The sequence below is a fragment of the Agrobacterium rubi TR3 = NBRC 13261 genome (assembly GCF_000739935.1).
GTDB lineage: Bacteria > Pseudomonadota > Alphaproteobacteria > Rhizobiales > Rhizobiaceae > Agrobacterium > Agrobacterium rubi.
The window spans coordinates 1-57671 of the sequence record NZ_BBJU01000027.1 but is presented as its reverse complement, the minus strand read 5'-3'; the positions used below and the strand labels follow the sequence as shown (position 1 = coordinate 57671).

At 55.8% G+C, this 57671-nt stretch carries 52 protein-coding genes (1 of these 52 running past the window's edge); 19 read left to right on the top strand and 33 right to left on the bottom strand.

Annotated elements, in window-relative coordinates; translation table 11 throughout:
- The 5 genes from RRU01S_RS20605 to RRU01S_RS20585 all read right to left on the bottom strand — a co-directional run.
- A protein-coding gene (locus RRU01S_RS20605; protein ID WP_081880145.1) for an ABC transporter substrate-binding protein crosses the window boundary here: on the bottom strand, window positions 1-430 show its start. It extends 956 nt beyond the left edge of the window; 430 of the gene's 1386 nt are visible here — the first part of the coding sequence; the start codon lies at window positions 428-430; its stop codon lies off the left edge, out of view.
- Between the two features lie 7 nt (window positions 431-437).
- Window positions 438-1277 carry an ABC transporter permease gene (locus RRU01S_RS20600; protein ID WP_045232101.1) on the bottom strand — a complete coding sequence of 280 codons (840 nt, stop codon included), beginning with the start codon at window positions 1275-1277 and terminating at the stop codon, window positions 438-440.
- Between the two features lie 5 nt (window positions 1278-1282).
- Entirely contained in the window at window positions 1283-2293 is a 1011-nt protein-coding gene (locus tag RRU01S_RS20595) for an ABC transporter permease (protein WP_045232100.1), read from the bottom strand.
- Between the two features lie 93 nt (window positions 2294-2386).
- Entirely contained in the window at window positions 2387-3952 is a 1566-nt protein-coding gene (locus tag RRU01S_RS20590; protein ID WP_052816166.1) for an ABC transporter substrate-binding protein, read from the bottom strand.
- Window positions 3953-4192: 240 nt separating this feature from the next.
- On the bottom strand, window positions 4193-5050 hold the full coding sequence (locus RRU01S_RS20585; protein ID WP_045232099.1) for a sulfurtransferase: 858 nt from the start codon (window positions 5048-5050) through the stop codon (window positions 4193-4195).
- Between the two features lie 177 nt (window positions 5051-5227).
- On the opposite strand from RRU01S_RS20585, the gene RRU01S_RS20580 reads away from it, so the two are divergent.
- Window positions 5228-7030, top strand: a complete 1803-nt coding sequence (locus RRU01S_RS20580) for an ABC transporter ATP-binding protein (protein WP_045232098.1) — start codon at window positions 5228-5230, stop codon at window positions 7028-7030.
- A gap of 41 nt (window positions 7031-7071) precedes the next feature.
- Here the strand turns inward: RRU01S_RS20580 and RRU01S_RS20575 are convergent, their stop codons facing one another.
- Window positions 7072-7764 carry a GntR family transcriptional regulator gene (locus RRU01S_RS20575; RefSeq protein ID WP_045232097.1) on the bottom strand — a complete coding sequence of 231 codons (693 nt, stop codon included), beginning with the start codon at window positions 7762-7764 and terminating at the stop codon, window positions 7072-7074.
- A gap of 201 nt (window positions 7765-7965) precedes the next feature.
- Between RRU01S_RS20575 and RRU01S_RS20570 the strand changes: the two genes are divergently transcribed.
- The 6 genes from RRU01S_RS20570 (at window position 7966) to RRU01S_RS25080 (ending at window position 16040) form a co-directional block, all read left to right on the top strand.
- Complete coding sequence (locus tag RRU01S_RS20570; RefSeq protein WP_045232180.1) at window positions 7966-8628, top strand: aspartate/glutamate racemase family protein; 663 nt, start codon at window positions 7966-7968, stop codon at window positions 8626-8628.
- Entirely contained in the window at window positions 8625-9992 is a 1368-nt protein-coding gene (locus tag RRU01S_RS20565; RefSeq protein WP_045232096.1) for a dihydroorotase, read from the top strand. Before RRU01S_RS20570 ends, RRU01S_RS20565 begins: the two co-directional genes overlap by 4 nt.
- Window positions 9993-10003: 11 nt before the next feature.
- Entirely contained in the window at window positions 10004-10930 is a 927-nt protein-coding gene (locus RRU01S_RS20560) for a dihydrodipicolinate synthase family protein (RefSeq protein ID WP_045232095.1), read from the top strand.
- Window positions 10930-11688, top strand: coding sequence for an SDR family oxidoreductase (locus RRU01S_RS20555; RefSeq protein ID WP_045232094.1), 759 nt, complete (start codon window positions 10930-10932; stop codon window positions 11686-11688). Before RRU01S_RS20560 ends, RRU01S_RS20555 begins: the two co-directional genes overlap by 1 nt.
- 5 nt (window positions 11689-11693) lie before the next feature.
- A complete protein-coding gene (locus RRU01S_RS20550; protein ID WP_045232093.1) occupies window positions 11694-12881 on the top strand; it encodes a MalY/PatB family protein in 1188 nt (395 codons plus the stop codon).
- 663 nt (window positions 12882-13544) lie between these two features.
- Entirely contained in the window at window positions 13545-16040 is a 2496-nt protein-coding gene (locus RRU01S_RS25080; RefSeq protein WP_234936194.1) for a methyl-accepting chemotaxis protein, read from the top strand.
- A gap of 265 nt (window positions 16041-16305) precedes the next feature.
- On the opposite strand, the gene trbI is transcribed toward RRU01S_RS25080, so the two are convergent.
- The 12 genes from trbI to traI are packed head-to-tail and all read right to left on the bottom strand — an operon-like array spanning window position 16306 to window position 26630.
- The gene (trbI, locus tag RRU01S_RS20540; RefSeq protein ID WP_045232092.1) at window positions 16306-17625 is read right to left on the bottom strand and encodes an IncP-type conjugal transfer protein TrbI; all 1320 of its coding nucleotides are present in this window, start codon (window positions 17623-17625) and stop codon (window positions 16306-16308) included.
- Between the two features lie 11 nt (window positions 17626-17636).
- Window positions 17637-18113: a conjugal transfer protein TrbH gene (gene trbH / locus RRU01S_RS20535; RefSeq protein ID WP_045232091.1), complete on the bottom strand. Its 477-nt coding sequence runs from the start codon at window positions 18111-18113 to the stop codon at window positions 17637-17639.
- A complete protein-coding gene (gene trbG / locus RRU01S_RS20530) occupies window positions 18113-18964 on the bottom strand; it encodes a P-type conjugative transfer protein TrbG (protein WP_045232178.1) in 852 nt (283 codons plus the stop codon). The genes trbH and trbG overlap by 1 nt, the downstream gene beginning before the upstream one ends.
- 17 nt (window positions 18965-18981) lie before the next feature.
- Window positions 18982-19659 carry a conjugal transfer protein TrbF gene (locus tag RRU01S_RS20525; protein ID WP_045232090.1) on the bottom strand — a complete coding sequence of 226 codons (678 nt, stop codon included), beginning with the start codon at window positions 19657-19659 and terminating at the stop codon, window positions 18982-18984.
- Window positions 19660-19676: 17 nt separating this feature from the next.
- Window positions 19677-20867, bottom strand: a complete 1191-nt coding sequence (trbL, locus tag RRU01S_RS20520) for a P-type conjugative transfer protein TrbL (RefSeq protein ID WP_045232089.1) — start codon at window positions 20865-20867, stop codon at window positions 19677-19679.
- A complete protein-coding gene (gene trbK, locus RRU01S_RS20515; protein WP_045232088.1) occupies window positions 20861-21085 on the bottom strand; it encodes an entry exclusion protein TrbK in 225 nt (74 codons plus the stop codon). The genes trbL and trbK overlap by 7 nt, the downstream gene beginning before the upstream one ends.
- Entirely contained in the window at window positions 21082-21891 is an 810-nt protein-coding gene (gene trbJ / locus RRU01S_RS20510; RefSeq protein ID WP_045232087.1) for a P-type conjugative transfer protein TrbJ, read from the bottom strand. Before trbJ ends, trbK begins: the two co-directional genes overlap by 4 nt.
- The gene (locus tag RRU01S_RS20505; RefSeq protein WP_045232086.1) at window positions 21863-24331 is read right to left on the bottom strand and encodes a conjugal transfer protein TrbE; all 2469 of its coding nucleotides are present in this window, start codon (window positions 24329-24331) and stop codon (window positions 21863-21865) included. The genes trbJ and RRU01S_RS20505 overlap by 29 nt, the downstream gene beginning before the upstream one ends.
- A 9-nt stretch (window positions 24332-24340) precedes the next feature.
- Complete coding sequence (locus tag RRU01S_RS20500; RefSeq protein WP_045232085.1) at window positions 24341-24640, bottom strand: conjugal transfer protein TrbD; 300 nt, start codon at window positions 24638-24640, stop codon at window positions 24341-24343.
- Window positions 24633-25037 carry a conjugal transfer pilin TrbC gene (gene trbC, locus RRU01S_RS20495; protein WP_045232084.1) on the bottom strand — a complete coding sequence of 135 codons (405 nt, stop codon included), beginning with the start codon at window positions 25035-25037 and terminating at the stop codon, window positions 24633-24635. Before trbC ends, RRU01S_RS20500 begins: the two co-directional genes overlap by 8 nt.
- Window positions 25027-25998 (bottom strand): P-type conjugative transfer ATPase TrbB, encoded by a 972-nt coding sequence (trbB, locus tag RRU01S_RS20490; RefSeq protein ID WP_045232083.1) that lies wholly within the window; start codon window positions 25996-25998, stop codon window positions 25027-25029. Before trbB ends, trbC begins: the two co-directional genes overlap by 11 nt.
- Complete coding sequence (traI, locus tag RRU01S_RS20485; protein WP_045232082.1) at window positions 25995-26630, bottom strand: acyl-homoserine-lactone synthase; 636 nt, start codon at window positions 26628-26630, stop codon at window positions 25995-25997. Before traI ends, trbB begins: the two co-directional genes overlap by 4 nt.
- Before the next feature lie 366 nt (window positions 26631-26996).
- Here traI and repA point away from each other — a divergent pair, with 366 nt between their 5' ends.
- The 5 genes from repA to RRU01S_RS20460 all read left to right on the top strand — a co-directional run bounded on the left by repA (window position 26997) and on the right by RRU01S_RS20460 (window position 31342).
- Window positions 26997-28193: a plasmid partitioning protein RepA gene (gene repA / locus RRU01S_RS20480; RefSeq protein WP_045232081.1), complete on the top strand. Its 1197-nt coding sequence runs from the start codon at window positions 26997-26999 to the stop codon at window positions 28191-28193.
- A gap of 102 nt (window positions 28194-28295) precedes the next feature.
- Window positions 28296-29255 (top strand): plasmid partitioning protein RepB, encoded by a 960-nt coding sequence (gene repB, locus RRU01S_RS20475; protein ID WP_045232080.1) that lies wholly within the window; start codon window positions 28296-28298, stop codon window positions 29253-29255.
- 173 nt (window positions 29256-29428) lie between these two features.
- Window positions 29429-30643: a plasmid replication protein RepC gene (repC, locus tag RRU01S_RS20470; protein ID WP_045232079.1), complete on the top strand. Its 1215-nt coding sequence runs from the start codon at window positions 29429-29431 to the stop codon at window positions 30641-30643.
- 60 nt (window positions 30644-30703) lie between these two features.
- Window positions 30704-30859, top strand: coding sequence for a hypothetical protein (locus RRU01S_RS26515; RefSeq protein ID WP_234936193.1), 156 nt, complete (start codon window positions 30704-30706; stop codon window positions 30857-30859).
- Between the two features lie 177 nt (window positions 30860-31036).
- Window positions 31037-31342 (top strand): helix-turn-helix domain-containing protein, encoded by a 306-nt coding sequence (locus RRU01S_RS20460; RefSeq protein ID WP_045232078.1) that lies wholly within the window; start codon window positions 31037-31039, stop codon window positions 31340-31342.
- Window positions 31343-32914: 1572 nt separating this feature from the next.
- Here the strand turns inward: RRU01S_RS20460 and RRU01S_RS20445 are convergent.
- Complete coding sequence (locus tag RRU01S_RS20445) at window positions 32915-33184, bottom strand: hypothetical protein (protein ID WP_045232076.1); 270 nt, start codon at window positions 33182-33184, stop codon at window positions 32915-32917.
- A gap of 195 nt (window positions 33185-33379) precedes the next feature.
- Here RRU01S_RS20445 and RRU01S_RS20440 point away from each other — a divergent pair, with 195 nt between their 5' ends.
- Window positions 33380-33577: a hypothetical protein gene (locus RRU01S_RS20440; protein ID WP_045232075.1), complete on the top strand. Its 198-nt coding sequence runs from the start codon at window positions 33380-33382 to the stop codon at window positions 33575-33577.
- Window positions 33578-33730: 153 nt separating this feature from the next.
- On the opposite strand, the gene RRU01S_RS20435 is transcribed toward RRU01S_RS20440, so the two are convergent.
- The 9 genes from RRU01S_RS20435 to tssI form a co-directional block, all read right to left on the bottom strand.
- Window positions 33731-34483 (bottom strand): IS6 family transposase, encoded by a 753-nt coding sequence (locus RRU01S_RS20435; protein ID WP_045232074.1) that lies wholly within the window; start codon window positions 34481-34483, stop codon window positions 33731-33733.
- An 87-nt stretch (window positions 34484-34570) separates the two neighbouring features.
- Window positions 34571-35560, bottom strand: a complete 990-nt coding sequence (locus RRU01S_RS25075) for a type VI immunity family protein (RefSeq protein WP_052816162.1) — start codon at window positions 35558-35560, stop codon at window positions 34571-34573.
- Between the two features lie 7 nt (window positions 35561-35567).
- Window positions 35568-36575 carry a PAAR-like domain-containing protein gene (locus tag RRU01S_RS25070; RefSeq protein ID WP_052816160.1) on the bottom strand — a complete coding sequence of 336 codons (1008 nt, stop codon included), beginning with the start codon at window positions 36573-36575 and terminating at the stop codon, window positions 35568-35570.
- On the bottom strand, window positions 36572-37618 hold the full coding sequence (locus tag RRU01S_RS20420) for a hypothetical protein (RefSeq protein WP_131367810.1): 1047 nt from the start codon (window positions 37616-37618) through the stop codon (window positions 36572-36574). Before RRU01S_RS20420 ends, RRU01S_RS25070 begins: the two co-directional genes overlap by 4 nt.
- The gene (locus tag RRU01S_RS20415; RefSeq protein WP_045232072.1) at window positions 37615-38631 is read right to left on the bottom strand and encodes a DUF2169 family type VI secretion system accessory protein; all 1017 of its coding nucleotides are present in this window, start codon (window positions 38629-38631) and stop codon (window positions 37615-37617) included. Before RRU01S_RS20415 ends, RRU01S_RS20420 begins: the two co-directional genes overlap by 4 nt.
- 12 nt (window positions 38632-38643) lie before the next feature.
- A complete protein-coding gene (locus RRU01S_RS20410) occupies window positions 38644-38895 on the bottom strand; it encodes a hypothetical protein (RefSeq protein ID WP_045232071.1) in 252 nt (83 codons plus the stop codon).
- Window positions 38896-39022: 127 nt separating this feature from the next.
- Window positions 39023-39682: a hypothetical protein gene (locus tag RRU01S_RS20405; RefSeq protein WP_045232070.1), complete on the bottom strand. Its 660-nt coding sequence runs from the start codon at window positions 39680-39682 to the stop codon at window positions 39023-39025.
- On the bottom strand, window positions 39679-40731 hold the full coding sequence (locus RRU01S_RS20400; RefSeq protein ID WP_131367809.1) for a hypothetical protein: 1053 nt from the start codon (window positions 40729-40731) through the stop codon (window positions 39679-39681). The genes RRU01S_RS20405 and RRU01S_RS20400 overlap by 4 nt, the downstream gene beginning before the upstream one ends.
- A gap of 121 nt (window positions 40732-40852) precedes the next feature.
- A complete protein-coding gene (gene tssI / locus RRU01S_RS20395) occupies window positions 40853-42967 on the bottom strand; it encodes a type VI secretion system tip protein TssI/VgrG (protein ID WP_045232068.1) in 2115 nt (704 codons plus the stop codon).
- Window positions 42968-43165: 198 nt separating this feature from the next.
- On the opposite strand from tssI, the gene RRU01S_RS20390 reads away from it, so the two are divergent.
- A complete protein-coding gene (locus RRU01S_RS20390) occupies window positions 43166-44119 on the top strand; it encodes a hypothetical protein (protein WP_234902092.1) in 954 nt (317 codons plus the stop codon).
- A 130-nt stretch (window positions 44120-44249) separates the two neighbouring features.
- On the opposite strand, the gene RRU01S_RS20385 is transcribed toward RRU01S_RS20390, so the two are convergent.
- From RRU01S_RS20385 to RRU01S_RS20365, 5 genes are read right to left on the bottom strand one after another with little or no spacing between them, the layout of a single operon-like run.
- A complete protein-coding gene (locus tag RRU01S_RS20385; protein ID WP_045232067.1) occupies window positions 44250-44696 on the bottom strand; it encodes a hypothetical protein in 447 nt (148 codons plus the stop codon).
- A gap of 23 nt (window positions 44697-44719) precedes the next feature.
- Entirely contained in the window at window positions 44720-45847 is a 1128-nt protein-coding gene (locus RRU01S_RS20380) for a tyrosine-type recombinase/integrase (RefSeq protein WP_045232066.1), read from the bottom strand.
- The gene (locus RRU01S_RS20375) at window positions 45844-46092 is read right to left on the bottom strand and encodes a type II toxin-antitoxin system Phd/YefM family antitoxin (protein ID WP_045232174.1); all 249 of its coding nucleotides are present in this window, start codon (window positions 46090-46092) and stop codon (window positions 45844-45846) included. Before RRU01S_RS20375 ends, RRU01S_RS20380 begins: the two co-directional genes overlap by 4 nt.
- Window positions 46093-46099: 7 nt before the next feature.
- Window positions 46100-46477: a type II toxin-antitoxin system VapC family toxin gene (locus tag RRU01S_RS20370; RefSeq protein ID WP_045232065.1), complete on the bottom strand. Its 378-nt coding sequence runs from the start codon at window positions 46475-46477 to the stop codon at window positions 46100-46102.
- Window positions 46474-46761, bottom strand: a complete 288-nt coding sequence (locus RRU01S_RS20365; protein ID WP_045232173.1) for a type II toxin-antitoxin system Phd/YefM family antitoxin — start codon at window positions 46759-46761, stop codon at window positions 46474-46476. Before RRU01S_RS20365 ends, RRU01S_RS20370 begins: the two co-directional genes overlap by 4 nt.
- Before the next feature lie 178 nt (window positions 46762-46939).
- Here RRU01S_RS20365 and RRU01S_RS20360 point away from each other — a divergent pair, with 178 nt between their 5' ends.
- The 5 genes from RRU01S_RS20360 to RRU01S_RS20340 all read left to right on the top strand — a co-directional run bounded on the left by RRU01S_RS20360 (window position 46940) and on the right by RRU01S_RS20340 (window position 57531).
- Entirely contained in the window at window positions 46940-48088 is a 1149-nt protein-coding gene (locus RRU01S_RS20360) for an RHE_PE00001 family protein (RefSeq protein ID WP_045232064.1), read from the top strand.
- A gap of 573 nt (window positions 48089-48661) precedes the next feature.
- Complete coding sequence (locus RRU01S_RS20355; protein ID WP_045232063.1) at window positions 48662-51514, top strand: SNF2-related protein; 2853 nt, start codon at window positions 48662-48664, stop codon at window positions 51512-51514.
- The gene (locus tag RRU01S_RS20350; protein ID WP_081880144.1) at window positions 51511-52770 is read left to right on the top strand and encodes a DNA cytosine methyltransferase; all 1260 of its coding nucleotides are present in this window, start codon (window positions 51511-51513) and stop codon (window positions 52768-52770) included. Before RRU01S_RS20355 ends, RRU01S_RS20350 begins: the two co-directional genes overlap by 4 nt.
- Entirely contained in the window at window positions 52757-54571 is a 1815-nt protein-coding gene (locus RRU01S_RS20345) for a site-specific DNA-methyltransferase (protein ID WP_045232172.1), read from the top strand. The genes RRU01S_RS20350 and RRU01S_RS20345 overlap by 14 nt, the downstream gene beginning before the upstream one ends.
- 11 nt (window positions 54572-54582) lie before the next feature.
- On the top strand, window positions 54583-57531 hold the full coding sequence (locus tag RRU01S_RS20340; RefSeq protein WP_045232061.1) for a restriction endonuclease: 2949 nt from the start codon (window positions 54583-54585) through the stop codon (window positions 57529-57531).
- The last annotated feature ends 140 nt before the right edge of the window (window positions 57532-57671 follow it).

Here is a 57671-nt window from a genome sequence, read left to right as displayed (position 1 = left end):
GCGCGAAGCGGCAAATATAAAACTCGGAGAAGATATCGAGAATATCGGCGATGGGATGCGGGTTGCGCACCACAATCGCTCCGTCACCATCCGCCGCGATCTCGGCATCGGCAAGATAGCGGGCATAGGACCATTTCATGCCGAACGTGTCCACGGCCTCCAGAATGCCATCGATGAAGTCGGTGATATCGGAAGCGACACAAGGCTTACCGTCATGGAACACAGCGCCTTCGCGAATGACGAAGTGCCATTCGCGTCCATCCGGTCTGTGCGTCCAATGCGAGAACAGGGCGGGCAAGACCTCGCCGTCACTCCATTTCAGCAGCGGTTCGAACACAAGATTTTTCAGCGTCAGAATACTGGTGTCATCCGTCACCCGTGCCGGTGGCAGGAAATCGACTTTTTCGAGGACTATAGTCAGAGTGGACATGGTTGCCTCAGTCGAGTTCGTTGCGACGGCGCGGGTTGAACCAATCGGCAAGGGAGTCGCCGATCAGATTGAAGGACAGCACTGCGAGCAGGATCGCCATGCCGGGTGCAAGTGCCACCCAGGCAGCACTGCGCACGAATTGCAGGTTGGCAGACACATCGGCACCCCACTCCGCCATGGGCGGCTGCGCGCCAAGGCCTAGAAAGCCGAGACTTGCGGTTTGCAGAATGGCACTGCCAAGCGCCAGCGTGGATTGCACCAGCAGTGGGCCAAGCCCGTTGACGAAAACATATCGGAACAGGATGCGCGGTGTCGGTAGCCCAAGTGAAATTGCCGCCTCGACATAGGGCTTGACGGAAATACTGAGCGCCTGGCTGCGAGCAACACGGGCAAATTGCGGGGCAAGCGTAATGGCAACGGCCAGCATCGCATTTTCAAGGCTTGGGCCGAAGGCGGCCGCAAGCGCAATGGCCAGCACGAGCGCTGGAAACGCAAGAACGGCATCCACGATGCGCATAAAGACACTATCGAACCAGCCCCCGAGAAAGCCCGCCAGCATGCCAATGGTCACGCCAACGGCAAAGGCGATGGCCACGACGCCCACCCCAATCGCCAGCGTTGCGCGACCGCCGTACATGATGCGGGTAAAGATATCGCGTCCGAAGGCATCAGTGCCAAGCCAATGCTCGAAACTCGGCGCGGCCAGCTTGTGCAGCACATCCAGCTTGGTTGGCGAATAGGGCGAAATCATCGGCCCAAACACGATGACGCAGACGAGCATCAGCAGAATGATGCTGCCCGCCAGAGCCAGCGTGTTTTTGCGCAGGAAGTTGGAAAACTCTGACATCCGGCTCACTTCATCTTCTTGCGGACACGCGGGTCCAGAACTCCGTAGAGAACATCGACCACGATGGAGGTAAAGACGAACAGCAGCGCAAACACCAGTGTCGTGCCTTGAATGACCGGATAATCGCGATTCTTGATCGCCTCAAACATGTAACGGCCAATGCCGGGCCATGCGAAAATCGTTTCGGTCAGGATCGCGCCACCCAGCATTTCCGCAAATTTCAGACCAACGACAGTGATGGCCGGCAACAGGGAATTGCGCAAACCGTGGCCCAAAATGACATCCGCGCGGCGCAAGCCCTTGGCCTTGGCCGTGCGAATGAAATCCTCGCCCATCACCTCCAGCATGGTGTTGCGCACGAAGCGGCCAAGCGTCGCTCCGAGAAAAGCAGCCAGTACGGCGGTGGGCAGGATCAGATGTTGCAGGGCGCTCCACGCAGCGGCCCAGTTGCAGGTGATGATGCCATCCAGAATGGCAAATCCCGTTACCGATTCAGCAGTGATGAAGGAACTCATGCGGCCCGAGACCGGCAGCCAACCGAGATAGGTGGCGAACACCAATTGCAGGATCAGCGCCAGAAGAAAGGCTGGCATCGAAACGCCCACCAGCGAAACGACACGTGTGATGTGGTCGAATGTCGAATTCGGACGCGTGGCTGATAGAACGCCGATGGGAATGCCGATGATGATGGCAACGATGACGGCCAGAACCGAAAGCTCTATCGTGGCAGGCAGGCGTGTGAGAATTTCGTGCGCCACCGGCTGCCCGGTTTTCAAGGACACTCCGAAATCGCCTTGCAACAAGCCGGTGACGTAGTTGAAAAACTGAACCGGAAACGCCTGATCCAGATCCAGCTGCGCCCGCAACGCGTCGATTTGCTCCTGCGTCGCGCCGGGGCCAAGCAAGGTCACTGCCGGATCGCCGGGAATGAACCGCACCAGCAAGAACACGATGACCAGCACGATACACATGACAGGTATCAAGGCGATCAACCGGCGTGTAATAAAACTGGCCATTCCCTGCCCACTCACATCATCTAAAAATGATCTGCACCGGTTTCCCGTTTCAGATCGGATCGTCGGGCGCGCAGGGAGCGCGCCCGGAAAGGCTTACTTCTTGGACACGCCCCAATATTCATTGAGTGGCGGTGCACTGTTGACGACGAGGCCTTCGACATTGGCGCGCTGGAAAACGATCAGCTTGGGGCTGAAGAGATAGACGCCGGGAACGCGCTTGACGATTTCTTCCTGCACCTGATGATACAATGCCGTGCGTGCCGGGACATCCACAGTCTGCTGCGCTTTCAGGATCAGATCGTCCAGGGCCTTGTCTTCCGGCATACGGAACGTCATAGCCGAGTTGGCGAGCGACGATAAGTATCCGATAGTGATGTGCGCATCCGGATCGTTGTACCAGGGCTGGCGACCATCAAGTGCTGCATCGAACTGGCCTGCGGTCTGAAGGGCGCGGTAAGCCGGGAACTCGGTCTGCTCGATGGTGGCGTTGATGCCGATATCGGCCAGATTGGCCTGCACAAAGGTGGCAACGGCTGCCCAGAGCGGGCCCTGGAAACTGTAAAGCTTCAGTTGGATTGTGGAGGCATCGACACCTGCTTCCGCGAGCAGCTTCTTCGAAGCTTCAGGGTCATAATTCAGCGCCAGATCCTTGATCTTCGGATCGAACGCCCAGCTGTTGGTGGTCAGTGGACCATAGACGCGTTCGGCAGTGCCACCGAACACGCCTTCCAGCAGGCCATCATAATCAATGGCATGGGCGACGGCCTGACGTACGCGGATATCCGCAAACGGACCGTCTTTCCTGCTGTTGTTGAATTCCAGCTGGCGGATGATCTGGCTGGGTGCCTCAAGAATCTTCACATCGGCATTGGACTTGAGTGCCGCAATGTCTTCAGCCGCAATGGCGGAAAGCTGGCCCTGCTGCTGCACCACATCGACGCCGCCGCTTTCAAGCTCCAGACGCCGAGTCGAGGCCTCCGGGATGACGCGGTAGATGATGCGCGAAAGCTTCGGCGCACCACGGAAGTAATCCGGATTGGCTTCCAACACCACATTGGTATCGGCCTGTGCGCTCTTGAAGGCAAAGGGGCCGGTACCGACCGGGTTGGCAGCAAATTTGTCGCCAAACTTCTCGACGGCAGCAGGGCTGACGATGGCCGACTGCGGCTGCGCCAGAATGGAGAGGAAGGCCGGATAAGGCTCTGTGAGGCTGATCTTCACTTCTGTGGGTGAAACGACCGCGATGTCCTTGATGAGGCCGAAGGTTGCCTTGACGTAGGAATTTGTGGCCTTGGTACGCTCCAGTGAGAACTTAACTGCAGCAGCATCAAAAGGCGTGCCGTCCTGAAACTTGACGCCTTCGCGGATTTTGAAGTCGAACTCTTTACCGTCGGCAGACACAGTCCAGCTGGACGCCAGTCGGCCTTCTAACGCCTTGAAGTCCGGCGCAGTCCAGGCAACCAGCGTATCGAAAACATTGAGAATGATCTCGCTGCCGATCGGTTCGGCCTTGTTGGTACCGGGCTCTAAGCTGACGGGATCGGATGGGACGGCGATGACGAGTGTCTTCAACTGGTCATCACTCTGCGCGTTGACCGCGCCTACAAACAGCGGAACAGCCACAAAGGCCGCGGCGGCTAGTCCTTTAAAGAGTTTCATGGGCACGACCCTTTCGCGGTCTGATCGAGGCATTGTGCAGCCTCTGCTGGCTTCATGCTGTCAGTATAATCGCGGCTCGCGCCTCTGATATTCCACGAAATATATCATCGCTTTTTAGACTGTAAAGGTGACCTGCAAGCAATTTGAACAAATAGCTAATATTGCTTATTCATTGTGCAAAAGAGGAAATATTATTGTGTCTTCAGCGGGATTTGAGCAAAATCTGAGCGTCAGATTTGCTCAACCAGGATAGGCACCGGTGACGACAGGGCGCGTTGGATCGCTGACCCAGGCAGACCATGACCCGGAATACATGGCCGCTTTGATGCCGATGGAGGCAAGCGCCAGAACCGTGTGTGCAGCCGACATTCCCGCCCCGCAATAGACACCGACCGGTTTGTTGCCATCGGCACCCAGCGCCCGATACATTTCGCGCAATGTCTCTCCGTCTGTGAAATTTCCGTAGTCAGTAACATTGTCCGGCGCTGGTGCGCTCACTGCATGGGGAATATGCCCGCGTGGTGGCTGGCCGGGCGGGACTTTCCCGCCAATGTAATTGGACCGGATGCGCGCATCGAGAAGAACCCCGTCAGTCGCCAGCTTCAATGCCGCATCGGCATCGAGTTCTGCCATATGTCCCGTCGACAGAACGATGTCGCTCGGCACCGGTGTCGTGCTTTCATCCGTCACCGGCATATTCGCCGCAATCCACGCTGGAAAACCACCATCCAGTACCCGCACATCCGGCAGGCCTGCCCAGCGCAAGACCCACCACGCGCGCGCCGCCGTCATGCTGCGGTCAGCATCGTAAATGACGATGGTACTGTCAGGTCGCAGACCCCAACTGCGTGCCTTGGCCTGAAGCTCTGCAATGTCAGGCAGGGGTCTCTGCCCCCCTTCGACGCTCGCAGGAGACTGAAAATCGGTATAGGCTTGCGTATCTATAGCGCCTTTGATCCGCTGCCCCTTGAACGAGTTCTGGCCCGTATAGGGGTTAATGGAGTGCACGGCGATGACTGTGACATCCGCACCAGACGACAACATTTCTTGCAACTGTGCTGGCGTCAAAAGAACCGAAATGCGCGTCGTGTCAGACATGGTGATCTCCGAATATCAGGGCTGGAAGGAGTCTACCTCTCTTATCGTGGTAAATCACCCACTGCGAAAAGGATGACAAGCAATAAATATCTCACGTAGTATTCTAAGAGATATTTTTATTGACATTCGATCATCTCCACGCTGCAATGCGTCTGTCGTGAGCCGGAGTATCGAAATTTGACAGTCCTTTCGGTCGAGAATCTGACAACCGCATTTCGCCGCAATGGCATCTGGAACTCCGTGGTCAATGATGTGAGTTTCAGCATCGATGCCGGTGAGACAGTGGCAATTGTCGGCGAATCAGGTTCTGGCAAAAGCGTCACGGCCATGTCGATCATGCGACTGTTGCCGGAGCGCACATCGCGCGTGACAGGCACCGTCAGGCTTGGCGAAACCGACCTGCTGTCGCTTCCCGAGCGGCAGATGCAGGACATTCGCGGCAATGATATTGCGATGATTTTCCAGGAGCCGATGACATCGCTCAACCCCGTCCTATCGGTGGGCCGTCAGATTGCCGAATCGATCATCCGGCATCGCGGCATCTCCAAGACCGAGGCGCGGGCGGCGACGGTGAGGCTTCTCGAGCGTGTACGCATACCCGCCGCATCCGGCCGCTTTGACGAATATCCGCACCAGCTTTCTGGCGGCATGCTTCAGCGCATCATGATTGCCATGGCACTGGCCTGTCGCCCGAAACTGCTGATCGCCGACGAGCCGACGACGGCTCTCGACGTCACCGTTCAGGCGGAAATCCTGCAACTGATCAAATCCTTGCAGGATGAGGAGAACATGGCTGTCCTCTTCATCACCCATGACATGGGTGTTGTGGCCGAAATTGCAGACCGGACCGTGGTCATGTTCCGCTCCCGCGCGCTCGAAACCGGCAAGACGGAACAGATTTTTGCCCAACCCGCCAATGTCTATACCAAGGCGCTGCTCTCTGCGGTGCCAAGGATGGGTTCGATGGAAGGCCACGACTATCCGGCCACGTTTCCACTGACCGATACGGATACAGGCGTCCCCTCAGCCGAGCGCGAGATCGCGGGCACCATACCCGCAAACACGCCACCGATCCTGGAAGTCCGCAATCTGATTACCCGGTTCGATATTAAATCCGGCATTCTCGGACGTGTGAGCGGGCGCGTTCATGCCGTCGAGAATATCTCGTTTGATCTGCATGAGGGTGAAACGCTGGCGCTCGTCGGTGAATCCGGCTGTGGCAAGTCCACCACCGGGCGGTCTGTGCTGCGTCTAATCGAGCCGGTCAGTGGTACCATCCGCATCAATGGACAGGATGTTCGTTCCCTCACACCCGCTGCACTTTCGAAGCAACGCCAGCATATGCAGATGATCTTTCAGGACCCCTTCTCCAGCCTCAACCCGCGCATGCGCGTAGGTGAAGCCATCATGGAGCCGCTGGTGTCGCATGGTTTGGCCTCGACCAAACACGCCCGCGACAGGGCGACGGACCTGCTGGTCCGCGTGGGATTGCAGGCCGATATGGCCAAGCGCTTTCCACACGAATTCTCGGGCGGCCAGCGCCAGCGCATCAGCATTGCCCGCGCATTGACGCTCAATCCAGGCCTCATCGTGGCCGATGAAGCCGTCTCTGCACTCGATGTCTCGATCAAGGCGCAAGTCGTCAACCTGATGATGGAATTGCAGGAGCAGCTGAAAATAGCCTATCTCTTCATCAGCCATGACATGGCGGTGGTAGAGCGCGTCAGCCATCGGGTCGCAGTCATGTATCTGGGCGAGATCGTCGAGATCGGCACCCGCGCGCAGATATTCGGCAATCCGCAGCATGCCTATACAAAGAGGTTACTCAGTGCCGTTCCGATTGCCGATCCCGCCAGACGCCATTTGCGGAAAGTGGTGGAAGGCGGAGAGATTGGCAGTACGGTGCGTCCGGTAGATTATGTACCGGTGGTGGCACGCTATGCAGAGCCAGCACCCGGCCATCTCGTCAAGGTCGCCTGAGAGGTCAGCGCATGCGCCAAGATTTGCGCGGGAACGGAGACTTAGAGTGTCAATCCGCCCTGCCCGGTTGCGATCAGTGCGCCGAGGATGCCACTCCGGGTGTTCTCGTTGTGCTCCACGATAACCTGCCGCGCGAGATCGGAATCACGCTTGCGCAGAGCCGCCACAATACGATGATGATCAACATTGGTTTCCGGATTGATGTCGCGAACGCGCGCGCCCATGTAGAAAAGCCGCGCACATTCCTCAAGATGGCTCATCACCAGCGCATAGAGGCGAGGATTGCGGGAACCACGGGCAATGGCAGAATGAAATTCCTGATTGGAATCCACGAAGGTTTTCGTGCTGATCTCCTCACCGATCACGTAGCTCACATCCGCCAGCTGATCGAGCGCGTCGAGCTCTTCATTGGAAAGATTCTTGGCCGCAAGCGCCGCCGCAGTCCCTTCCAGCATGCCGCGAATGGCAAAAAGGTCGTTCATATCCTTCACGGTGACAGGCGTGACGCGGTAGCCCCGACGCGGATAGGCTTCCATGAAACCCTCGACGCAAAGCCGTGCAAGCGCCTCGCGCACCGGCGTCTTGCTGACGGAAAGCTGCTCGGCAAGCTCCGGCTCGGACACATCCATGCCCGGCGCCAGTTCTCCGGTGATGATGCGCTCCCGCAAGATGGCGTAAGCCTTCTCGGTCAGAGATTTGCTGCGCTTCTCCCCCGACACATCCGCTCTGTTCAAAGCCAATCTCCAGTTTTGCGGCTACGCCATCCGTTAATGCTCGCAGGTTCAACATAGGTCAGGCATCCGGGCATTGCTATGCACCGATTGCGCCATGGCCTCATCACCAACAGAACTTTGACAACCAACGACGCACTGATATACTACGTAATATATTTAACGGATACAATCGTCGTATTCGTCCACGCCGCAGGTATCGCCTTGTCAGAGATTTTGGTCATCAATCCCAACAGTTCCGTCTCTGTCACACGCTCCATGGAGGCCTGCCTTGGTCTCGTCCGCGATGCCACCCGACACAGCATCCGTTGTACGGAACTTGCCAAATCCCCGCCCGGTATCGAGACGGACGCCCATGTGGGTGAGGTCATTCCCAACATAGTCGAAGCCGTGAACGAGGCCTCAGCCGATGCCTTCGTGCTTGCCTGCTTCTCCGATCCCGGCATTGCAACGGTCAGAAAAACGACGACGCGACCCGTCGTCGGCATTGCCGAAGCGGCCTATCTGGCGGCCCTTGGCCTTGGTGAGCGCTTCGGCATCATCTCCCTCGGCCAATCCTCTATCAACCGGCACGTGCGCTATCTCAAACATCTGGGCTTCGACGGTCGCCTTGCTGGAGACCGCTCCATCGACAAGACGGTGGTCGAGCTGATGGCGGGAGACGTCGTGGACATCGTTTCGCGCACCGCCAAAATACTGAGAGATGAAGACGGTGCTGATGTCATCATTCTCGGCTGTGCGGGCCTTGGCGGATACCGTCATGCGCTGGAAGAAACACTCGGGCTTCCCGTTATCGATCCGGTTCAGGCTGGCGTTGCGCTGGCATGTACGACTTTGAACCTGAAATATGGAAGGCATGCATTATGAGCCATGATATCGTGATAACCGGCACCGTGGTTCTGCCGGATGGCCCGCTGGAAAACGGCTGGATCGCCATCAAGGATGGAAAGATTGCCGCCATCGGTAGTGGCCACGTTCCAGATGCTATGGAGCGGTTTGACGCTGGTGACGACATGATCATTCCGGGCGTCATCGATGGCCAGACCCATGCCTGTAGCTATGGTGGCCTTCCGGGCATCGCATCGACCACGCGCTCGGCGGTGGCTGGCGGCATTACCACCATCGTGGATATGCCCTATGACAATCCAGATCCGCTGAATTCCTTAGCGCGGCTTGATGCCAAGATCGCAGCGATCGAAGAGCACGCCCATTGTAACGTGGCGCTCTACGCCACCGTCATGCCGGATCAGTCCACCGAGGAGATCGAAGGGCTGATTGCCGGTGGTGTGGTGGCTTTCAAGATTTCGACCTTCGAAAGCAGCCCGACGCGCTTTCCCCGTATCGCATCCAACCAGACACTGGAAATCTTCTCCGCCCTTGCCGATACGGATATTCCTCTTGGCGTGCACAATGAAGATCAGGGAATCGTGCGCGCGCGTATTGCAGCCGCCAAGGCCGCTGGACGTGATGGCATTGAGGCGCATTCCGAAAGCAGGCCACCGGCGGCGGAAATGGCCGCAACGGCGCAATTTCTGGAACTGGGTGCAGCCGCAGGCGCCCACGCGCATATCGTTCACCTCACGACGACACGGGGCTTCGACATTGTCGAAAACTATTTGCTGGATGGTTTCCGCGCCACGGGTGAACTCTGCGTGCACTATCTCTGGCTGGACCCGGAAATCGACGGCCCCGAACTCGGCGCAAAAATGAAGGTCAACCCACCCATCCGCCCCGGCCAGATCGAGGCACTGTGGGAGGATGTGGCGGACGGTCGTGTCGCCTTCGTAAGCTCGGATCATTCCAGCTGGCCGGTCGACAACAAATTCACGCCGTCCATTTTCGACGCGGGCGCTGGTGTGCCGGGTCTCGAAACTCTGCTTCCGGCTTTCTACACCGGCGCGGAAATACGCGGTTACGATGCTGCGATGATGACGATCGAGCAACTCTGCGAACGGCCCGCAAAATTCTTCGGCCTCTGGCCCGAAAAGGGCACATTGCGTGTCGGGGCGGATGCCGACATCGCCATTCTGAAGGCCGAAGCGCAGATCTGGGACTCGTCAAAAGCCCATGATGAACTGTGCTGGAGCCCCTTCGACGGCCGCGAATTTTCAGTTCGCGTGGTGCGCACCTATGTCGGCGGCAAGCTGGCGTGGGATGGTGCCGACATCGTCAATGCAGCCGGTGACGGGCAGTACGTTTCTCGCGGCACATCCAGCTGGTTTGAAGCTTAAAGGAGAATGAGATGCCATTGATCAACAACCAGACGTCGGGCGTTTTCGTCATTGCCTGCACTCCCTTCACCGATGATGGCGCAGTCGATGTGACAAGCATCGATAACATGGTGGATTTCTATTACGACAAGGGCGCAGACGGTCTGACCATCCTTGGCATGATGGGCGAAGCCCCGAAGCTGACGCAGGCCGAGTCCATCGCCATCACCCGCCAGACGCTGGCACGCTCGGGCGACAAGCCTGTGGTCGTCGGTGTCTCCGCACCGGGGCTGGCCGCGATTAGCGAATTGACGAAAGCCGTGATGGACATGGGCGCGGCAGGCGTCATGGTCGCACCGCCATCCAGCCTGCGCACAGACGAACAGATCATCGGCTATTACCGCAACGTCGTTGAGACAATAGGCACCGACGTTCCGGTCGTCTTGCAGGATTTCCCGCTCGTTACTGGCGTGCAAATTTCCTCGAAAACGCTTGGCGTCATCTTCGAAGCGCATCCCAGCATCGTCATGCTCAAGCATGAAGACTGGCCGGGCCTGCAAAAGATCACCGATCTGCGCAATGCCGAAGCCAAGGGTCGCCGCCGGACTTCGATCCTGTGCGGCAATGCTGGTGTGTTCTTGCCGGAAGAGATGCAGCGCGGAGCCGATGGCGCAATGACCGGCTTTGCCTATCCCGAAATGATGGTGGAGGTCTGCCGCCTGAGCAATGAGGGGCGCTATGACACTGCACAGGACTTGTTTGACGCCTATCTGCCGCTGATGCGTTACGAACAACAACCGAGCCTGGGCCTCGCCATCCGCAAATATGTCCTGGCCAAGCGTGGTGCAATTGCCAGTGCTACCCAGCGCCGCCCGGGCGCATCTCTAAACGTACAGGCCATCGCTGAAGTCGAACGGCTGATCGAGCGTCAGAAACACAAACTTGAGGCTTTGAAATAATGGATTTTCTGATTTCCGGCAAAACCGCCCTCGTTCTGGGCGCAAGCCGTGGTTTGGGTGCCGCCATCGCCAAAGGGCTTGCGGCTGAAGGCGTCAAAGTCTTCGCCGCAGCCCGCAACGTGGCCGCCATGGAAAAGACCGACAACATCACGCCACTGACGGTCGATCTCTCCGACGCGACTTCCGTCGCTGCCATGATCGCGAACGTTACGGCAGCAGGTGGCGTCGATATTCTCGTCAACAATTCCGGTGGCCCCAAAGCCGGACCGGCCGCCGGCCAGTCGAAAGAAAGCTGGGCCAACGCCTTCGACAGCATGGCAACCTCCATTTTTACAGTGACCGACGCCATGCTGGAAGGCATGATTGCGCGCAAATGGGGTCGCATCATCACCATCGGCTCCTCCGGTGTCGTGCAGCCCATTCCCAATCTGGCCCTTTCCAACGGCATCCGCGCTGCGGTGGCCGGTTGGTCGAAAACACTGGCTGGCGAGGTTGCTAGCCATGGCATCACCGTCAACATGATCCTGCCCGGCCGGATCGATACCGACCGCGTGCGTGAACTAGATGCAGGCAAGGCGGAGAAAACATCAAAGACGGTTGAAGCCGTGCAAGACGCCTCTCGCGCCGAAATCCCGGCGGGCCGTTACGGCAAGCCGGAAGAATTTGCCGCAGTCGCGGTCTTCCTTGCCAGCGCGCAGGCCAGCTATGTAACGGGTTCGGCCATCCGGGTGGACGGTGGCATGATCAAGGGGTTCTGATCAGAATGGTTGATTTCGACAAAGTTGTTGAGCGCCGCGGGACCGGAAGCTCCAAATGGAGCAAATATGGACCGGATATCCTGCCTATGTGGGTGGCTGACATGGACTTTCCATCTGCCCCTGAAATTGTCGATGCCATTAAATCCCGCCTGGAACATCCTTGTCTTGGTTACGGCGTCGCGCGTGACGAGTTGCGCGCCTGTATCGTGGCCGATCTGCAAACCAAATATGATTGGACGATCACGCCTGAAGACATCGTCTTCCTGCCGGGCGTAGAGCCCGGCTTCAATATGGCGCTGAAAGCCCTGCTTTCGCCGGGCGATGGTGTGCTGGTGCAAACACCGGTGTATCGCCCGATCCTCAATGCCCCCGGCCATTGGGACATGAAGCGAATTGATGCGCCGCTGGTCGCCACTAACGGTGGCTACAAAATCGATCTGGACGATTTTTCCGCTAAGCTTAAGCAGTCCAAGGCCTTGTTGTTTTGCAATCCGCAGAACCCCACAGGCAAAGCCTTCACGTGTGGCGAAGTCGAAGCAATTGCCGGGCTTTGCGAAAGCAATGACACGCTAATCATCTCCGACGAAATTCATTGCGATCTGCTGTTGGACGGCAGAAAGCATGTCCCCATTGCCTCGCTTTCGTCTGATGCAGCAAGCCGGACGATCACGCTGATGTCAGCGGCAAAAACCTATAATATCGCTGGTTTGAAGACTGCCTTTGCCATTGTTCAAAACAGAGATATGCGCGAAAAATACGTGCAGTCTCGCTTGGGCATGGTCGACAGCGTCAACATACTCGGCCTCGAGGCCACCTTGGCGGCCTATAGTCATGCGGATGTCTGGAAAACGGAGATGTTGGCCTATATCGAGTCCAACCGCGATTTCCTCTCGCAAGAGATCGCCATACGCTTCCCACAGATAAAGATGATAAAACCTGAAGCGACTTTTTTGGCCTGGCTCGACTGCTCTGCCCTCAACCTTCCGACCGATCCACAAAGCTTTTACCTGAAACACGGCAAAATCGGCTTCAGTGCAGGATCCGAATTTGGAGCGAACGTTTCCAACCACCTGCGAGTCAATTTCGGCTGCCCCCGCACGCTACTTGAAGAGGCTATCAATAGGATGGCGCGGGCATCGGCTGCTCAGGCCAAAGAAGACGATGCTAGGTCCAAAGGCAAAGCTGTAGGCTGACAAAGTAATTAAGCATTTCGTATCGACGTCCGTATACTGCTCTTGATGAGACTCGAACCAGCGACCTGTAATTCTAAAGGCTTACGCGGCCCAGGGATTGATAACTCTCAATCCGGCTGCTTCAAAATGGGCTTGTGTCTCGCGTTGCGACCGCGAGATGGTTTTCTCCAGCTATAGCAGCAATGCAGACATTCAACAGCAATTAGATAAATGGGAAATGATGAAGCAAAGAGCAACCAGACGTGACGTCGTCAGCGAGCTGAGACGCCTCCGATCAACTATAATATCCACGATCAATATAAAATCTCGTAAGCCCCAGAACTTTCGACACCAATAGGTAGTTGCGCCACGGCTCAACATATCCTGGAGTGGGGCGCGAGGACTATCGCGCTTACGAGCAGCCCCCCAATCCCTCCTTGAATCGCGAGCGGTACATATCCGTGGTAATGATACTGCTGCAAACTAACCAAGATTTCTTGCAGCACCCAGTGTTTCACTACAATTGCAATCTTGTCTTGCCTGAGCGACCTTCTCGATAAACGGCTTCAAGTTTGTGAGCGTCAGGATTTCAAACGATCTTTGACGGGTTTAAGCAGTTTTTTATTCATTTCCCTTAGCGTTCGATGCTGGGGCAGCATTGTGTTGCAGGGAAGAGGTCGAAGCATGAAATTATCCCAGAAGATGAAATCTATAGGTTTCAGAACAACAACTGGGATGGCATTACTGCTCATGTCGGTCGTGCTGGTCGCATATGTCGGGATCCGTGGTATAGGAAGCCTGACAGGTGCCGTGTCTCAAACGGTGGATACTTCAAAGGTCCTGATTGGAGCCAACAAGGCCGAAGGGGCCATTATCCAGTATCTTGTCAGCAAAGAACCCCAACGCATTGATGAAGCAGCCAGCGCTCTCGAGAAAGCGCAGGCGACACTCGCGTCGCTAGCTTTGTCAAAAGAAGAAAGCTCTCAGCTCTCAGCCAGCATTTCGATGATGTCAAATGCGGTTAGAGCTCTAGGAGCTTCTCAGGATGCTGTCCAGAAAACAGCCATCTCTCTGCGCGACAACACCGGAAGCATGGTTTCCTTGGCTGATCAGGCTGAAAAGAGTGCACAGGATATCGCCAACCAGGCCGAGACCAATTCGAACAACGCGCTGATCAGCCTGAACACCATCCGTATCCTTATGCAAAATGCTAGCAATTTCAGCGAAGGGGTCAATGCAGTCGAGTTAGCGCTTGTGAAGGCCTCCGCGCAGGGTGGACGGATATCGACCGATCAGATCGCGGAACCAATGGCTCGAGCTCAGGCCGGCTTGACTGAAGTTGTCAAGCTAGGAGGAACACCTGATATACAGCCGATTGTCAGCAGCTTGGAGACGACCTTCGCGGAGATTCAAACCGCCATTTCGAAAGATAATGGCGCAGCTTTTTCCTCGACACAGGACTTCTCACTGTTCTCAAACATTTCAACCGCCTCTCAGAAGCTGGACGAGGTGCTACGTAAATCCGCAGAAACGGAACTGGCCGCCAAGAGCGAAAAAGATAAGGCTCGATCAAAGGCTCGTATCGTTTCCGGTACTGCACGCAATTTCAGCAATGTCTTGAAAGATATTCTTGTTCAAGTGGAGCGATACCGCCTCCAGCCTTCTTTTGAAGCTGAAGCCATAGTGGCGGCAGGCCTGAAGAAGGCAGCAGCCTTTGGTGGAATGCTGGCGAAGACGACCGGCAATGACATGACCGCCAGTCTTGCCCAACTGGGCGAGACTTTCGACGCTATGAAGAAGAATTTGGCGTCGTTCGATCAGCAGGCTTCCCTAGTCGTGTCGACATCGCAGAGTGTCACCGACGGGATTGTTGAAATCGCAGGCGAAATTGCCTCGAAATCAGAACTCCAGGGTAGTCAGGGCACATCCTGGATGTGGGGCGCCGGCCTGTTCAGCCTTGTCCTGGCTATGGCCATTGCGCTCTTCATGGTCCGATCCGTTGCGCGGCCGATGATGCAGGTTGCTCAGGCAATGGCGCGTCTGGCAAAGGGGGAACCCGATACGCATCTGAAGCTCGCGAAGACCGATGACGAAATCGGTGAGATGATCGGTGCTCTGCAGGTGTTTCAAGAAAACGACCGCGCCCGGATAAATGCCGAAGCCGAAACAGGTCGCGAAAGGCAGCAAGCGGAAAATCTGCGGATTGAACGTGAAGCCGAGCGTGTGACAGAGGCGCAAGCGATGGAGCATGCGTTCCGACAGATTTCCGGTGGCCTGGACGCTCTATCCAAGGGGGATCTGACGGCGCGCATAGGATCAGTCGATTCCCGATACGAGCGTATCAGAGATCATTTTAATAGTGCCGTTTCCACGTTGGAAGAGGCGATCGGCGCTGTCATCCTCAGCGTTGGCACGATTCAGTCCGGGTTATCCGAAATATCAAGCGCATCCAATGATCTTGCCCGCCGGACGGAACAGCAGGCCGCCTCCCTTGAAGAAACCGTGGCCGCCCTAGGCGAGGTGGCCACCGGCATCAACAGCACCGCCGATGGCGCAGCCCACGCCCAAAAGACGGTTGCGCTCGCCAAGACAAACGCGGAAAGCGGCGGAGCGGTGGTGGACCGTGCCATCAGCGCGATGAGCGAAATTCAGGATTCCTCAACGAAGATCGGCAATATCATTGGCGTCATCGACGAAATCGCATTCCAGACGAATTTGCTTGCGCTCAACGCAGGGGTCGAGGCCGCTCGTGCCGGGGAAGCTGGCAAAGGCTTTGCCGTCGTTGCACAGGAAGTGCGCGAGCTTGCCCAAAGATCTGCAAGTGCCGCTCGCGAGATCAAGGTGTTGATTTCAACATCGACGGCTCAGGTTACAGCCGGCGTCAAACTCGTCGATGCAACGGGCATATCGCTCAAAGACATCTGCGAGCAGGTCGGCGGCATCAGCGTCATCATAGACAAGATTGCGGTGGCGGCGCGGGAACAGGCCGTCAGTCTGCGGGAGGTTTCCAACGCCGGTGACGAGATGGATAAGGTCACCCAACAGAATGCTGCTATGGTCGAGGAAACAACTGCGGCGTCTCAAACTCTCTTAAATGAAACTGAACTGCTGGCTCAAATGGTGGGGCAATTCGCGACCCGGCCTCCAACGAGCGCCGGATTGCTTGCAGCAGCAGCGTAAAGCTGGGGTCAATGATCGTATTTTGACCCGGCTTTATTAGACGACGGTCCAGAGAATCGCTGACTCTCTTACGGGCGGCTCGCAAGTTTCTGTGTTAAAGTTATCGTCGTAATAGGAAAAATATCGCTAAAGTTGTTGTGAAGCCGACTCTTGATTTTGAATGCGATCAGGGGCGGACCGATCCGCCCCATCTCGAATGTGATGATCTTATCGCTTCCTATTTCCCCTCGTCGTCACTTCGAACGGGATCAAATCAGAATTTTTTTTAGTTTTTAGATACTTGAAAAATAATGTCCTGATCGACAAGGACGTTGAACTTGTAGCCTGCCCGGATTTCTAGAGTCGGCTGAACATCCATGTTCCGTTGGATGGTCAGATCAGAAACGCGCCCGAAGGTCTCGGCAAAATTCCGACGCGTTGCATCCGAGGCCGTGTCCTGGGTCGCGAGCGTCGAACTTTCCGGAACGGCCATGTCGATTCCGGTCCCGATCAGGGCAATCAGCACCGCCGAGCCGAACGTTTTCAAATAATGATTGTTCACCTTGTCGCTGAAACCACTATGCCCTTGCGCATCGGTCCCTGACATGCCGCCGATCTGCAAGGTCGATCCATCAGGGAAAATGATGTCAGTCCACACGACGAGAACGCGTTTCTGTCCGAAGGACACCTTGCTGTCATAGCGACCGAAGAGCTTCGTTCCTTGCGGGATCAGCAGACGGTGGCCGGTTGCACTGTCGTAGACGTTCTGGCTCACCTGCGCGGTGATTCTGCCTGGAAGATCGGAATTGATGCCCGTGATCAGTGTTGCCGGAATGACGGAGCCGCGCTTTAGCTCAAAGGGCGATTGCTGGGGCACAACACGGTTCGGCAGGTAGCCAAGCTCTTTCAGGTCGGTGTTGAAGAAGTCCTCCTTGGCGCCCTGGGCATTGGGATCAACATTCTGACCACCGAGCCCGGCGCGCAACGCGGCCGCATAGAGATCGGGACCACTTGCCGTGCTTGCCGACGTCGTTGCGGCTCTTGTTGCCGTGTCTGCGGTCGCATCTTGCGTTTCAGCACGCCAATCCAATTTGCCGCGATCGATGGCAAGCGGCGCATCATAGGCAGCGTTGTTCGCCTGCAGGCGGGCCATGCGCTGGCGCTGCTGCTCCCGCAGAACCTGCTCCTGTTGTTCTCGCTGAAGACGAGCCCGCCAAACCGTATCTGCTTCGAGGTCCTGACCGCGCTCCTGCGACTCGCGTTGCTCTGGCTGCGGTGTGAAGCGATTGTTGGTCTTGTCTTCCGCCGGCTTTGTCTCGACCGGCGTCGGCTGGAATGAGGTTTGCTGCTGCGGTTCTCCAATGATGCCATCGGTGACGCCGCGTTTGATCTGGTCGGCGAACGTCGAGGCGGGGTTGCCCGAATTTGTCTCCGGGCCACTGTCCTTGCCGAAGTACAGTCCGCGGGATGCGAGCCCGTAGAAGATGACCCCAAGGAACGCGAGCGCAAGAACGATGATGACGGCAATCGGCAGGCGGTTGATCCGCCGGATAGTGGATGGGGCCTGGCTGTTTTGCGCGCCGCCGAGATTGAGAGATTGCACCATGTGATCCTCCCTCACCCACGCCGCATCAGCGACAAGGCGCTCGCTGGCGTCGCGCCGTTTGCCGTGATTGAATAAGCGCGGCCGAGCTCGACGCTGTTGGTCGAAAGACGTGCGAGCACCTGGCCATCGCCAGTCAAGATCACATAGGCGAGAGGGATGATCGTCATGCCACCATCTGTCTTCTGGTCCGTACCGACGGCATAACCCCATCCCTTCAGCGCCGCTTCCATCGCCTGTCCGAAGGGCGAGGTATCAGTCTTGAGCGCAATGGTCGCTTTTCCCGGCCCGATCTGTTCGGCAAGGCGGCTCACCATGTCGCCGGCGATTGCGCTGGCCGCAGGACCGGAGATTTCCGGTGGCGCGTTGCTGGCCACGACACTGTCAGTCCCCATCGACTGGCATCCGGAAAGAAGGATGGCGAAGGTGCAGACTGCGGGAGAATTGCGGAGGGCTCGAAAAAATCGCGGACGGGAGAAAAGGATGTCCATTACCTCCCTCCCCTTCGGATCGTGATCTTCTCCTGTTTCCGGCCAACGCCGGAAACGAGCACAGCGCGATCGACATGGTAGTCGACGACCATCATGTCGCCCTTCATCCGGTAGTTCACAATCCGGTTCTGCCCACCGGAGGTGACGAACAGAACAGGCGCATCCTGGCCGGAAATCGAACGAGGAAACTGGATGTAGGTCTTCAGCCCATCGGAATAGACACGCGTAGGCCGCCAGCCGGCGCTACCCGAAACAGAATAGGAGAAGTTCAGCTGCTCGGCGGGGACACCCGCGCCCGGAATGGTGCTCGCCTCGAGCCGCGCATTGATGTCAGCGAGCTTTGTCGAAACATCCTCCGGATATTCGAAACCAACACGGGCCATATACTGCGTCGAATGTGACTTGAGCTGGATGTGATAGGTGCGACGCGACGTTGTCACCACCATCGAGGTCACAAGACCCGGCTCCGACGGTTTGACGATCAGGTGGATCGCCTGTCCTCCGGCAGCACCTGAAGTTGCGGGCTCCACCTTCCAGCGCACCGTGTCGCCGACCATAACGTCGCGGACGACCTCACCGCCTTGCAGTTCGATATCGCAAACTTGTAGCGGTGAGCAGACAACGGAAGGCTGCACCTCACCATAAAGGAAGATCACCTTTCCGTCGGCGCCCTTGGTCACCAAGCCGCGGGACCCACGCCACTGGGTGGAGATGCCCATGCCTTTTGCTTCGTTGGCTGTGACGCCATCGGCAGCATATGCATGCAGAGGAGCGACCACTGAATACGCCAACAGTGCCGAGGCGAGAGCGCCTGTCAGCGTGGCCCGTGTTCTTGTGCGCGGGATGATCATGTTCGGGGCCATGCCTTTCAAAGCTGTGCTGTCCAGTCGAAGTCGCGGAGGTAGAGACCGATGGGGTTCAGGCGGATGACACCCTCGTCCTGCGGCGGCGTCAGGGTCACGGTCGCAATGCCGCGGAAACGGCGGACGGCCGTTTCCTTGCCGCGCCGGTCGCGCTCGAATTCGGTCCAGTCCAACTGGTAGCTCTGGTTCGAGAGCGCGACGATATTGTTGACCTCGATGGCAACGGTCGAATTCTTCGCTTTCTCGAAGGGCGAGTTCGAGCGAAACCAGGCATTGACCTTTTCCGTCGCCGGATCGGCTGTCCTCAGCAGTCCATAGGTTCGATCGATATATTGCTTCTGCACCACCGCATCCGGCGTCACACTCCGAAAATTAGAGACGAAGCTGCCGAGGGTTGCGCGCACCACACGCGGATCGGCGTATTCGATCTGCTGGGGAAAGCCGGCATTGACTGATGTGCCGAGCCTGTCGACCTCGACGATATAGGGAACGAGCTTGACCTGCGTGCTTTGGTAAAGCGCATAGCCAAAGCCGATAACCGCCATGGTCATGCCGACAATGCCTACAATACGCCAGGCGGCGGCGGACCTGACATAGGATCCATAGCGCTCGTTCCATTCATTGCGCGCGGCGATATAGGGATTGGCAATGTCGCGATTATCGAGCGGATTGTGTCCGGCCATGGCTGATCGGCCTCCAGTTATTTGGTCTTGTTAAGTGGCGGTGGTGGAGGTAGCGATGCGGTCCGACCCGATTGCTGGTCAAGTTTGGCGTTGGCAAGCCCGAGCAGCGATCCGGCATAGGCACCAGGCGACCCGATCGCCTTGTCCTTGGCGGCGGAGCCGACCGCGCCCGCCGCACCGCCTATGCCGGCCTCCATGCCACGCATGGCGGCACTGCCGAGGGACGCTCCTCCTGCCCTCGCCGCACTTGCAGCCTGAAAACCTCTGCTGGCTGCTGCCGTCGCCAGATAGCCGGCACCCGCCGCAAACGAAGCGGCCTGTCCGCCGTGGCGGATGGCTTCCATGCCCCCGGAAACGGAGGCACCCTGGACCACGCCTTGAAGGATCGGTGGCACATACATTGCGATGACGAAGACAACGACCGAAATACCGGCGATGGCAAGCGTAGTGATAAACTGCTCGGAGGTGGCTGTCGGTGCCTCGGCCAGGCCCAACAGGATGTCCGAGCCGATCTTCGCAATCATCACCAGCGCCATCAGTTTCATGCCGACCGAGAAGGCGTAGACCAGATACTTGACGGCGAAATCCTTGGTATAAGATGTACCGCCCAATCCGAGCATGATCATGCCTGCGAGCAAGCCGACATACATCTCCACCATGACAGAGACGAAGATCGCAGCAACGAGCGAAAAGCAGACGACGACCACGACCATGGCGAAGACGGCGGCGATCGCCAGGGAGTTATCCTCGAAGAGGCCAAACTTCGCCTGTTCTGACATTTTGGTCGCAACGCGAATGCCGGCGTCGAAAATGTTGGCGGGAGAGGCTGACCCACCGCCAGCGCCGATCTGGTAGAGGCTGTCCACGACAACCTTTGCAAATGCCGGTCCCTCATTGAGGATGAAGGCAAACAGCCCGATGAACATGATGCGCTTGACGAGTTCGGCAAACCAGCTATCGAGCGACGCGGCGTTGATCGCCAGCCATACGGCGGCGATGCCAAACTCGATGCCCGCCAGAATCCAGAACAGTGAACGCGCTGCATTCATCACCGTCGTCTCCCAGCCCTTGGCGGCCGCAACGACGGAGTTTTCCAGGGTCGTGAGCACTTGACCTTGCTGCGCCATAGCCGGCGTGCTCGCGATTAGGATGAGGCCGATCGCGACGCAGGCGAGCTCCACGCGCCGGGAAGGATGAACGATCACCATCTCGGCTTCATCTCCTTGCCGCCGCTTATGTCCCGAGTAGTGTCGCCGCCAAAGAACTTTTCCCGGTGAACTCGTCGGTCTACATTGAATGCAGCTTGCGGAGACGCTTCGCCAGCTCTGGACAGGTGTGTCGCAGGCGGCTGAACGATCCATCTGGCGACGATACCGGACGCGATGATCCCGACGACAGCAAGGATGATGAAAAGGCGCGGGCTCACCAGCGGGGCTCCATCGTCTGTCCGCCGCGGATGTCATGCTCGCTTCCGCTGAAGAATTGCTCGCGGCGCGCCTGAGCGAGATCCTTTTGTGCCTGCTCCGACTGAAACCAGGTACCCATCATCGTTATCTGCTGGGAAACCAGGCCCCGTAGCTTCTGCACCTGCGCGACCTGCTGGGCGGCGATTTGATGTCCGACCTGCAACGCCTTCATCTGCCCGTCGGCCGTTTCCGACATCAAGCGCAGCGACGACATCGCGCTTTCCTCGCTCGAAAACTGGTCGGCCGTCAGGTTTGCGGCCTTCAGGGAACCGGCGATCGTGTCGCGATTGGTGTCGGACCAGTTCTGATAGGTGGACGAGAAGCCTGCCCCGTCGGGCAGGTTGCTTTTCATCTCGGAAAAACTTTGAAAGCGCTGCTTGAGCACGTCGTCGATATTACCCATCGAGAAGGCGATCCCCTGCCCCTGCTCGACGACATTTTGCAGGTTCTTGAGATCGCTTTCGACCTGGCCCCAGACGTGGTTTGGCAACCGCGCCGTGTTCTGCAGCATGTTGTTGTAGATGTTGATCTGGTTCTGGATTTGCTCGGCAAGCTGCGAGATCTGGGTAATCTGGTTGTTGACCTGCTCGGCCGACTTGCCGACGAGCGAAATCAGCTCGGCATTGTTGGCTAGCTGTGTCCATTCCGTTGCCTGTCCGGTGACACCACCGGCCTGAACCTGGATTGGCGTCGCTATTGCGAGGCCGGTCGCCACGATGACCACCGCACGGTAGGTCTCAGAAGGTCGGGAAGAGTGTTTCGGCATGGGCGATCCCCCTTTGCTGGAGCCAGTGGAGAGGCCAAGCGTCCCCGTGTTCGGAATGAAGAATGCGAATGCGCTTGAGGTCTTTTTTGCCGGTTGCCCCGACGAACGAAAGCGCCACTGGACCAAGCGCCATGTCGAAGAGCCTTCGGCCCTCGGGCGAGACGACGTAATATTCGCGCTTTGGAATGGCGGTCGCGACGATCTCGATCTGCCGCTCGTTGAAGCCGATGCGCTCATAGAACTCGCGCGTGCCCGGTTCGCGCGCGGCACCGTTCGGCAGGCAAATCTTGGTCGGGCAGCTCTCCTTGAGCACATCGATGATGCCGGAGCGCTCCGCATCCGAGATCGATTGGGTGGCGAGGACCACAGCGCAATTGGCCTTGCGCAAAACTTTCAGCCAGTCCCGGATCTTGTCGCGAAACACCGGATGGCCGAGCATCAACCAGGCCTCGTCGAGAATGATCAGGCTAGGAGCGCCGGTCAGGCGTTTCTCGATGCGCCGAAAAAGGTAGGTGAGAACAGGGACGAGATTGCGCTCGCCCATGTTCATCAGTTCTTCGATCTCGAAGCACTGGAACGGGCCAAGCGCCAGGCCGTCCTCTTCGGCGTCGAGCAACTGGCCCATCGGGCCATCGACGGTGTAGTGATGCAGCGCGTCCTTGATCTCGCGCATCTGCACGCCGGAAACGAAGTCCGACAGCGAGCGACCGCGGGATTCCGCCATCAGTGCCACCTGCCTGGAGATGGCGTTGCGATAGTCCGGGGTGATGGTCACACCTTGCAGCGCCACCAGCATCTCGATCCACTCGGCCGCCCAGGCACGGTCTCCGTCGGACGATAGTTCGGCCAACGGGCAAAAGGAAAGTGCCCTCACCTCACCACTTGCCGACGAACCGATATCGCCGCCGATCTGGTAGTGATCGCCGTTGAGACCGAGGGTCAACGGCAGCATCGAGCTGCCCTTGTCGAAGGCGAACACCTGAGCATCGGCATAACGCCGGAACTGCGCTGCGATCAGCGCCAGCAGCGTCGACTTGCCAGAGCCCGTTGGCCCGAAGATCAGCGTGTGTCCGACATCGTCGACATGCAGGTTCAGCCGGAACGGCGTCGATCCGGACGCGACCTGCATCAAGGGCGGCGAGGCCGGCGGATAGAACGGGCAAGGCGCGTTCGGACTGCCCGACCAGACGGAGTTCAGGGGGATGAGATCGGCGAGATTGCGTGTGTTGATCAGCGGCTCGCGAATGTTGGCGTAGGAGATGCCTGGAAGACTGCCGAGAAAGGCGTCCGTGGCGTTCAACGTCTCGATCCGTGCGCCAAAACCTTCGGCCTGGATCAGGCGGCGGATCGCCTCGCACTTCTCCTGGAGGCGACCTGAGCCTTCTTCGAAGATGACGATGACCGGTGTGTAATAGCCATAGGCGACGAGCTGCGAGGAGGCTTCGGCAATGGCATCTTCAGTCTCAGCCACCATCAGCATGGCGTCCTGATCGACCGAGCGTGATTGCGTCTGGAACAGCTGGTCGAAGAACGGCCGTACCTTCTGCTGCCACTTCTTGCGTGTCCGCTCGAGCCTTGCCCGTGCTTCTTCGGCGTCGAGGAAGACGAAGCGGGATGACCAGCGATAGGTGAGCGGCATCCGGTCGAGCGTGTTAAGGATTCCCGGCCAGCTTTCCGCCGGCAGACCGTCGATCGCCACCACACCGAGGAACCGGTTCTCGACCAGCGGCGTCAGGCCATGCTGCAGCTCGGCCGTCACCAGCCAGTCGAGATACATGGGGATGTCCGGCAAGCGCACCGGATGGTTCTCGCCGGTGACGCAGAAACGGATGAACTGGAAGAGCTCGTCGTAGCGCGCGACGCGATAGCCGCCGCGCTCCGACGTTTCCAGTGTCACCATCCGACGGATCGACACGACATTGGCGAGATACTGCTCGACCTCCCGGATCGAGGTGAGGAAACTTGTCAGTGCCTTGTCGGCATAGGTGGCGGAGCGGCTCGCCGCGTCGGAGTAGATATACCGCGTCAGCCGGGAGCGCCGTGGCTCCGGGGGCCGCCAGGTTAGGATCAGAGCATGCCGGCTCTCAAAATGCCCCTTCTCCTTCTGGAAATGCATCCGCCGCTCTTCGTCGATGGCGCGCGTGACCGGATCGGGAAAATGGGCTTCAGTCTCGGTCGGGTAATCGCCAGTTGGCACCCTGATAGTTTCGACCTGTATCATCCATCCCGAGCCCAGCCGCGACAAGATGGCATTGATCTGTCGCGACACCTCGTTGCGCTCGGCGTCGGTCGAGCTCTCGCTATCCGGCCCGGCAAAATACCAACCGGCCATCAGGGAGCCGTCTTTCAGCAGGATGACGCCATTATCAACGAGGCCGGCATAAGGCACCAGATCGGCAAACGACGGGCCGGAATGGCGGAATGATTTGAGGGCGACCATCTCAATCCCTCAGTACTTACGCCACGGCGACGAGGTCGCGCGATAGGACATCTTGTAGGAGATGTGGCGGAGATAGACTCGGCGCATCAGGGGATCGGATTTGGCGATCGTGCGGAGTGCCGCGACGGCTACCAGCCAGAACGCGATGCCGAACAGGGCCGCGTACCAGGTCAGGACAACGAAGATCAGGATGATGGCGGCCAGCGCCGTCAACAGCACGAGCTCGCGGTCGGCGCCCATCAACAGGTTCGGACGCGATAATGCCCGGTGCACACGAGCGCGCGCCAGAGAAGATCCGGCCTCAGCCATGAGTCCCCTCCCCCGCTGTGGCCGGCGTCATCCTCGGTTCGGGAGTTTCTTGCTCGGCCTGTGCATGATTGCCGCCGATTGATGCTCCGGTTGCTCCAAACAAAGCGACAATCTGGGTAGCCCCAAGCAGCACGCCACCGACCAGCGCGACGTAGCAAAGCCGACGTGCAAAATCGTTCAGTTCGCCGCCGAAGATCAGCATCGCACCGGCAATCGCAACCGCAGCCAATGCAATAAATCCGGCGACAGGCCCCGTGATCGATTGCTGGATCTGTTGCAGTGGCGATTCCCAAGGAAGACCGCCGCCGCCAGAAGAGGCGAGTGCTGGTTCTGCAAGACTGACGCAAACGGCGACAAGCGTCGCGCGGTTAAGAGGAATGGAGATGTTACGCGACATGGCTGTCCTCATCGATCTGGGCGTAATGTTCGGTCTGGTAGCGGCCGTTGCGGTATCCTTCGATGTGGATCACCTCACGGACCCGCCTCCCCTTAACCGTTCGTTCAATGGAGACGACGAGATCGACGGCTTCTCCGATCACCTCCTGCATTGGCTGCTGGCTGGCCTCCGCCGTCAGTTGCTCGAGCCGGCGCAAGGCTGACATCGCCGTGTTGGAATGGATCGTGGTGACTCCGCCCGGATGTCCCGTGTTCCAGGCCTTGAGCAGCGTCAGGGCCGCACCGTCGCGGACCTCGCCGACGATGATGCGATCGGGACGCAGGCGCATCGTACTTTTCAGCAGACGGGCCATGTCGACGGTATCGCTGGTGTGAAGCGAAACTGCGTTTTCCGCCGCGCACTGGATTTCGGCAGTGTCTTCGAGGATAACCATCCGATCGTCCGGCGACGCAGTAACGATTTCTGCGATGAGGGCGTTGGCGAGTGTGGTCTTGCCCGAGCCCGTGCCACCCGAGATGACGATGTTCATCCGAGCGTCGATCGCGCTTCGAATTGCAGATGCCTGGGCTTCGGTCATCACCTTCGACTTCACATACTCTGTCAGTGGAATGAGACGGGAGGCACGACGGCGGATGGTGAACGCCGGTCCGGAGACCACCGGCGGCAATAGACCTTCGAAGCGGTGTCCACCAATCGGAAGTTCGCCAGAGATGATCGGCCGCGCGTCGTCGGCCTCCGACTGCAGGGCATGCGCAACGCTGCCGATAACAACTTCGGCTGCGGCGGTGCTCATCGCGCCGGCCGGTGCAACGCCGTGCCCCAGCCGCTCAATGAAGAGGCGGCCGTCCGGATTGAGCATGATCTCGACCACCGTCGCGTCATCGAGCGCGATGCAGAGTTGGTCACCAAGGGCGTCCTGTAGTTTGCGGACCAGGCGGGGTTGGGAGCGGAGCTGGGTCACGCAGCGCTCCTGAGCAATGTCCCATCAATCTGCGGGGTCGAATGGTAACCCTGTGGGCAAACCTGCTCAAAGCTGCCACGGTCGGCCTGCAGGCTTCCGGCGATGGCGATGGTGTTGCCGATCGGAGCCGGTTCGCCGAGACGCTGCATCGGCCATCCCGCTCGCTTCAGGATGCGCTCGAAGCGGAGATCGGTGGCCGTGACGATCTCACTGTAGCCGCTCGCCATCGACCATTCGATGATGCCGGCGAACAAGGTGAGCGTCGCGAGATGAAGTGGGGCCCCTCCCCTGCCAGCGAGCAAGGACGTGTCGATGCAAAAGCGCGAACTCTCAACCATGCCTGAATGAGGACGAAGCAAACCCGTATCGAGAAGCTGGGGGAAGGTCTGCTCCAGCATTGTAGGGCCAGAAGCTGGAAGGAGACGAACGCAACCTGCGACCGTTTCACGGTCGGCAATTGCCAGGAGATAAGTCGGCCTGCAATCATCGTACTGGTCGCGCTCTTCTCCGGCGGTGATGGAGACGTCCCAGGCGAGACGTCCGGCAAATACCGTCGCTCGAAGACGGTGCATCTGTCTCAGGAACTCGCGATGGCGCTCGTATTTCTCGGGCGCGACGGTCAATATCCGCATGATAATCTCCGCTTGAACAAGGTCATGCGGAATGAAATCATCTCCTTGAGCGTGTGCCTATGTGCAGATTTGCACCTCAGGTGATTCTAGCGACTCGCTGATCCCTCCCGTAGAATGTGAGTGTGCAGTGAGCTAGATCGAGAAGATTCATGTGCAAATCTGCATTTCGCCGTTACGAGGTCGACTTGCGCAAACAGATGTAAGTAATGGATTCAAATCACAGAATCGCGATAATCCGCGGTTGCGAAGAAAATGCGTTAACCATTGATTAACTTTAAATATCTTGCAAACCATGCTGGAATCGGTTGTGCTATTCACGGTAAATAGGTGTGTTTACGAAAATTACCGTGTGTACGAGAGGAAGTCGTGGAAAATTCGGCTCAGCTTCAAAAGGCTATCCATAAACTGATCGGCGCCCACGCGCGAGACCTCTCTGGTGCGTTGCACGAACATCGTGTGAAGTTGTACCCGCCAGAGGCGCGCAAAACTTTGCGTTCCTTCTCCTCGACGGAGGCTGCGAAGCTGATCGGTGTCAACGATGGATACCTTCGTCACCTCTCAATCGAAGGCAAAGGTCCTCAGCCCGAAATTGGCAACAACAATCGTCGCTCCTACACGGTCGAAACGATTCAGGCCCTACGAGAATACCTTGATTTAACCGGAAAAAACGATCGGCGCTATTCACCCAAACGCTCAGGTCAGGAGCATCTGCAAGTCATCACAGTTGTCAATTTCAAAGGCGGCAGCGGGAAGACGACAACGGCTGCACACTTGGCGCAATATTTAGCCCTTAACGGCTACCGTGTTCTTGCCATTGATCTTGATCCGCAGGCCAGTATGTCGGCATTGCACGGCTTCCAGCCGGAGTTTGACGTCAAGGACAATGAGACGCTTTACGGTGCGATGCGCTATGACGCTGAACGTCGCCCGTTGAAAGACGTGATCAAGAAGACCTATTTCGCCAATCTTGATTTGGTGCCAGGCAACCTTGAGCTGATGGAGTTCGAGCACGATACGGCGAAGGTTTTGGGCTCAAACGATCGAAAAAACATCTTTTTCACGCGCATGGACGACGCGATCGCTTCAGTCGCGGACGACTATGATGTCGTGGTCGTAGACTGCCCTCCGCAGCTTGGCTTTCTAACCATTTCCGCTTTGTGTGCAGCGACTGCCGTCCTCGTCACCGTTCATCCGCAGATGCTTGACGTCATGTCAATGTGCCAGTTTCTTTTGATGACGTCGGAACTGCTGAGCGTCGTCGCCGATGCAGGCGGAAGCATGAATTACGACTGGATGCGTTACCTAGTCACTCGCTATGAGCCCGGTGATGGTCCTCAGAACCAGATGGTGTCGTTTATGAGGACGATGTTTGGAGAACATGTCCTCAATCATCCAATGTTGAAAAGCACAGCTATCTCAGACGCGGGCATTACCAAGCAAACGCTCTATGAAGTCAGCCGTGACCAGTTTACGCGGGCGACCTACGACCGTGCGATGGAGTCGCTAGACAATGTAAACACTGAAATCGCGCAGCTCATTCAAAGCGCATGGGCGCGCAAATGACGGCGCTAGCATCTCGCGTGAATGCGCAGAAGTTGTCAGCCGGAAACTTTCGAGAAGTCACTTGTTTTATGGTGGCAACCTCGACACTCGAGAGGGCTAACAATGGCTAGAAAACACCTGCTATCCGATCTCGCTGGACCGAAGTTGCCAGCCGGAAACTCCGAGAACATTTCCGCGCAGAATCCTGCCACTCCGCAATATTCCCCACGTGGCGCGATAGGTGCTGTTTCGCGCTCCATCGAGCTTTTGAAGTCTCAGTCGCTTACGGAACTCGATCCGAATCTCATCGACGCGCCGCTCGTGGCGGATCGGTTGGAAGAGTCTCCCGAGCAGTTTGAAGAGTTCGCTCGTAACATTAAGGAGCACGGTCAGCAGGTCCCCATCCTCGTGCGCCCTCACCCGTCTGTTGAAGGTCGATACCAGATTGCATATGGGCGCCGACGTCTGAGAGCAGTGAAAGCTGCTGGCATCCAAGTGAAGGCTGCAGTTCGCACCTTGTCGGATGACGAGTTAGTTCTGGCGCAAGGGCAAGAGAACAGCGCTCGGCAGGATCTGTCGTTCATCGAGCGCGCCCTATACGCCGCAGAGCTTGAAGCTGGTGGGTTTCAGCGGCCCGTCATTATGGCGGCTCTTGCTGTGGATAAAAGCAATCTTTCCAGGTTGATCCAGGCAGCCAAACAACTTCCAGCAGATATCATCCGCTCGATCGGCGCTGCCCCCAAAATCGGTCGGGACCGTTGGTACGAATTGTCAGGCCGCCTAAGTCAAGATGGCGCTCCCGAAACTGCCAGGACGTTACTCAATAGCGATGTAGTCAAAAGCTTGAGTTCTGACGAGCGTTTCGCTCGAGTATTCGAAGCTGTCACCCCTGAGAAGACAAAGGCGGCGAAGTCTGAGGCGGTAGTTTGGAAAGCTGAGGACGGCACCAAGGCCGCTCGGTACAAGCAAGACAAGCGAACGCTGACTTTAATGATCGACAAAAAGGCCGCGCCAGACTTTGCGGACTACCTAATGTCGGCGCTCCCAGAAATTTACGCTTCGTTCAAAAGGTCGAAGCAGTAAAACGAATCGCAACTAGGAAAGGAACGATAGCGCAAAGAAAAAGCCCTCCGAAACGGTGTTCCAGAAGGCCTCTCTCAGTTTGGTCGCTTAGAGAATCGCATTTCCCGGAATCCCAGTCAAGAGTCAACGCCAACCTAGCGTAGCTTTTCTTTGCCTTTTGGAAGGTGAAAGAAATGGAGACAGGAAGTGTGACGACGCCCTTTGGGCGGCGGCCAATGACGCTTGCCTTGGTGAAGCGGCAAATGGCCACCAACGATATCAAGGCTGGTAAAACGGTCGAAAAATGGAAAGTCTTCCGTGACGCCTCGGAAGCGAGAGAAGAACTCGGCTTGCAGTCGAACAGCCTGGCTGTGCTCGACGCACTTCTGAGCTTCTATCCCGAAAACGAATTGCGCCAGGACGCACAGCTCATCGTGTTTCCTTCAAACGCTCAGTTGATTCTTCGGGCCCACGGTATGGCAGGGGCCACGCTGCGTCGTCATCTCGCGCTGCTGGTCGACGCTGGCCTTATCGTTCGCAAGGATAGTGCCAATGGCAAGCGTTACGCGCGGAAGAATGGCGCCGGCGAGATCGAGAATGCCTTCGGCTTCGACCTTTCTCCGATCCTCGCCAGGTCCGAAGAGCTTGCTGCCATCGCGCAGAACGTCGTTGCTGCCCGTTCCGCATTCCGCAAGGCGAAAGAGAACCTGACAATCTGCCGCCGTGATGTCCGCAAGCTCATTACTGCGGCGATCGAAGAGGGTGCTGACGGCGACTGGATGGTGATCGAGGCTATGTACATCGATCTCGTTGCCCGTATTCCACGCTCCCCCACCATCGCTGACGTCGCCAGTATCCTCGATGAACTCGAGCTTCTGCGCGACGAAATCCTTAATCTATTGAATATGCAGCAAAATTCAGAATTTAATAGCACCAATGATGCTCATATTGAGCAGCACATACAGAATTCAAAATCCGAATACTTCCATGAACTTGAACCTAGCTCTGAAAAAGAGCAGGGCGAAAAGCCGAAAAAGAGACGCGAACCTCAAACTGAAACGCTAAAGGCCTTTCCTTTGGGTGTCGTGCTGAAGGCCTGCCCGCAGATTATCGACTACGGACCGGCCGGCGCTGTGGGCGGTTGGCGCGATCTCATGTCGGCCGCGGTCGTGGTGAGGTCGATGCTGGGCGTCAGCCCGTCGGCCTATCAGGAGGCTTGCGAAACCATGGGACCTGAAAATGCAGCGGTTGCGATTGCCTGTATCCTGGAGAGGGCAGGGCACATCAATTCGGCCGGCGGATATCTGCGTGATCTGACCAACCGGGCGGCGCGTGGGGAGTTTTCGCTCGGGCCGATGGTAATGGCACTGCTACGGTTGAACGGGGAAGCTGGAAAGCGCTCGGCGTGAATGACCATTGACAGAAACGACTTCGATCGCCATAACTACCCCAATGGGTTATAAAACATTATGCCTACAGTCGCTGAAACCTCGCTCTTCACCAAACAGGCACCGGCTCTGTTCACGGACGACGAGGGCAAGGATCTGATTGACTTTCTGGCGACCGATCCACAGGCCGGTGATGAAATACCGGGTGCGGGTGGTGTCCGTAAGCTGAGATTTTGACCAAGGGTAAAGGCAAACGAGGCGTTTAGGTGTCATTTATTGCTGGTACAGCGACGATCCGATCATCTATGCGCTTTTCGTCTACGGCAAGAGCGAAAAGACGGCTTTGAAGCCGGAAGAGGCCAAGGCGGTCGCTGCGTTCGCGAAGGCGATAAAGGCGACATACAGGAGCAAACCATGAGCGAGACGACAAAATTCGGCGAGGATTTGATTCAGGCTATGACCGAAGTTCTGGGTCATGCGCAGGGCAGGGACCCTGCGGGAATGCGGGTCACTGCCGTTGATCTGGAAACTGTAGACGCAAAGGCAATCCGCCAAAAGCTACATCTGACACAAGATGAAATGGCTGCTTTTCTTGGGACAAGCGCTTCTGGGTACAAAAAGTGGGAGCAAGGGGCTCGTCAGCCATCTGGTGCCGCTCGGACGCTTCTGCGTGTGATGGAAAAAGAGCCCGAGGCGGTGTTGCGAGCATTGTCGAATTAAGTTTGTGATTGAGTGTGCTGAGTTAAGCTACAGGCTGCTCTTTCTCTCTTGGTCGGTTTCAACCAGGCTGGCTCAACGCAATAACGAATAAATTATTATTCTCAGATATTTAGAAATCCTCCCTTGTGGAACAGTGCGGGCCGGAGCAGAATGGCTGAACGTTTCTTTGTCCTGCAAGCCTTTCGGCTACACAACCACGCCTTAAGAGCGATCATGCCCACCCATCATGGGTAATACCTACTTTTCTTAGAGTTGAGCCCAATGTCTAGAATTGCAAGCCTCTATTCTAGAGCGGTTGATCAATGAGAGGCCGGTCTCCATGCTGAGACAGCGCGGACCACATGCAACCAAAAGCAAGTCGGTCATCGACTTGAAAACCGCTCTGGGAAATATCTAAAAAGTTTCCGGCTGGCAACTCTTCCGTGGCGCCAGAACACAGAGACTGAAGACAGACAGGATGAATCATTTAGCTAAAGCCTAACACGACTAGGCTAGGCTTACACATGCGTAATGGATGCCATTATAAATCGGCGGTGGGTAAGGATGCCAATACGCATGATAACGCCCATTATTTCTCACGTTAACGTGGTCATTTCTTTACGCTTAATCACAGATGACCAGCACGTCGCCGGCGGTGAGATTTCCGAGCAACCCCGAAGGGGCTATCCGAGCTAGAAACCTTCATGCAGTTTTCTGCATGCGGACGATGAGCTGGTGATGCTGCAGCTGTATCAGCTTGGCCACTCCACCCGTGACGTTTCTCAATCTTGTTCATGAGCTTGACGAAAGGCATGTCAATGCGCGCCCTCGAATTCGAAGTAACGACGGCGGGCAGCATGGGACGGATGGTCGCGGACATGGAACTCAAGTTCATCAAAGACAGACAACGCGCGGGTGTCGAAGGCCGATGGCAGTCAGGTCCATAACTTTCAGCGCGATGCACTGGCTAATGCGGATGTTGAGGCGAACGACATCTACGAGGACTCGGCCTCGGGCAAAGGCCCTTCGCGCCGTTCAGTGTCCTCTTTCATGTTTTTACTCTTTTTCCCAACACGAAATTGAACTTCTGGTTGGGCTCGTCAAGGACCACAATGGTAATCCGCGAGAATGAATATATGATAGTCAGTACGGCAGCGTACACGATTGTATTGATGGTTCTACGCTATCATAAGTGTACATTGATCTATGGAAAATCTTTTTCGACGTATCGACGGCGCTCTAGGTGATGAGGTCTGTATGTCGTTTGAACAGGATGTATGGGTTGTTCGCGTTTTCGAGCAGGGACTTCTACTAACAGCGATATTCCATTCGGAGGATGAAGCCAAAGAGTTCGCGGAAATCGAACAAGCAAGGATGGACCAGTTAACGCCGGGTAGAGCCACCTAGTTGCTGCCTTCACTAATCGTTCTAGCGGAAATAGCATTTTTCTATATCACTATTATTAGTTGCTGTTTTGGTTCGAATGCTGCATCAGGTGATTGCTGGTTAGTCGCCATAATATCCTATTCCCTCGGAATGATAGTTATTCGAGGCCGAAACCGCCATATTTCGATCAGGGATTAACCAGCGCCATCAAGTAATTGCAAGAAAGGGTGAAGGAGTGTTTGGTTCTCCTTCGTTTTCGCCGGTTGTCTTAAGTGCGATAAACTTTCGAGGGGTACCATCTTGTATGATCGCCACTTGCTGCGGAACGGCTTTCCCTCGCACCTTTGCTTCAAGCGCATATGTTAGAAGGTTCAACTCCGCCTCCGTTATGGCCCGATATTTGGTTGAAAAATGGCTTCCGTCTGCGTCAAGGACGGTGACGTTTTCGTACACGACGTGGAAGAAATATTTGGTCATCACGCTTTCACAAATAACAGTCTAGGTGCCCCTAACAGGTGAATGGAGAGGGTTCCTTGCCGACCCCTAAAACACAAAGGCCTAATGTTACGTTCCAAATCCAAATTGGGTGAGCGAAGCGGTCAGTATTGTCCGGTTGCGTACACACATCAAGTCGTACTAGAATACCGCGCTACCTTAAAGTAGATAGGAAAAATGACTGACCTGTTCGACCGCATCGAGAACGTCATCGGTAATTCAGTGGAATTGTTCTTTTCGAATGAACTCTGGACGGTGCGCGTCATTGAAGACGGCACTGCAACCACCACACCATACGAGAGTGAAGCCCCCGCGATCCAATTCGCGGAAGCCGAGATGAAACGTCTTGGTCTAACAACGATCATTCGTCTGTGATCACGCTGACCTCTTAGAGACTTGCTCTGAAGCGTAATTGCCAAGTGCCCCCGGTGCGTGTGAATCGGCAGGGATCCCTATGCCGATACGCACGATAAGGGCCTGTCGCAAACATTTTCGGAGCGCGCGATTATCCCCTGAGCATCCTCATTTTCATGCTTTGTTAATCTTTTGCAGTCCGAAGAGGCGCGCAAGCAAATCGTTCTGATCGTTGATGGTCCATCCTCCGGAAAAGCCAAAGCCTTTCCTCAACCACAGCATCGCCTCGAAACCCGCGATGGTTCGCCGCGCCGTGTTGAAGGATTGGAAGCCACCGATCTTTGGCATGTTCTTCTTTACCCGGAAATGGTCACTTTCAATGCCTTGCTGGAGATGCTTAGTGACATAATGCACGGGATCGGGATGGAGAAGCCCATCATCAACTGACGTTTTGATCGTTGACGGGAAGGTGTTGGCCCCGTCTGTCCCGATCCTGTTCGGCGAGAACAAGGGTTCGTCTTTGAGCATCTTGCGGAAGAACCGCTTGGCCGCGTCGAGATCGCGCTTAGCAGTCAGCAGGAAATCCACCGGATTGCCATGCTTGTCGATGGCTCGGTACAGGTAGCGCCATTTGCCGCGGATCTTGACGTAGGTCTCATCGATCCGGACCGAGCCGCAATGGGGTCGCCGAAACTGCCGCAGCCGTTTTTCGATCATCGGCGCATAAGCCAATACCCAGCGGTTGACCGTGCTATGATCGACCTCAAAGCCCCGCTCGCGAAACATCTCTTCCAAGTCACGATAGCTGAGCGGGTAGCGCAAGTACCAGGCAACCGCCTGTACAATCAACCAGGCCTCGAAATGCCTGCCTTTGAAGTCATCCTTTGATTGGCGCTTCAGCTTCTCGGCAATAGCATTCAGAATCATGGGCTCGCTCCGCAACTTTCGGAGCGGCAAATTCCATGCCTATGGTCAACATACGATTAAGCCCGAAAATTTGCGACAAGCCCAGTTTTAATCAAACCTCTTGACCCATCGTAGCGTTTCTTCCAAGGAATCAAGGGGCTGGGGAGCATCGATGAGCGGTCGCTGATGATCGTCAAACCGGATCGGTTTCAAAACGTCGGAGACCGACTTATAGGATTGCGGAATGAGGCCACGGTTAATATCGCCAATTTCGGGCCGTTTTCCAGCCTGGATGACGAGACCTCCATGATAAGGAAAGATCGGACACCCGTCTCCGAGACGTCCCGCTAGCTTCTCCGTTCCACCCAGTTCAGAGACGAAACCGTCGTCAATAAACGTCAGCCAGTTGATGGTCCTGATAGCCCTCTTTCGCGACCGGTTCATTCGTACATACCAGCGGGATTGTTCGGGTACGTCCAAGCCCGGAAATCGCCGCGCGATTGGAAAGGCGAGCAGCCGATCCGCCAGGCCCTGCCTACCTTCGTTGAACAGAATCGAAAGTCCCGCGGTGCCATAGGCCGGCTTGAGCATTTCGCACCACTGCTGAACGAGCGACCTGTATTCATCATATCCGACCGTTTCCGGCCAACTGGCCGGTAGATAGATAGCGATACGGGAAAATTCCCGCATTTCCGTGTTGCCGACGGCTTCCGCGTAATAGATCGTCGGATCATCCACGTCGCGAGAATTCGGATAGCCGAATAACGCCGCTTCGAAGCTTTCATCTTCCTTCACATTATCGGGCGTGTGAGCACGTTCCATCACATAGGCATCGTAGTCGAAACCCTTGAGGGAGTGGAGCTTTCGACCGTTATGGGGAAGATAGTGGGTCACCTGAGCTTCAAAGATCCGCTTATAGTCTATCAGGACCTCTGCCATCCTTTCTCGCGTTTCGAGGCTCGTCGCTTTCTGGAGGGCAAAATCGATATAATGTCCGAAACGAAGCAAGGGCACGCCGCGTGTGGATTCCACTGCGATCCTATCGAGAATGCTCCAGTCGCTGGCCTCGGTCAATAGCTTGTCTGTGTCTTGCGTCATATTGCCCTCAACCTGCCGTGGCCGCCGTCAAAGTCAGCCCTCCAAGAATCGCGGCCGCAGCTGCACCGCCGTAAATCAGGAGACCGCCGGTTGCGACCCCGCCAACGGCTAGCCCTGTTGCCTTCCACGGATTTTCCTTGGCCCACTGGACTGGATCATTCAAGAGCTCCGCTGACTCCTTGACAGGTTTCGCCACTGGTGCTGTAACCGGCGCCGGAGCGCTACCTCCGCCTGAGCAATCGCAATCGTTTTTGAAATTCACGTCCTCGCGCGTCATGTCATGCTGTTCGGTGATCTCGTCGATATAGTCGCTCTGCTTGCCGCGCATTCGGTCGCCAGGTCCCTTGTATTCGGTCCCTGTCATGTTATCGAGATCGATGAAGTCGATGGGCCTTTTTCCACCGCCGTGCATGATCGAACCGTCAGGCCTGCGGCGAATCGTCCATTGCCCGTCATTCAGGTCAAATGCAACTTCGGGTTCTATATTGCGATTGTTCTTCTTGGACCATTCGGTCATCTTCTCCGCCACGCAGCGACCGCTCATGGTGCCGGCGGCTTGGCAGGCACAGGCAGCCTTGCAGATTTCGTCCAGTAGTTCACGGTTCTTCTCATCACGGACCGGTCCGGTGAAGTAGCCGCCTGCCGAAATCGTATTACCCTTGTTGAGCAGCATCCGATCCGTTAGCCGCGTTACATTCCGCCCTTCCATAAAGACGTTCGAAGACCAAGAAAGGAAGGTCGCACGATGCTGATTAACGCCGGACGTCACACCGCCACCGACCCCAGGCTCATCCCCAAAAGAGCGGTAGAACTCCGATCCTTTTACGCCGCACATGGCACCACCATGCGAAAAGACCGAGAACGTGCCTTTCGCCAGGTCGCGTGCATAAGCAGTGTTGGCATAAGGGATGGGCTTTTCTGGACTTTTGCAGACATCCGGTAGGGTTGACCGTACCCAGCCATCGGAATGCTTGTGGCAGAGTGTCAGCCCATTGATGGAAACGGTTTCCCTCATGAATCCATTCCATGCTTATTTAGAGATTGGAACACTGCAACACAGCGCGGCCCCTGTGGTAAGGCGATTGACAGGATCGAAACACCGGCAGTCTGGTCCTCCGCCTGATCCGGCGGACCAGACTGCCCGCCGTCAATTGCCACAGTAGCCATGATAAGACTATTAGCCGCCCCACAATCCCCTGTAAAGGCGATCGGCGTTTCAAAATCCGCCAAAAGTTTGTCAGGAACCCGCGCGCCAGAAAGGGCAAATCCGAGATCTTCAGAACGCCAGCGCTCACCATTGAGATCGACAAGGAAGCGGGCAGGTGAAAAGGTTTCGAATGCCTGCCGCAAGGGCTTGGCGAGGCCACGGCCGATAACACCGTCCGGCGCCAAAAGATTCTCCCGTTCGAACCCGGTGAAAACCGACCGCATCGTTCCGAGAACCGGTAAAGCTTGGCGAAGCTCACCAGGCAATTCCAACATTACAAGCACTGCGGCTTCTGCTGGGATCAAACCATGCGGATTGCCGCGGCTGAAAAGGCGCCCATTGACCGCCAACATGTCTAGCAATTCGGCATCCATGAAACTGTCGAGAGCGCCCACGATCAGGCCGCCGCCATTCTCATCTCGAAGCTCTTTCAAAGCTTTCGCAACCTCGTAGAGCGCGATTGTATCTCCGCCGCTCAGAAGAGAAACGGAGCTGAACCACTTGGAGTAAGTGTTTTTGACCCACGTCTGCAGCCCGGCGCCAATGTCATGGCGGCCGAGCCAAGCCGGCACGACCAGTCTCAGGGCAACCGGCGCATCGATCTCCACTTGGGCGGCAAGATCGTCGAAGGCAGCGGCAAACAGATTCCGGATACGAAGGTCATAGTCGCGGACCTCCTCGAAGGGCATGACGCATGAAAGCGTTATGGCCTGCCCGTCAAAGCCGATCGGGCCCTGTGAAGAACGCACGAAATTGCGAACTCTTTCCACGTATGCGCGACGTACTGCATCCGATCCCTGCCCTAAGGGACAGGAAATTCCAACGCCCACGATACCGGCTAATGCGTTCATGATACCACACCTGCCATCTGCTTAATCTGCACGCGGCTGCGAGCCACGGCCATATCTCCCTCTGGGCAGGCAATCGCTGCATTCCAAAGCATTTCGATGGTTTTTTCCGTACCGTTGACTGTAACTGAGATCAGGCGAGGCCGGGCCTCGATCTTCTGTCGGCCGATCCAGGTTGCGGTGTCAAAGACGAGCTGCGGCAGCCGAAAGCGATAGTCCCCCGTCTCATGCAGGCCTACAACGCGGATCGGTTCTCCGCCCTTGATGTCGATAACTTGCCCCTCCGGCGCGGCTTGAAAAAATTGGGGTGAGAAATCTGCAGGCAGAAGGGGTGCCTCGTATTTGCGCCAATCCTCGTCATAGGTTCCTGCATAGCGGGCGCGGCCGGCCCATCCGGGCTGGACAACACCGAAGCCACAGGGGTCGGGCAGCGTTCCTGCGCCGATCGGCGCCTGCATACTTTCGATAAGGGGGAGCTTCACATCTGTATCAGCGGTAAGCTGACCCCATTTCGCCGTCCATCCAAAACCGATCGGATTGGCCGGATGCACGCGGGTTTCCATTTCGGCAAAATCGGATCCGCCGAGGCTGTTGCGCCAGCTGAGACGGCAGCGTTGGAATGGCTCATAACCCTCAAGCCGCAGCGCGCCGTTCCTTACGCGCAATAGCCGCGAGCCGAAAGCCACTGCGCTCTTGGAATGACTGCCTAGTTCGAAACCAAATTCGACCTTGTTGACGGAACGCCCTTCCGGGGCGACGACATCGCCGGTAAGAATGAAATCGGTTTTCGGACGAAAGGGGAAGAAATCCGCCTCGCTCAGCATTTCTTCAGGCAGGTCAGCCGCATAATCGGGCCGTATGCGGATCTCACCCTGATCGTCCGAAAGCCGACTAAAGCCATCCTGTAGGATTGAAAACCGCGCTCGTATAGACAATACCCAGTGCTCCAACCCGGCGTGATCACGTACGAAATAACCCAGCGCGGCGAACGGGCTGCGATTGTCGACCTCCCACATCACCGCGCCTCGTCAGTTGAGATTGATCGTCGCGGCATCAAGCGCGATATCGCGTTCGGCGGTCTGCGAGATGCGGACTCCGCGCACGCTGACATGCCCATCTGGCCGCAGAGTCAGGACGGACTTGCCGTTGCGCACGATTAACGCACCGGAGCCAGGCTCAATGTCGATCATGGCGGCGAGCGCTATTAGCTTCTTCCAGACTTCTGCATCTCCGAGAAGCATATGGGGTGTAAACTTCGTACGATCCGGCATATCGCTCATGGCTTCAAAATCCTGTTCATCACCTAAAGATTGATCTTATTCTTGCGACCCTGGAGCCAACATCAGCCCACAATCATTCGACATGCATCAATGGCCGGTCGCGCGCAGGTCAAACTCCTTAGTACACTCAGGGATATTTAGTTCCGCTTACGAGATGGTTGAGGCTTTCGTTCTTCCATCGTGAAAGTTCGTCTAATAGCTCGACCGCAGATTTTTTTTCTTCGTCTGTGAGTGTGTCTTGTTGTTTTGCGAGATCTGTCACGCCGCTGAAGATGATTGCGGTTTGTTCACCAAACTCACGGATACCGACATCCCAGGTCATCGATCCGGCTGGACCTTTGATACCATTTGAACGCATTTCAATCTGTTCGAACAAGAAACCTTGCAGATTTTCGGATGTAAGACTTGAAAGCTCTAGATGCAGGTTTGGCCCTCCGCCTGTTTTCGCTAACATTTCGATCAACTGGCGCCGTGCTGCGGGATATTTCTGTGCTTCTATCACGGGATTAAAAATCAATGCTCCAGCGAAAGCGATCCTCTCATCAGAGTCACTATCGGTGAAGATGTAGACCTTCCCGCACATATCCTCGGCAGAGATGATGTTTTGCGTGGAGTAGGGAGGCATCGCTATTTTAAGCTCAGATTTGTCGCATATAGGCGTCGCTTTGAACGCGTCCTCTTCTCCAACCCACTTAGACATGTCAGTCGCCTTCGTCGTTCCGACACCAAATATCAGTGCCAACATTAAAATAGTTGCATAACATCCTTTGGCGGTTTGACTAATCATCGGCCGATCTTTCCGCCTTCGATAGTCCCGCCGAGGGTTCCACCCGCTCCAACGGCCACCTTACTTTTCCCACCAAACTTCCATGTACCATTTTTCTTCTCTAAACCGCCCTCAAATTTTGCCGCAGCACCCGTACTTACACCAGCAGTTCCACCAAGCGTGATACCATAATCGTAGGTGTCGTCTTCGACGGCACGACAAAGCTCTTGGGACCACTTCCAGTGCCCAAGCCATGTATGGTTGCATGCCGCGTCGAGCCAGCGGGCTGGCACGATCGACGTTTTGCCATCTGCGGTTATTTCTAGGATTATCGCTTCTGCACCAAGTTCACCCTTAAGGGTGGCCTCGCCCTCTTGCCTGTTGAATGTGGCTTCACCGCTAACTTTAGCTCCAGCTTTCACCGCAGTCACGTCGACGTTCATTTCTTGAGGAAGAGCGGTCCCTCCTTTGAACTTATTTTTCCAGTCGAGCATGCTTGCGCTGGCGCTAGCCTCAACTTTCGCTCCTTGGACGGCTTTTCCATCCTCAATAAACCGGCCAGCCGAACCCACAGCTTTCGTTTCGGCACCGAACACACGGAGATGGTTCTGATAAAAGCCTTCTGTATCTTTCTGCTCGTGCACTGCCCATTTTTTTTCGAATAATTTGTATTCTGCTTTTGCCTCTAGGGAGGCTTTATTTTCCGTGGTCGACTTGCCAGAGGGCAGATGGCCTTCATATTTCCGCTCGCCTTTAGACTCGGCCTTCAGCGTTAAAGGACTCTCGTCTCCGTCTTCTTGCTTACCACCTTCCAATGCATTGGCGTCCAGCTTTGATGCATAGTCGGCGAGCGCTTTGATGTCTTCAGCCTCAGTGCTCGTCGGAAAAACGGAAGCGTCATTGATGTCGAACGAGCCACTAGAAATTGGACTCCAAGCGGCATGATCATTCGATGAAGAATTTTCCTCCAGCTTATCTGCCGGTTGGATGCCTAGCGCCTCTATATCTTTTCCATGTAAGCTCTTCAGTTCATCTTCACGCTCTCTGGTTCGCGCTTCGACAGGCGGCAAGGCCCCGTGTCCACCAAGGATAGGATCCTCGTCGGCGTAAATATAGTCCAGAACACTCCAATCCTCGACTGGATCAGACGTAGTTGGACTGGAGTTTTGAGAAGAACTAGTAGTCGGCATTTTAGTTCATATCGATTTTGCTGGCTTCCAGCTTAATCGATATTCCCTTTATGAGTACCTTCCCATCTTTTGTCATTCGGATCTCAGTATGTTCACCCACTTGGATTAGCAGTTCTTCTCCAACGCGCATTTTGCGAACCTTGCCAATGTCTTCGTCATAACGACCTCGTACGATCAAGCTTTTTTGACGGCCGACCGTTGTTTGCTGAACGTTACCAACGATCGTAGATTTCGCGACACCTACGACTTCTGACGAACCAAGATGTACGATCTCCGACTTGTTTTTCTCAATAAAAAGCTGAAAATTACCCTTTGCAAGATTCAGAGGATCTGGGATATGTGACTTTTCTAATAAACCACCTAGACTTTTAAACAAATTAGTTGTTTTCGAAAGAAGATGTTCGCTCAGTTTGTTACGTCCAACCGAGATTGAGACGTTGCCAGCCACTACCTCTTCATGGTTGCCACCAACTTGCATCGTCTTATCGCGACCGACAAATTCGTGTTGATCGTTTTCAACACGTTTTGAACGATCGTTAAGCACATGCATGTTCATGTCTTTCTGAGCATGCATATATATTTCTTCCTTATTGTTCTCGTCCTCGAAGGTTAGCTCATTGAACCCTTGCCCCTTGTGCGTTTGAGTTCTGAACGTGCTCTTTGTTTTGCTTGCTGGTAACTCATATGGCACCGTTTGTCGCGCATTCGGTACTACGCCCGTGACAAGCGGACGGTCCGGATCGCCATCGACAAACGCAATCATCACTTCCATACCGATCCGCGGTATGATCTGGCCACCCCAAGTGGCGCCTGCCCAATTCTGCGCAACACGCACCCAGCATGTATCGGTGCCATCCTTCTTGGCCTTGCGGTCCCACGGGAACCACAGCTTGATGCGGCCATATTGATCCGGGTGGATTTCCTCGCCCTCAGGCCCAGCAACAATCGCCACCTGTGTTCCCTCGATCTTCGGGCGCTTGGTGGTGCGGTGAGGGGTGAGCGGTACGCGAGCGGGAATGGCCTCGAAGGCGTTGCGATATTCCGGTTCGTTGCTGTTGGTTTCATAGGAGCGGTCCACGATGGTGTGGCTTGCCCTGATGATCACATGCTCTTCATATTCGTGCTCGGGATGGGCTTCCTCGTACGGCGTAAAGCGGCGACCGGCTTCGAGGATGCGGGAGGTCGATCCCCCGAAGACGCGGTCGTGGTCGGCCTCGATCGATTGTGCTCGCAGCTTTTGAGCGCGCTCTGCCTCTTCCACCGTCTTGATCCGGGCCGGGTATTCGTAAAGCTCACGCTTGGTCGCATCTGGCATCTGCACCAGCGATGGTGTCATCGTGCCCGGGACCATGCCCGGCGTCTCAAAATTCCAGTCTGCACCGGCGCGCTGGCCGGGCACATAGGAAAAGCGTCGTGCCCAGTCATTGATGTGGTTGCGGTCTGATGAGCCCTGTGCCAATCTAACTCTGCTTTCACCCTGTGCTGAGGGCGATGGTCCAAGCCATCCATTGGCAGTATCGGCCACATGCAGCTTGTGAGACCCGTCTTCGTGGCTGAACCAATAAAAAAGACCGTCCTCCTGAAAGCGACGTAAGAGGTAATCAAGGTCCAGTTCGTTGAACTGTACGCTGTACTCTTGTGCAGGCGGAGGTTTGATGATCCCGGACGTATCCGGTGCTGGAATGCCGTGTTCGGAAAATAGCGTTTCGACGATATCGATAGAGGTCTTGTTCTGCCAGATACGGCAATCGGAACGGCGAGATAGCAGCCACATCTGTGGACGGATGGTCATGGCGTAGGAGCGCAGGCCGCGGGTGATGGGTGGTCCCTCATGCAGGTCTGTCACCAGACCATTGAACGGACGGCGGACACCGCTGCCCTCTTCGCCATCACCCTGCTGCACCTCGACCGAGACATCGACCAGACGACCGATCAGCTCTTCCGGCTTAACCGATTCCTTCTTGGCACGGACATTCAGCTGTATCTCGAAAAGCTGCGAGACGCCCTCATTGATAGACATCCGCTCCGGCAGCAATTGGTCCTCGCCGAGTGGCGACTTGACCTTCAAAACACGGCTGGCCTGGATGAAATCGGCGGAAGAAGGCTGGTCGGTCATGGGGAACCCCGGTGATCGGATGGGACAAAATATCAATCAGCTGTCAAAATCTGCACGGAATGCAATCAATCATTGTGGCAAAAGCAAGGAGCTTTCGCCTTTTGTACAACCATATCGACATAAAATTGTTCCGCAGTCCCAAACCCGCCGTAATCTACAATCTAATTTCAAGTGAAATGATTTGGATGGGACGCACTCATGGCGCTTGTTGATATGGACAGCACATTGCCCAAAAGACGCATGAAGGCCCATAGCCCGCAGACGAAGCATGATGCCGATGGCTATGGACTGAACCGCGAAGAGGCCAACGAACGCCGGGGTGCTGGCTGGTGGGTGAGCCTGAGACGGCGCGGGCACAAGATCGTGCGGCTGTTCAAGGACAGTATCTACGGTAGCGATGATGCTGCCTATATTGCGGCACGCGCCTATCGTGACGCCATCATCGAAGCCATACCTCCCGCCACCAATCACGAACAGGCCGTTCTCCTGCGTAAGAACAATAAGAGTGGCATCTCCGGAGTGCGCCGGGTTGAGACCCGCGAGGGCGATGTCTGGCAGGCAATGCTGACCACCAACGAGAGCGTTAAGCGAGAAAACTTCTCCGTGTCGAAGTTCGGAGAGCAGGCCGCGAAATCAATGGCCATTGCCCAGCGGCGAAATTGGCTGGCTGCTTTGCCCGTCACGCATCTGGCCTATGCCCAACACGCAGCCGACGTGGCGGAAGAGCATTTTGCCGATGATCTCATTCCGGTTAGCGATGTCATGCCTGAAACCCATCTCACGGATGACGAGATCAAGGCACGCATTCAGGTGATCAACGATGAATTCGACAGGACGCGACCGAAACGGCTACGAGTTCGCGTCAAGCGGTACCATCATAACAGGCTCTCGGTGTTCGTATCCGATGCGGGCAAGTCTGCCAAACGTAAGCTTGTGCAGGTTAATACACGAAAGCTCAGCAAGCTTGAGGCTTTGAGCGAGGTCAAAACGAGGATCGAGGCGACGATTGCGGAGCTTTACGATGCGGATACGGCAAAGTGGTTTATGGAAGCGCAGGGCAACGACCTTCTGGATGACAACCGCTTCGATGCAGGGGAGGGCTTCAACGTGCTGGTGTTTGTGGATCCAGCCAAAACGTCAAGATCAAATTGACCAAGCTGAAACCGGGCACCAGCTGTTGCTCGACAGCCCAGATCATCATGGTGGTCCACCCCAAAAAACGGGAGGATTAGCAGCCAATCCAACGAGTTTTTCAATAAGTCGGTGCAAAGCTGGCTCCGCATCATTGGGGTGTAATAGGTTTGTTCTCAAAGCGAATTCTAAAGTTACGGCGCTGGAAATCTTCTTTGAAACAGACGAAAATCAGTTCGAGATCTTGCAAAGCGTCTTTCCGTCCCAGGAGACTTAACGAAGCGACGATGACGCCGTTATAGCCGCGAGTGATACGAAATGCTGCATTGCGCATCGCGATGGCGTCAGGATCTCCACGATCCTCTCGACGGTCATAGACAACCCAAAACCGGGCTGCTTTCCACGTCACTTCCAGCATTTCTCGGACGTTTGCGAGAAATTTTTCACCGCTCATTGAGGGACCCCATGACAGAGGCGTCTCGCCGTCATCGTCGGCGACACTGAAATAGCCATCATACTCGCGACCGGTGTTCAGCGCTTCCTCAATCTTTGCAAATGCCTTGTCTTCAGTGATCGTCGTTTTGAACAGGATTGTCATATATTAAATTCCGAGCCTTTTCGTCACAGCATTCTTGCGGCTCGACCGCTGCGCCGTGTGGCATTGTTGTAGTAGCTGGATGCCTGTTGAACGGAACGATGGCGTGATTGCTCCATGGCCTCGGGGAGGGGGATGCCCCGGTTCGCGGCTTCCGTCAGATATCCGGATCGCAGCCCGTGAGCGGAAAACTCCCCCGGCTCCAGCCCGGCCAGTATCACACGCTGTTTCAGGATCGCGTTGATGGCGCCCGGCTCCAGCGCATGTTTCGACAGATTTCCCCAGCGATCGATCTTGCGAAAAATACTTCCGCTGTCGATGCGTGCGACCGTCATCCATGCATTCAATGCATCGACAGGCCGACCCGTTAGATAAACAACGTCATCGTTTTCACTTCCAGACGTTTTTGTCCGGCCGAGGTGAATGGAGAGCGAGGGGAGGGGAGGGGCGTTGTCGAGCACAATCGGGGGCTCGACGGTCAACTGCTCTTTGCGCAGCCCAGCGATTTCGCTGCGTCGACGACCACCGGACGCAAACGCCACCATCAAAATTGCCCGGTCACGGACATCGCGCAGGCTATCGGTGCTGCAGGTCGCCAGCAATTTCGCCAGCACGTCGCCGGTCACGGCTTTTGCGCTTTTGCGTTTTCGCGGACGAGGGATGGCACGGACAGACAGTCGGATCGCTTGTTTGAGGGCAGGGGAGGAGAATACCCCTTGATGGCCGCGCCATTTCGTCAGCGTCGACCAGCTTGCCAGCCGCCTGCGGACCGTGTCGGGTGCGTGAGGGCCGATGGATTTCAGAAACCCTTGCTCGCGCAGAAGATGATCGACGTTCTGCGGCATTCCGTGACCCAGATCACTGATACGCTTTTCGGGATCCCACAGATGATGGGCAACGAATTTGAGCAGGAGAGCTTCAGGTGCCGGCCAGGGTAGGGAGGCTCCGGTTGCCGCGAGCGACCAGGCCTGAAGATAGGCAAGGTCTGACGTCAGTGCTCGCAGCGTGTTGGCACCCATGCCCTCATTGACCAGATGGCGAAGCGTCTCGATATCTTGATCGGTCAAAAGCTCGGCAAGTTCGTCGCGACGTTCGAGCGGCAGGACCGCTGCAATCGTGTCGAGCTCACGCAGGCGGCGATCAAGACCACTCATATTGGCAATCCATGCTCATCATAAAAATCATCGTGGTTGGATGTGGTGCCGACTGGAACATTCTTGCGACCTTCTGCAGCAAGAGCCATGAACCTGTCCATCGCCCCTTCTTTTTTCTCGATCGGTATGAAGGTGGCAGCCGGCGTCCCGTCTCTACAGATTACGATCTCATCACCAAGGAGTGCCAGCTCAATCAGATCCTCAAGCCGTTCAGCCGCCTCTGCTATCTCGACAAACACTTTCATTCCTGCCTCACCAGATCCGCTCATTCAGCACAGCGTCGAACACGACATCCGTTGAAATCAGCGAGCAGTGCTCCAGTCTTGCCTGTGCAGCCAGAATGCGATCCCAGGCGTCTCGATGGTCCCAGTCAAAGCTTGCAGCAAGCTCGGCGTGCAGATCGGTTATGGCAAGAGTTTGCAGGCCACTGGCTGTCACGGCTGTCCGCAACTCCTGTGGCTTCAGGTCGAGCTTGTTCAGCCGCATCTTGTTATCCAGCTCATAGAACGAAACGGCGCTGACGAGGACGACATTCGTCTTGTCCTCGATCAGCGCGCGTGCCCGTGCTGAAAGCCTGTCGCTACCGATGGCCCACCAGTAGATCGCATGACTATCGAGCAGAATCTTCATTGCGCTGTTTCGCCAGGCTTGTCCTGCCAGACACCGGTCTCGTCGTTCCAGTCGCCTGCGTCGATCGCAGCCTGCTCGGCATCAACAGTGCCGAACAGGTCGTCGGGAAGGCCACGATGGCGCAAAAGGCCAAAGGGACGCTTATTGCCATCGGCAGCGGGTCCAATGCGGGCATAGACCTCGTTGCCGCGCATGATGACAATTTCCTCGCCTTGATTGGCACGCTCGAGAACTTCCGCAAAATTCTTGCGGGCTTCGCTGATCTTGTAGCTGGTCTGGGGCATGGTGAGCTCCGAATTCATTATCGGCGCGACTATATCATGCTACATCAGAACGTACAATCAGAACGTACGCATAAGATTCGATAAGGGGTACTTATCGATGGTTAGCAACCCAACCGGCAAGCATACCATGTGAAGAACCTCAATTTCGGCATAGAGTTCCTTTAGGAGATCATTTACCATGATTTCAATGGCTTATGATCTCGCGGAAATCAGCATGACAGCCTTGATGCGACCGGCTTTTGACGCCGGTGTCGCTCTGGCGCGTCTCGACGAGCGCATCGCCCGTTCACCGATCGGCCAGGGATGGATCGAACGATCCCAGTTCACCGACGCCTGCGCCTCACTGTGGATCGACGGCGAACTCGTCCATCTCGAAGACCTCGTCCTCCACGACGCCACGAAGGATATTCGCACACCCACCCATGAGCTGACAATCGCCAGCGACGTGTTGCGAACGCGCCGGCGGATCGCCGGCCAATTCCCGGATTGGGCGCTCTCTGCCGACGGCATCCGCTCTCTGCGGAAGACCTCAGAGATCGGGTCGAGCGGCGGGGACGAGGCTACGACGGCCGGAGTTATTCTGGCGGCTGTCGCGATCGACGCGGAAGGGGAAGGGAAAGGGAAAGGGGAGGGGGATGATGGTGACGACGTCAAAGATCTGCCCGGCGTCGACTATGCCGCGATCGATGCGATCCTCGCGCGCTCTAACGCCGCGATCGAACGAGCCAAAAAGCCCGGCCGGGCTCCGGCCGATCCGCTGGTCTATGATCTCGACTGGGACGAAGACGCCCGGTTGGAGGAATGGCGCGGCGTGCTGCGGCAGGCCGAAAGCCTACCGGCAGTGTTGCAGGCGATCGTCGCCCTCGATGCCTGGAATGAGCTGGCCGTGCTGCAGCATGCGCCCTGGCTCGGCCGGCTACTGGCCGCCTCCATCCTCCGCGAGGCCAGCGTCACCACCGGTGCCCATCTCACCGCCATCAATCTTGGCCTGAAAACCATTCCCGTCGATCGGCGCCGGCATCGTGATCGGGAGACCCGGTTGCTCGCCGTCGCCCACGGCCTGGTCGCGGCCGCCGAGATCGGGCTGAAGGAACATGACCGGCTGGGGCTGGCGAGAAACATGATGGAGCGGAAGCTGGAGGGGCGCCGCACATCGTCAAAGCTGCCGGAGCTGGTCGAGCTGGTGATGGCGAAACCGTTGGTGTCGGCCGGGATGGTGGCGAAGACGCTCGAGGTCACGCCGCAGGCGGCGCGGCGGATTGTTTTGGAATTGGGTCTTAGAGAGATGACGGGGAGGGGGAGGTTTCGGGCGTGGGGTATGCTGTGAACAGGTGGGTGAGCATTCAGGCGACCGGCTTCAGTCTACATCAACATGCGGCTAAATTTGTGCATGCAACCGAAGACGCTTGAGAAAGTAATCGAAGGGGAGGAGACGGCGAGCGGCGACAGCCGGGCCGCTGGGCGTTCGAACACGAACGACGGGATTTCTTCAGCGCTACAGTTTCATCTCCTACACCTGAAGTGACCTGTCGCTTCAGGTGCAACCTAGGAATGGATACAACCTCAAGCCCCCGTCCCATAATGCGTGGTGACATAGTGTTTCCACATTTGCACATTGCGAACTCATTTAATCAACTTTAAACCAGCAAGCATCTCTTCTTTCCAACGTTCTCGTGTTTTCTCTATGTTCGCTGCGCGATTCACGGGGAAATCTGGGACATGGATTGAAATGCTCATGTCCGGCATGTTGCCGCACTGCTTAAGATGAACGAAAAGACTGCGCAGAAGCTGGTTGCCAAGGCAGCAATTCCGGGTTTCAAAGTGGGGGATAATATTGGCGGTTTGATCGCAGTGTAATTGAGGCTAGACCAAGCAGCTCACGGATGAATAGGGACGAAAGTTGACCACTGACTATCACGCAAAGCTATACGCGCACGAACTGAGTAGACGGCATTCCGTTGCCGATGCTAGGAAGCTCGCGGCGGCCTTGCTTGACGCCCAGGTGGACCTTAACCCTCATCAAGTCGAAGCAGCTCTCTTCGCATTTAAATCACCGCTATCCAAAGGGGCAATCCTGGCAGACGAAGTGGGATTGGGTAAGACGATCGAGGCCGGACTTGTGATTGCGCAAAAATGGACGCAGGGGCAGCGGCGCATCCTGATCATTACGCCCGCAAATCTGCGCAAACAATGGTCGCAGGAGCTTGAAGAAAAGTTCTTCCTGCCGTCGATGATTCTGGAAGCCAAAAACTACAACAAGCTGGCGAAGTCGGGAGTGCGTTGTCCATTCGAGCAGAAGGCTATCGTCGTCTGCTCTTTCCAGTTTGCAGCGCGGTGGGCCGACGAGCTCATGGTCATTCCGTGGGACCTGGTTGTCATCGATGAGGCGCACCGCCTGCGCAATGTCTACCGGCCGGATAATCGCATCGGACGCGCCCTAAAAACCGCGCTTGCCAATGCTCCCAAAGTCCTTTTGACGGCAACGCCGCTGCAAAACTCAATGATGGAGCTTTATGGCCTTGTGAGCTTGATCGATGATTATGCGTTTGGGGACGCCAAAAGCTTCCGGTCGCAATACGCCCGCATAACGGGTGACGAGCAGTTCGACGAGCTTAAAGAGCGCCTCAAACCGGTTTGCCACAGAACCCTCCGTCGCCAGGTCCTGGAGTATATTCGCTATACCAATCGCATCCCCATCACACAGGAGTTTGTGCCGAGCGAGCCGGAACAGGCACTCTACGACATGGTGTCTGACTATCTACGGCGTCCGGAGTTGCAGGCCCTGCCATCGAGCCAGCGCACCCTGATGACGCTCATCATGCGCAAGCTTCTGGCATCTTCGACCTTTGCCATTGCCGGAGCGCTAGATTCTCTAGCGAGAAAACTGGAGCGGCAGCTTCGAGACGACACGACCGTGCGAGAGAAGCTGGTCGAAGAAATCGCAGAAGATTACGAGGAGTATGACGACTCCGCCGACGAGTGGCCGCCGGAGGGAGGCGACGAGCCGGAGCTTCTTTCAGAAGTCGATATCGCCAACATCAGCCAGGAGATTAGCGATCTTCGCGCGTTCCGCGATCTGGCGGTTTCAATCGCCGAGAACGCTAAAGGCGTCGCATTGCTAAGCGCGTTACGCGCCGGTTTCGAGAAAGCGCAAGAACTGGGAAGCGCCGAGAATGCCATTATCTTCACGGAATCCCGGCGAACTCAGGACTATCTCGTACGGCTGCTGTCAGACAATGGCTACGATGGCAAGCTGGTCCTGTTCAACGGCTCAAATTCCGACCTCCAGTCGAAAGCAATCTATAATTCCTGGGTTGAGCGCCATAAGGGCACCGACCGGATCACCGGTTCTAAGACTGCCGACATGCGTGCTGCGCTCGTCGAGTATTTCCGCGAGAAGGCTAGTATCATGATCGCCACCGAGGCGGCCGCTGAAGGCATCAACCTTCAGTTCTGCTCGATGGTGGTCAACTATGACCTCCCGTGGAACCCTCAGCGCATTGAGCAGCGCATTGGACGGTGTCATCGATACGGCCAACGGCACGACGTTGTAGTCGTCAACTTCCTGAACAAGAACAATGCAGCTGATCAGCGAGTATACGAACTGCTCGCTGAAAAATTTAAGCTCTTTTCCGGCGTGTTCGGGGCGAGTGACGAGGTGCTTGGGGCGATCGAATCCGGCATCGAGTTCGAGAAGCGTATTGTCTCAATTTATCAGACGTGTCGGTCCGAGGCTGACATCGAACACGCGTTCGAGCGGCTGCGCGGAGAGATGGAGGTGAACATCTCTGTCACGATGGAAGACACGCGTCGCAAACTCCTAGAAAACTTCGATGCCGAGGTACATGACCGCCTGAAAATCAATATGGCGCAGAGCAAGTCGTACATCGACCGCTATGAGCGTATGCTTTGGGCGGTCACAAAACATGAGCTAGGCAAAAGTGCCAAATTCGACGACGACTACCTGACGTTCATGCTCAAAGCACGGCCAGACGGTGTTGATGCACCCGCCGGCAGCTATTTCCTGTCGAAGCAGGGGATTGACGGCCACAGGTATCGTCTGGGCCATCCGTTGGCTCAATATCTTCTTTCGCTTGCAGCATCACGCCAGTTGAACGGTGCCGAGCTTATCTTCGACTACACGGCCTGGCCGCAGACGGCTGTTGCCATCGCGCCCTTCATCGGACGATCGGGAACTCTCGTTGCGCACAAGCTTTTGGTGCGCGGTTCCGATGATCAGGATCACCTGATAATCGCAGCGATGACTGATGACGGTGCGCGACTGGACTCCGCCGCAGCAATGCGCCTGTTTGAAATGCCGTCCCACAAAAAAAGCATGGGCGACTTTCAACTGCCCGAGAGCGTGAAGGCGACCATCGATAATGAGCGTCAGACCATCTTAGACGAGATGGCCCGCCGTCAATCCATTTGGTTCGATGAGGAAATCGACAAGCTCGACAATTGGGCGGAGGATCGCCGCGCAGGCTTGAAAGCGGACTTGAAGGACCTCGATGAGCAGATCAAGTCGCTCAAAAAAGATGTCCGTCAGACTGGCAACTTGCCGGAGAAGCTGGCATTGCAGCGCAAAGCGCGCGTATTGGAAACGCAGCGTGATGAGGCGTGGCGCGCGTATGACGCCGCCGCCAAGGATATTGAGGTTCAGAAGGATGGTCTTCTGGATCAGGTGGAAGAGCGTTTATCGCAGGCTGTGTCCGACGAGGAGCTTTTTACAATAAGATTTGGGATCATATGACTCACAAAACGAAAAGTCTGGCTGGCACGAGTGAAGTCGAAAGCAGCTATTCGTATCTGAGCCTATTTAGTGGGATTGGCGGCCTAGAGCATCCTTCTATTCCGCCAGTGCTGTTCTGTGAGCAGGACAAAGACTGCCATAGAGTTATAAGTGACCGAGAGCTTACTAGATCGACACCAATTCACGGTGACATCCGGACACTCGCCGCCCCACCAGCAGCGTCCTTCGTGGTCGGAGGATGGCCATGCCAGGACCTAAGCTCAGCGGGAAATCAAGTAGGTCTTTGCGGAAACCGCTCCAGCCTCTTTTTCGATATGCTGCGAGTAGCTAAAGCATCTGGCGCGCACACGTTAATTGGCGAAAATGTCCCAAACTTATTGACCATAAATGGGGGCAAGGATTTTGAGTTGGTGAAGCAAGCCGTGCGTGAGCACGGTTTTCCCTACGTGTCCTGGCGAATGTTAAATGCTCGTGAATTCGGATTGCCACAAGACAGAAGCCGACTATTCATCGTAGCTTCGAAGGACCCTGCCTACGCGCAGGCTCTGCACTCTCAAATTCCAGAGCTTCCGTCTGTAGGCGATACCTTGGATGTCCACGGCTTCTACTGGACCGGAGGAAAACGTTCCATTTGCTTTTCGACGGGATATGTCCCCGCATTGAAAGTAGGTGGTACGGACAACAAGGGGCGCGGCACCGTTGCTGTTTTCGATGGCATAACGGCACGAAAGCTCACTGTCGGCGAGAATCTGGCTCTTCAAGGCTTTTCTGATATTCAGCTATCCGACTTCGTGCCATCTACGCTATTGAGAATGGCCGGAAACGCAGTAGCTAAGCCTGTAGGACAATTTGTTGTCGCGAGTATCATGGAACGGCGGCCGCCAGCGGGCATCAAAAGTGGCTTTGCGCTCAGGTCCGCATCGGGATTAATTGAAAGCGGCCTTGAATGGTCAATAGACCATAAGCCAACCCACAAAGTATCCAATCTTGCCGACTTCTTGGATAACAAACGTCATACACCGCTGTCTGCCCAGGCATCTGCGGGTCTAATTGTTCGTTCAGTGCGTTCAGGCGCTGTCATGCCAAGCGAACTCTTCGATACCTTGTACAAGCAGACCCTAGATCGTGGAGGGAAACTCCATCCTTCTCGCGGCGACAGTCTCGCCGCCCTAGCAGTCATGCACGAAGATTTACTCAGTTATCGGAATGGGTTGGAGGATTCGGATTTTTATGGAGAAGCCAATGACGGTGAATAAGGCACCAGCTGCAGGCATACGACCTAGGATAGACGCTCTCACAGCTCTTCTTGATGGCGAACGCATCGACGGAAAAGTCCTTTCCGACTTAATTGCTGATCTGTTTGCAAACGATGTCATCTCGCCCGGCGTCAATCGCTTTCGTTTCGATTGGCGGGGTAAGTCGGAGCTTCTCAGCATAATCCAACGTCCTGCATCCGGAGCCCTCCTGCCGGACCAGAGCGCGTCAATCAAGTTCGCTGAGGCGCGCCATACTGTAATCGAAGGCGAAAACCTGGAAGTAATGAAGCTTCTTGAGAAGTCGTATTTCGGTCGAATCAAAATGATTTACATGAATCCGCCATTCAATATTGGCGGAGAACTGATGTTCAATGATACCGGAAACTCATTTGAAAATTATCAGTCTTATGTAAGCGGAAGTGATTTCGTTGATGGGCAAGGAATGTCAGCCGGGGCCGATCATTCAAGTTGGCTTAACTACATCTACGCGAGGCTTTTCTTAGCGAGGAATTTGCTCACAGCTGATGGCGTAATCTACGTATCCATTGATGATCATGAAGCTCATCACCTTCGGGCAATTATGGATGAAATCTTCGGTGAGGAGAATTTCGTCTGCAGTTTTGTGTGGGAGAAGCGTTATTCGCCCCCGCCTGATACAAAGGATATCGGTTACGTACACGAGAACATACTTTGTTATCGACGCTCTGAGGACTTTGCAGCCGGTTTGCTTCCCATGACTGAGGCACAGTCCGGACGGTATACCAATCCTGATAGTGACCCTCGCGGGCCATGGAAAGCCGCCGATTACACGTGCCGCTACACTGCTGAGGAGAGACCTACACTTTACTACCCTGTGGTAAACCCCACGACAGGAAAGCAGTTGTTTCCCAAGAAAACGCGAGTATGGGCTTGCTCGAAGTCTGAGCACGAAAAAAACGTTGAAGAAAACCGCTTGTGGTGGGGGGCGGATGGTCAAAATTCCATCCCTGCCAAGAAGAAGTATCTATTTGAGATTCGGCAGGGCGCGATGCCCAAGACAATTCTACAGCATGAAGAAGTTGGGCACACTGATGAGGCGACCAAAGAACTTAGGCAACATCTGCCAGAGCTAAAATTATCACCAAAGCCTAAACGCCTGATGAAGCACCTGCTCAGCATAGCGAATGTAGGGGAACAAGACCTTGTTCTGGATTGTAATGCGGGAACTGGCTCGTTAGGCGAAGCCATATTTGATCTCGAAGCTGAGGGGGCGTCGGTTCCAGCTTTCCTCCTGGTAGAATTTCCTGAGCGTCTGCCTGCTCAAGATATAACCTTGGCGGACGCAATGCTTAAGCGCCTTAAGTCCGCTGTAGGATCTAATAGATCGGATAAAGAATTGCACGCCTTCCGCATGTTTAGACTTGGTCCGTCAAGGCTCAAGCTTTGGGATGGAAATGTAACGGCCGATGATATGATCGAAAGACTTGAGAGTCACGTCACGACTCTCGACGGGTCTGGCGACGATGAGGCATTGTTTTTCGAATTGATGTTGCGGTCCGGCTTTCCTCTAAGCACGCAGTATAAAATCTTAGACTGTGTTGGCGCAAAAGTTTACTCAGTTGAAGATGGCGCTCTTCTCATATGCCTTGAGAGAAAAATCACGGAAAATCTAATAGATGCACTTATATGCCTCAATCCATTCCAAGTGATTTGTCTCGATGTCGGCTTCAATGGCAGTGATGAGCTTAAAGCAAATGCTGTTCAGTCGTTTAAGGCGCAAAGCGAAGCGCGCGCGTCTGAAATGCGTTTCCAAACAATCTAAGGTAAGATTTTGTGAAACTGAAGTTTGATCCTTCCCTTCAATATCAGCAAGACGCGGTTGCGGCTGTCATAGGCGCCTTCAACGGACAGTTATTTGCTCAAACTGAAGCGATGGCGTTTCAGTCCTTGCAGACCGGCGGATTGTTCCAGACCGAGCTCGGGATGGCCAATAGGCTCACAGTTGGCGACGACGATATTCTGACGAACGTCAGGGCAATTCAAGAAGCTAACGATATCGAGAAAGTCGCGGCGCTTGCCGGGCGCGAGTTCTCGATCGAGATGGAAACTGGAACCGGAAAAACGTACGTCTATCTCCGAACGATCTTCGAACTGAACAAGGTATACGGCTTCAAGAAGTTCATTGTCGTGGTGCCAAGCGTTGCTATCCGTGAAGGCGTGCTGAAGAGCGTCGACGTTACGAAAGAGCATTTTCAAACGCTGTTCGATAAAGTGCCGTTTGATCACTTTGTCTACGACTCGAAACGCTTGGGAAAAGTGCGGCAGTTCGCGAGCAGCAACCAGATTCAGATCATGGTCATAAACATCCAGTCCTTCCAGAAGGATGTGGCTGATAAGGACCTCGCGGATATGACGGACGACGAGCTCAAAAAGCTCAACATCATCAACCGTGAAAACGATCGTATGTCTGGTCGCCGTCCGATCGAATTTATTCAGGCTGCCAATCCGATTGTCATTATTGACGAGCCTCAAAGCGTGGATACGACCGACAAGTCGCGGCGCGCTATTCGCAACCTCAATCCCATGGCCACGCTGCGCTACAGCGCCACGCACCGCAACCCCTATAACCTTCTCTACAAGCTGGACCCGATCACAGCTTATGACCTTCGCCTTGTAAAGCGGATCGAAGTGGCTTCTGTCCGTTCCGACGAAAATTTCAACGACGCTTACGTGAAGTTGATCGGCACGGAAAACACCAACGGTATCCGTGCCCGGATCGAAATCCATAAAGAGGGGCCGTCGGGTCTCAAAATCGCAAAGCTGTGGGTGAAACAGGGCGACGATCTGTTCGTGAAATCCGACGAGCGCGAGGCCTATCGCAATGGCTATATCGTGCAGAATATCGATAGCACACCCGGATCAGAATACGTCGAATTCAATCAGGGCCGGTTCCTAGAGCTTGGTCAGGAAGCTGGCGGTCAGGCAGCCGATATTATGAAGGCTCAGGTCTATGAGACCGTAGAACAGCATCTGAAGAAAGAGCGCGCCCTCAAGGGAAAGGGCATCAAGGTTCTTTCCCTTTTCTTCATCGACAAGGTAGCCAACTATCGCGTCTATAATGATGACGGCACGACAAGTTTGGGGAAGATTGGGCAGTGGTTTGAGGAGGCTTATCGGGAGCTGACCGCCAAGCCAATCTACAAGGGCCTGATATCCTTTGAAGTGGCTGATCTCCACAACGGGTATTTCTCGCAGGACAAGCATGGCCGTGCGAAGGACACTCGTGGCAACACTGCCGATGATGACGACACCTACAGTCTCATTATGCGGGACAAGGAACGGCTGCTCGATCCGAACGTCGCCCTGCGATTCATCTTCTCGCACTCTGCGTTACGCGAGGGGTGGGACAATCCGAATGTTTTCCAAATCTGCACCTTGAACGAGTCTCAATCCGTCGAGAGGAAGCGGCAGGAAATCGGGCGCGGCTTGCGCCTGCCGGTCAATGAGGCGGGCGAGCGCGTTCATGACGAAACAGTCAACCGCCTGACCGTCATCGCCAACGAATCGTACGAGGAATTCGCCCGCACCCTGCAGTCGGAGTTCGAGGAGGATTTCGGAATCCGGTTCGGACGGGTCGAAAAGATCGCTTTTGCCAAACTGGTGTTCCGTTCCGAAGATGGTGCGGATAGCGTTCTCGGACAGGATGCGTCAGTCCAACTTTGGAATGAGCTTGTTTCAAATGGCTACCTGAATGGTGCCGGAGACATTCTGGAGAAATTCGATCCCAAGAATCCCCATTTTGACCTGAAGCTATCCGCCGAGTTTTTGGACCTGAAGGCGGAGATCGTGGATGAAATTAATGGCAAGCTTTTCAAAAACCGGATTGTCAATGCGCGGGACCGGCGCGAACTGAAGTTTCGGAAAGAAGTGCAGCTCAGCGCAGAATTCCAGGCCTTATGGGACAAGATCAAGCACCGGACCCGATACCGCGTAACATTCGAAACCGCCGATCTGATCGAGCGTGCGCTCGCGCGTATAAAACTCATTGGGCCTATCAAGGCACCCCGCGTTGCCACCACCGTCGTTGAGGTAGAGATCACCGATGCCGGGGTTGCCGCCGACAAGCAGATAGCTACGCGCGTGCGCGAAATGGAGCAGGTCAAGGTGCTGCCGGATATTCTGGCGTTCCTCCAGAAGGAGACTGAACTCACCAGGCACACGCTGGCGGAGATACTGAAACTTTCAGGGCGACTGGCGGAGTTCAAGATCAATCCGCAGGCCTTCATGGCTGCCGTAGCCAAGGAAGTCTCCCGGGCACTGCATGACCTGATGCTTGAGGGCATCAAATATGAGAAAGTGGCCGGTCAGTTCTGGGAGCAGAGCAGACTAGAGCAGGATGTCGAAAAGGGCATCATCCGCTATCTGTCAAATCTCTATGAGGTAAAGCACCGCGAAAAGGCGCTGTTCGATGCTATCGAGTACGAGTCAGAGGTTGAGAAACAATTCGCTCGCGATCTCGATAGCAATGAGAACGTCAAACTGTTCGTAAAGCTGCCCTCGTGGTTCAAGATCGATACACCGATCGGCACCTACAACCCCGACTGGGCCTTCGTGACCGAGCGCGACGAGAGGCTTTATTTAGTCCGGGAGACCAAGAGCACTCTCGACAACGAGGAGCGGCGCACGAAGGAGAACCAGAAGATTGCTTGCGGCCGAAAGCACTTTGACACGTTAGGCGTGGACTTCGACGTTGTCACGTCGCTCGCGGAGGTCTCGTTCTAATTTTTATCGGACCTCCACCCGTCGCGGAGCTGCCCATCAAAAAAGCCAACCTTCCCGAGATCATTGTCGGGTCCATTATTAAGCTACCGACCAATGCTCAAGTTGATAGATGCATCTCGCGGACGTAACAGAGAAGGAGC

Coding starts and splice junctions, on each gene's coding strand:
- trbC (WP_045232084.1), bottom strand. CDS start 25,037: ATGTCGCGTAACATCTCCATTCCTCTTAACCGCGCGACGCTTGTCGCC.
- trbI (WP_045232092.1), bottom strand. CDS start 17,625: ATGGTGCAATCTCTCAATCTCGGCGGCGCGCAAAACAGCCAGGCCCCA.
- tssI (WP_045232068.1), bottom strand. CDS start 42,967: ATGACCGACCAGCCTTCTTCCGCCGATTTCATCCAGGCCAGCCGTGTT.
- RRU01S_RS20505 (WP_045232086.1), bottom strand. CDS start 24,331: ATGGTCGCCCTCAAATCATTCCGCCATTCCGGCCCGTCGTTTGCCGAT.
- RRU01S_RS20375 (WP_045232174.1), bottom strand. CDS start 46,092: ATGAAAGTGTTTGTCGAGATAGCAGAGGCGGCTGAACGGCTTGAGGAT.
- RRU01S_RS20560 (WP_045232095.1), top strand. CDS start 10,004: ATGCCATTGATCAACAACCAGACGTCGGGCGTTTTCGTCATTGCCTGC.
- trbL (WP_045232089.1), bottom strand. CDS start 20,867: ATGGTGATCGTTCATCCTTCCCGGCGCGTGGAGCTCGCCTGCGTCGCG.
- RRU01S_RS20555 (WP_045232094.1), top strand. CDS start 10,930: ATGGATTTTCTGATTTCCGGCAAAACCGCCCTCGTTCTGGGCGCAAGC.
- RRU01S_RS20550 (WP_045232093.1), top strand. CDS start 11,694: ATGGTTGATTTCGACAAAGTTGTTGAGCGCCGCGGGACCGGAAGCTCC.
- RRU01S_RS20360 (WP_045232064.1), top strand. CDS start 46,940: ATGATTTCAATGGCTTATGATCTCGCGGAAATCAGCATGACAGCCTTG.
- RRU01S_RS20585 (WP_045232099.1), bottom strand. CDS start 5,050: ATGTCTGACACGACGCGCATTTCGGTTCTTTTGACGCCAGCACAGTTG.
- repB (WP_045232080.1), top strand. CDS start 28,296: ATGGCTAGAAAACACCTGCTATCCGATCTCGCTGGACCGAAGTTGCCA.
- RRU01S_RS26515 (WP_234936193.1), top strand. CDS start 30,704: ATGCCTACAGTCGCTGAAACCTCGCTCTTCACCAAACAGGCACCGGCT.
- trbH (WP_045232091.1), bottom strand. CDS start 18,113: ATGGACATCCTTTTCTCCCGTCCGCGATTTTTTCGAGCCCTCCGCAAT.
- RRU01S_RS20385 (WP_045232067.1), bottom strand. CDS start 44,696: ATGACAATCCTGTTCAAAACGACGATCACTGAAGACAAGGCATTTGCA.
- RRU01S_RS20595 (WP_045232100.1), bottom strand. CDS start 2,293: ATGGCCAGTTTTATTACACGCCGGTTGATCGCCTTGATACCTGTCATG.
- RRU01S_RS20525 (WP_045232090.1), bottom strand. CDS start 19,659: ATGGCCGGACACAATCCGCTCGATAATCGCGACATTGCCAATCCCTAT.
- trbG (WP_045232178.1), bottom strand. CDS start 18,964: ATGATCATCCCGCGCACAAGAACACGGGCCACGCTGACAGGCGCTCTC.
- RRU01S_RS20440 (WP_045232075.1), top strand. CDS start 33,380: ATGACTGACCTGTTCGACCGCATCGAGAACGTCATCGGTAATTCAGTG.
- traI (WP_045232082.1), bottom strand. CDS start 26,630: ATGCGGATATTGACCGTCGCGCCCGAGAAATACGAGCGCCATCGCGAG.
- repC (WP_045232079.1), top strand. CDS start 29,429: ATGGAGACAGGAAGTGTGACGACGCCCTTTGGGCGGCGGCCAATGACG.
- RRU01S_RS20370 (WP_045232065.1), bottom strand. CDS start 46,477: ATGAAGATTCTGCTCGATAGTCATGCGATCTACTGGTGGGCCATCGGT.
- RRU01S_RS20445 (WP_045232076.1), bottom strand. CDS start 33,184: ATGACCAAATATTTCTTCCACGTCGTGTACGAAAACGTCACCGTCCTT.
- RRU01S_RS20460 (WP_045232078.1), top strand. CDS start 31,037: ATGAGCGAGACGACAAAATTCGGCGAGGATTTGATTCAGGCTATGACC.
- RRU01S_RS20435 (WP_045232074.1), bottom strand. CDS start 34,483: ATGATTCTGAATGCTATTGCCGAGAAGCTGAAGCGCCAATCAAAGGAT.
- RRU01S_RS20345 (WP_045232172.1), top strand. CDS start 52,757: ATGACGGTGAATAAGGCACCAGCTGCAGGCATACGACCTAGGATAGAC.
- RRU01S_RS20500 (WP_045232085.1), bottom strand. CDS start 24,640: ATGGCTGAGGCCGGATCTTCTCTGGCGCGCGCTCGTGTGCACCGGGCA.
- RRU01S_RS20380 (WP_045232066.1), bottom strand. CDS start 45,847: ATGAGTGGTCTTGATCGCCGCCTGCGTGAGCTCGACACGATTGCAGCG.
- RRU01S_RS20600 (WP_045232101.1), bottom strand. CDS start 1,277: ATGTCAGAGTTTTCCAACTTCCTGCGCAAAAACACGCTGGCTCTGGCG.
- trbJ (WP_045232087.1), bottom strand. CDS start 21,891: ATGCCGAAACACTCTTCCCGACCTTCTGAGACCTACCGTGCGGTGGTC.
- RRU01S_RS20365 (WP_045232173.1), bottom strand. CDS start 46,761: ATGCCCCAGACCAGCTACAAGATCAGCGAAGCCCGCAAGAATTTTGCG.
- RRU01S_RS25080 (WP_234936194.1), top strand. CDS start 13,545: ATGAAATTATCCCAGAAGATGAAATCTATAGGTTTCAGAACAACAACT.
- RRU01S_RS20390 (WP_234902092.1), top strand. CDS start 43,166: ATGGCGCTTGTTGATATGGACAGCACATTGCCCAAAAGACGCATGAAG.
- RRU01S_RS20590 (WP_052816166.1), bottom strand. CDS start 3,952: ATGAAACTCTTTAAAGGACTAGCCGCCGCGGCCTTTGTGGCTGTTCCG.
- RRU01S_RS20565 (WP_045232096.1), top strand. CDS start 8,625: ATGAGCCATGATATCGTGATAACCGGCACCGTGGTTCTGCCGGATGGC.
- RRU01S_RS20350 (WP_081880144.1), top strand. CDS start 51,511: ATGACTCACAAAACGAAAAGTCTGGCTGGCACGAGTGAAGTCGAAAGC.
- RRU01S_RS20415 (WP_045232072.1), bottom strand. CDS start 38,631: ATGTGGGAGGTCGACAATCGCAGCCCGTTCGCCGCGCTGGGTTATTTC.
- RRU01S_RS20405 (WP_045232070.1), bottom strand. CDS start 39,682: ATGATTAGTCAAACCGCCAAAGGATGTTATGCAACTATTTTAATGTTG.
- RRU01S_RS20410 (WP_045232071.1), bottom strand. CDS start 38,895: ATGAGCGATATGCCGGATCGTACGAAGTTTACACCCCATATGCTTCTC.
- RRU01S_RS25075 (WP_052816162.1), bottom strand. CDS start 35,560: ATGACGCAAGACACAGACAAGCTATTGACCGAGGCCAGCGACTGGAGC.
- RRU01S_RS20420 (WP_131367810.1), bottom strand. CDS start 37,618: ATGAACGCATTAGCCGGTATCGTGGGCGTTGGAATTTCCTGTCCCTTA.
- RRU01S_RS25070 (WP_052816160.1), bottom strand. CDS start 36,575: ATGAGGGAAACCGTTTCCATCAATGGGCTGACACTCTGCCACAAGCAT.